Annotated in this window: 50 protein-coding genes and 1 tRNA gene (2 of these 51 only partly in view); 22 read left to right on the forward strand and 29 right to left on the reverse strand. The window is 67.6% G+C overall.

Annotation, left to right across the window (positions count from 1 at the left end):
* The 5 genes from AC1Q5B_RS19575 to AC1Q5B_RS19595 form a co-directional block, all read right to left on the reverse strand.
* A protein-coding gene (locus AC1Q5B_RS19575; protein ID WP_492633118.1) for a flagellin crosses the window boundary here: on the reverse strand, positions 1 to 544 show its start. The gene continues 656 nt to the left of window position 1, outside the view; 544 of the gene's 1,200 nt are visible here — the first part of the coding sequence; the start codon lies at positions 542 to 544; the stop codon falls past the left edge of the window.
* Between the two features lie 79 nt (positions 545 to 623).
* Positions 624 to 1,796: a flagellin gene (locus tag AC1Q5B_RS19580; RefSeq protein ID WP_492633119.1), complete on the reverse strand. Its 1,173-nt coding sequence runs from the start codon at positions 1,794 to 1,796 to the stop codon at positions 624 to 626.
* 81 nt (positions 1,797 to 1,877) lie between these two features.
* Positions 1,878 to 3,086 carry a flagellin gene (locus AC1Q5B_RS19585; protein WP_492633120.1) on the reverse strand — a complete coding sequence of 403 codons (1,209 nt, stop codon included), beginning with the start codon at positions 3,084 to 3,086 and terminating at the stop codon, positions 1,878 to 1,880.
* 380 nt (positions 3,087 to 3,466) lie between these two features.
* Complete coding sequence (locus AC1Q5B_RS19590; protein ID WP_492633121.1) at positions 3,467 to 4,033, reverse strand: hypothetical protein; 567 nt, start codon at positions 4,031 to 4,033, stop codon at positions 3,467 to 3,469.
* Positions 4,017 to 4,871, reverse strand: a complete 855-nt coding sequence (locus tag AC1Q5B_RS19595; RefSeq protein ID WP_492633122.1) for a hypothetical protein — start codon at positions 4,869 to 4,871, stop codon at positions 4,017 to 4,019. The genes AC1Q5B_RS19590 and AC1Q5B_RS19595 overlap by 17 nt, the downstream gene beginning before the upstream one ends.
* 165 nt (positions 4,872 to 5,036) lie before the next feature.
* On the opposite strand from AC1Q5B_RS19595, the gene AC1Q5B_RS19600 reads away from it, so the two are divergent.
* On the forward strand, positions 5,037 to 5,453 hold the full coding sequence (locus tag AC1Q5B_RS19600; RefSeq protein ID WP_492633123.1) for a hypothetical protein: 417 nt from the start codon (positions 5,037 to 5,039) through the stop codon (positions 5,451 to 5,453).
* 69 nt (positions 5,454 to 5,522) lie between these two features.
* Here AC1Q5B_RS19600 and AC1Q5B_RS19605 read toward each other — a convergent pair whose 3' ends face one another.
* Positions 5,523 to 5,930 (reverse strand): GFA family protein, encoded by a 408-nt coding sequence (locus AC1Q5B_RS19605; protein WP_492633124.1) that lies wholly within the window; start codon positions 5,928 to 5,930, stop codon positions 5,523 to 5,525.
* An 87-nt stretch (positions 5,931 to 6,017) separates the two neighbouring features.
* On the opposite strand from AC1Q5B_RS19605, the gene AC1Q5B_RS19610 reads away from it, so the two are divergent.
* Positions 6,018 to 6,968, forward strand: coding sequence for a helix-turn-helix transcriptional regulator (locus AC1Q5B_RS19610; protein ID WP_492633125.1), 951 nt, complete (start codon positions 6,018 to 6,020; stop codon positions 6,966 to 6,968).
* 334 nt (positions 6,969 to 7,302) lie between these two features.
* Here the strand turns inward: AC1Q5B_RS19610 and AC1Q5B_RS19615 are convergent, their stop codons facing one another.
* Positions 7,303 to 7,929 carry a TetR/AcrR family transcriptional regulator gene (locus tag AC1Q5B_RS19615; protein WP_492633126.1) on the reverse strand — a complete coding sequence of 209 codons (627 nt, stop codon included), beginning with the start codon at positions 7,927 to 7,929 and terminating at the stop codon, positions 7,303 to 7,305.
* A complete protein-coding gene (locus AC1Q5B_RS19620) occupies positions 7,929 to 8,186 on the reverse strand; it encodes an acyl-CoA-binding protein (RefSeq protein WP_492633127.1) in 258 nt (85 codons plus the stop codon). The genes AC1Q5B_RS19615 and AC1Q5B_RS19620 overlap by 1 nt, the downstream gene beginning before the upstream one ends.
* Before the next feature lie 151 nt (positions 8,187 to 8,337).
* Here AC1Q5B_RS19620 and AC1Q5B_RS19625 point away from each other — a divergent pair, with 151 nt between their 5' ends.
* Positions 8,338 to 10,326, forward strand: coding sequence for an SDR family oxidoreductase (locus tag AC1Q5B_RS19625; RefSeq protein WP_492633128.1), 1,989 nt, complete (start codon positions 8,338 to 8,340; stop codon positions 10,324 to 10,326).
* A 123-nt stretch (positions 10,327 to 10,449) separates the two neighbouring features.
* Here AC1Q5B_RS19625 and AC1Q5B_RS19630 read toward each other — a convergent pair whose 3' ends face one another.
* The 4 genes from AC1Q5B_RS19630 to AC1Q5B_RS19645 all read right to left on the reverse strand — a co-directional run bounded on the left by AC1Q5B_RS19630 (position 10,450) and on the right by AC1Q5B_RS19645 (position 14,043).
* Entirely contained in the window at positions 10,450 to 10,872 is a 423-nt protein-coding gene (locus AC1Q5B_RS19630) for a group II truncated hemoglobin (RefSeq protein ID WP_492633129.1), read from the reverse strand.
* 83 nt (positions 10,873 to 10,955) lie between these two features.
* Complete coding sequence (locus AC1Q5B_RS19635) at positions 10,956 to 11,900, reverse strand: restriction endonuclease (RefSeq protein WP_492633130.1); 945 nt, start codon at positions 11,898 to 11,900, stop codon at positions 10,956 to 10,958.
* 241 nt (positions 11,901 to 12,141) lie between these two features.
* Entirely contained in the window at positions 12,142 to 12,705 is a 564-nt protein-coding gene (locus AC1Q5B_RS19640) for a phasin family protein (protein ID WP_492633131.1), read from the reverse strand.
* A 93-nt stretch (positions 12,706 to 12,798) separates the two neighbouring features.
* Positions 12,799 to 14,043: a patatin-like phospholipase family protein gene (locus tag AC1Q5B_RS19645; protein WP_492633132.1), complete on the reverse strand. Its 1,245-nt coding sequence runs from the start codon at positions 14,041 to 14,043 to the stop codon at positions 12,799 to 12,801.
* Positions 14,044 to 14,130: 87 nt separating this feature from the next.
* Between AC1Q5B_RS19645 and AC1Q5B_RS19650 the strand changes: the two genes are divergently transcribed.
* On the forward strand, positions 14,131 to 14,847 hold the full coding sequence (locus AC1Q5B_RS19650; RefSeq protein WP_492633133.1) for a DUF8198 family protein: 717 nt from the start codon (positions 14,131 to 14,133) through the stop codon (positions 14,845 to 14,847).
* Between the two features lie 3 nt (positions 14,848 to 14,850).
* On the opposite strand, the gene AC1Q5B_RS19655 is transcribed toward AC1Q5B_RS19650, so the two are convergent.
* Positions 14,851 to 15,126, reverse strand: coding sequence for a polyhydroxyalkanoic acid system family protein (locus AC1Q5B_RS19655; protein WP_492633134.1), 276 nt, complete (start codon positions 15,124 to 15,126; stop codon positions 14,851 to 14,853).
* A gap of 98 nt (positions 15,127 to 15,224) precedes the next feature.
* On the opposite strand from AC1Q5B_RS19655, the gene AC1Q5B_RS19660 reads away from it, so the two are divergent.
* Entirely contained in the window at positions 15,225 to 16,025 is an 801-nt protein-coding gene (locus AC1Q5B_RS19660; RefSeq protein ID WP_492633135.1) for an FHA domain-containing protein, read from the forward strand.
* Here the strand turns inward: AC1Q5B_RS19660 and msrQ are convergent.
* Entirely contained in the window at positions 15,994 to 16,563 is a 570-nt protein-coding gene (msrQ, locus tag AC1Q5B_RS19665) for a protein-methionine-sulfoxide reductase heme-binding subunit MsrQ (RefSeq protein WP_492633255.1), read from the reverse strand. The two genes, AC1Q5B_RS19660 and msrQ, sit on opposite strands and share 32 nt — an antisense overlap.
* Before the next feature lie 69 nt (positions 16,564 to 16,632).
* Positions 16,633 to 17,601, reverse strand: coding sequence for a protein-methionine-sulfoxide reductase catalytic subunit MsrP (gene msrP / locus AC1Q5B_RS19670; RefSeq protein WP_492633136.1), 969 nt, complete (start codon positions 17,599 to 17,601; stop codon positions 16,633 to 16,635).
* 201 nt (positions 17,602 to 17,802) lie between these two features.
* Between msrP and serC the strand changes: the two genes are divergently transcribed.
* The 3 genes from serC to aroA all read left to right on the forward strand — a co-directional run bounded on the left by serC (position 17,803) and on the right by aroA (position 21,605).
* A complete protein-coding gene (gene serC / locus AC1Q5B_RS19675; protein WP_492633137.1) occupies positions 17,803 to 18,888 on the forward strand; it encodes a phosphoserine transaminase in 1,086 nt (361 codons plus the stop codon).
* A gap of 97 nt (positions 18,889 to 18,985) precedes the next feature.
* On the forward strand, positions 18,986 to 20,137 hold the full coding sequence (pheA, locus tag AC1Q5B_RS19680) for a prephenate dehydratase (RefSeq protein ID WP_492633138.1): 1,152 nt from the start codon (positions 18,986 to 18,988) through the stop codon (positions 20,135 to 20,137).
* Between the two features lie 163 nt (positions 20,138 to 20,300).
* Positions 20,301 to 21,605, forward strand: a complete 1,305-nt coding sequence (aroA, locus tag AC1Q5B_RS19685) for a 3-phosphoshikimate 1-carboxyvinyltransferase (RefSeq protein WP_492633139.1) — start codon at positions 20,301 to 20,303, stop codon at positions 21,603 to 21,605.
* A gap of 236 nt (positions 21,606 to 21,841) precedes the next feature.
* Here aroA and AC1Q5B_RS19690 read toward each other — a convergent pair whose 3' ends face one another.
* Both AC1Q5B_RS19690 and AC1Q5B_RS19695 read right to left on the reverse strand, forming a co-directional pair.
* Positions 21,842 to 22,408: an energy transducer TonB gene (locus tag AC1Q5B_RS19690; protein WP_492633140.1), complete on the reverse strand. Its 567-nt coding sequence runs from the start codon at positions 22,406 to 22,408 to the stop codon at positions 21,842 to 21,844.
* A gap of 446 nt (positions 22,409 to 22,854) precedes the next feature.
* Complete coding sequence (locus AC1Q5B_RS19695) at positions 22,855 to 23,502, reverse strand: energy transducer TonB (RefSeq protein ID WP_492633141.1); 648 nt, start codon at positions 23,500 to 23,502, stop codon at positions 22,855 to 22,857.
* A 111-nt stretch (positions 23,503 to 23,613) separates the two neighbouring features.
* On the opposite strand from AC1Q5B_RS19695, the gene serS reads away from it, so the two are divergent.
* Positions 23,614 to 24,894, forward strand: a complete 1,281-nt coding sequence (gene serS / locus AC1Q5B_RS19700) for a serine--tRNA ligase (RefSeq protein WP_492633142.1) — start codon at positions 23,614 to 23,616, stop codon at positions 24,892 to 24,894.
* Positions 24,895 to 24,934: 40 nt separating this feature from the next.
* On the opposite strand, the gene AC1Q5B_RS19705 is transcribed toward serS, so the two are convergent.
* Entirely contained in the window at positions 24,935 to 25,669 is a 735-nt protein-coding gene (locus AC1Q5B_RS19705) for a DNA alkylation repair protein (RefSeq protein ID WP_492633143.1), read from the reverse strand.
* 167 nt (positions 25,670 to 25,836) lie between these two features.
* The gene (locus tag AC1Q5B_RS19710; RefSeq protein ID WP_492633144.1) at positions 25,837 to 26,415 is read right to left on the reverse strand and encodes an FMN-dependent NADH-azoreductase; all 579 of its coding nucleotides are present in this window, start codon (positions 26,413 to 26,415) and stop codon (positions 25,837 to 25,839) included.
* Between the two features lie 115 nt (positions 26,416 to 26,530).
* Between AC1Q5B_RS19710 and AC1Q5B_RS19715 the strand changes: the two genes are divergently transcribed.
* The 4 genes from AC1Q5B_RS19715 to AC1Q5B_RS19730 all read left to right on the forward strand — a co-directional run bounded on the left by AC1Q5B_RS19715 (position 26,531) and on the right by AC1Q5B_RS19730 (position 29,532).
* Positions 26,531 to 27,538, forward strand: coding sequence for a LysR family transcriptional regulator (locus AC1Q5B_RS19715; RefSeq protein WP_492633145.1), 1,008 nt, complete (start codon positions 26,531 to 26,533; stop codon positions 27,536 to 27,538).
* Between the two features lie 122 nt (positions 27,539 to 27,660).
* Positions 27,661 to 27,750: transfer RNA gene (locus AC1Q5B_RS19720), tRNA-Ser, on the forward strand.
* Between the two features lie 171 nt (positions 27,751 to 27,921).
* Entirely contained in the window at positions 27,922 to 28,203 is a 282-nt protein-coding gene (locus AC1Q5B_RS19725; protein ID WP_492633146.1) for a hypothetical protein, read from the forward strand.
* Positions 28,204 to 28,365: 162 nt separating this feature from the next.
* The gene (locus AC1Q5B_RS19730; protein ID WP_492633147.1) at positions 28,366 to 29,532 is read left to right on the forward strand and encodes a serine hydrolase domain-containing protein; all 1,167 of its coding nucleotides are present in this window, start codon (positions 28,366 to 28,368) and stop codon (positions 29,530 to 29,532) included.
* A 148-nt stretch (positions 29,533 to 29,680) separates the two neighbouring features.
* On the opposite strand, the gene AC1Q5B_RS19735 is transcribed toward AC1Q5B_RS19730, so the two are convergent.
* Positions 29,681 to 30,523 (reverse strand): type 1 glutamine amidotransferase domain-containing protein, encoded by an 843-nt coding sequence (locus tag AC1Q5B_RS19735; RefSeq protein WP_492633148.1) that lies wholly within the window; start codon positions 30,521 to 30,523, stop codon positions 29,681 to 29,683.
* Between the two features lie 109 nt (positions 30,524 to 30,632).
* Here AC1Q5B_RS19735 and AC1Q5B_RS19740 point away from each other — a divergent pair, with 109 nt between their 5' ends.
* Both AC1Q5B_RS19740 and ggpS read left to right on the forward strand, forming a co-directional pair.
* Positions 30,633 to 31,547, forward strand: coding sequence for a LysR family transcriptional regulator (locus tag AC1Q5B_RS19740; protein WP_492633149.1), 915 nt, complete (start codon positions 30,633 to 30,635; stop codon positions 31,545 to 31,547).
* Positions 31,548 to 31,892: 345 nt separating this feature from the next.
* Complete coding sequence (gene ggpS, locus AC1Q5B_RS19745) at positions 31,893 to 34,190, forward strand: glucosylglycerol-phosphate synthase (RefSeq protein ID WP_492633150.1); 2,298 nt, start codon at positions 31,893 to 31,895, stop codon at positions 34,188 to 34,190.
* Between the two features lie 404 nt (positions 34,191 to 34,594).
* On the opposite strand, the gene AC1Q5B_RS19750 is transcribed toward ggpS, so the two are convergent.
* The 3 genes from AC1Q5B_RS19750 to AC1Q5B_RS19760 form a co-directional block, all read right to left on the reverse strand.
* Positions 34,595 to 35,401, reverse strand: a complete 807-nt coding sequence (locus AC1Q5B_RS19750) for an isocitrate lyase/PEP mutase family protein (protein WP_492633151.1) — start codon at positions 35,399 to 35,401, stop codon at positions 34,595 to 34,597.
* A gap of 94 nt (positions 35,402 to 35,495) precedes the next feature.
* A complete protein-coding gene (locus tag AC1Q5B_RS19755; RefSeq protein WP_492633152.1) occupies positions 35,496 to 35,717 on the reverse strand; it encodes a hypothetical protein in 222 nt (73 codons plus the stop codon).
* Between the two features lie 423 nt (positions 35,718 to 36,140).
* Complete coding sequence (locus AC1Q5B_RS19760) at positions 36,141 to 37,010, reverse strand: M28 family metallopeptidase (RefSeq protein ID WP_492633153.1); 870 nt, start codon at positions 37,008 to 37,010, stop codon at positions 36,141 to 36,143.
* Positions 37,011 to 37,157: 147 nt separating this feature from the next.
* Here AC1Q5B_RS19760 and AC1Q5B_RS19765 point away from each other — a divergent pair, with 147 nt between their 5' ends.
* Entirely contained in the window at positions 37,158 to 37,805 is a 648-nt protein-coding gene (locus AC1Q5B_RS19765) for a response regulator (protein ID WP_492633154.1), read from the forward strand.
* 10 nt (positions 37,806 to 37,815) lie between these two features.
* Here the strand turns inward: AC1Q5B_RS19765 and AC1Q5B_RS19770 are convergent, their stop codons facing one another.
* Both AC1Q5B_RS19770 and rne read right to left on the reverse strand, forming a co-directional pair.
* Complete coding sequence (locus AC1Q5B_RS19770) at positions 37,816 to 38,556, reverse strand: hypothetical protein (protein WP_492633155.1); 741 nt, start codon at positions 38,554 to 38,556, stop codon at positions 37,816 to 37,818.
* 154 nt (positions 38,557 to 38,710) lie between these two features.
* Positions 38,711 to 41,857 (reverse strand): ribonuclease E, encoded by a 3,147-nt coding sequence (gene rne / locus AC1Q5B_RS19775; RefSeq protein ID WP_492633156.1) that lies wholly within the window; start codon positions 41,855 to 41,857, stop codon positions 38,711 to 38,713.
* Positions 41,858 to 42,243: 386 nt separating this feature from the next.
* Between rne and AC1Q5B_RS19780 the strand changes: the two genes are divergently transcribed.
* A complete protein-coding gene (locus tag AC1Q5B_RS19780) occupies positions 42,244 to 43,242 on the forward strand; it encodes an RluA family pseudouridine synthase (RefSeq protein ID WP_492633157.1) in 999 nt (332 codons plus the stop codon).
* Position 43,243: 1 nt separating this feature from the next.
* Here AC1Q5B_RS19780 and AC1Q5B_RS19785 read toward each other — a convergent pair whose 3' ends face one another.
* A complete protein-coding gene (locus AC1Q5B_RS19785) occupies positions 43,244 to 43,654 on the reverse strand; it encodes an energy transducer TonB (protein WP_492633158.1) in 411 nt (136 codons plus the stop codon).
* Entirely contained in the window at positions 43,654 to 44,001 is a 348-nt protein-coding gene (locus AC1Q5B_RS19790) for a 4a-hydroxytetrahydrobiopterin dehydratase (protein WP_492633159.1), read from the reverse strand. The genes AC1Q5B_RS19785 and AC1Q5B_RS19790 overlap by 1 nt, the downstream gene beginning before the upstream one ends.
* Positions 44,002 to 44,094: 93 nt before the next feature.
* On the opposite strand from AC1Q5B_RS19790, the gene AC1Q5B_RS19795 reads away from it, so the two are divergent.
* Together AC1Q5B_RS19795 and AC1Q5B_RS19800 are read left to right on the forward strand one after the other, a co-directional pair.
* Positions 44,095 to 44,691 (forward strand): NfuA family Fe-S biogenesis protein, encoded by a 597-nt coding sequence (locus AC1Q5B_RS19795; RefSeq protein WP_162337924.1) that lies wholly within the window; start codon positions 44,095 to 44,097, stop codon positions 44,689 to 44,691.
* 15 nt (positions 44,692 to 44,706) lie between these two features.
* Positions 44,707 to 46,362: a hypothetical protein gene (locus AC1Q5B_RS19800; protein ID WP_492633160.1), complete on the forward strand. Its 1,656-nt coding sequence runs from the start codon at positions 44,707 to 44,709 to the stop codon at positions 46,360 to 46,362.
* Between the two features lie 171 nt (positions 46,363 to 46,533).
* Here the strand turns inward: AC1Q5B_RS19800 and AC1Q5B_RS19805 are convergent, their stop codons facing one another.
* Positions 46,534 to 46,989 (reverse strand): c-type cytochrome, encoded by a 456-nt coding sequence (locus AC1Q5B_RS19805; protein ID WP_492633161.1) that lies wholly within the window; start codon positions 46,987 to 46,989, stop codon positions 46,534 to 46,536.
* A gap of 7 nt (positions 46,990 to 46,996) precedes the next feature.
* The gene (locus tag AC1Q5B_RS19810; protein ID WP_492633256.1) at positions 46,997 to 47,395 is read right to left on the reverse strand and encodes a c-type cytochrome; all 399 of its coding nucleotides are present in this window, start codon (positions 47,393 to 47,395) and stop codon (positions 46,997 to 46,999) included.
* A 365-nt stretch (positions 47,396 to 47,760) separates the two neighbouring features.
* Here AC1Q5B_RS19810 and AC1Q5B_RS19815 point away from each other — a divergent pair, with 365 nt between their 5' ends.
* The 3 genes in view from AC1Q5B_RS19815 to AC1Q5B_RS19825 are tightly spaced (at most 5 nt apart) and all read left to right on the forward strand, a layout consistent with a single transcriptional unit that may run on beyond the window.
* Positions 47,761 to 48,903 carry an efflux RND transporter periplasmic adaptor subunit gene (locus AC1Q5B_RS19815; protein ID WP_492633162.1) on the forward strand — a complete coding sequence of 381 codons (1,143 nt, stop codon included), beginning with the start codon at positions 47,761 to 47,763 and terminating at the stop codon, positions 48,901 to 48,903.
* Positions 48,900 to 52,364, forward strand: a complete 3,465-nt coding sequence (locus tag AC1Q5B_RS19820) for an efflux RND transporter permease subunit (protein WP_492633163.1) — start codon at positions 48,900 to 48,902, stop codon at positions 52,362 to 52,364. Before AC1Q5B_RS19815 ends, AC1Q5B_RS19820 begins: the two co-directional genes overlap by 4 nt.
* Before the next feature lie 5 nt (positions 52,365 to 52,369).
* Positions 52,370 to 55,280, forward strand: the 5' portion of a protein-coding gene (locus tag AC1Q5B_RS19825) for an efflux RND transporter permease subunit (RefSeq protein WP_492633164.1). The gene runs 176 nt beyond the window's last position; only the first 2,911 of its 3,087 coding nucleotides appear in the window; it begins with the start codon at positions 52,370 to 52,372; its stop codon lies off the right edge, out of view.

Below are 55,280 nucleotides of genomic sequence, written 5' to 3' on the forward strand. Positions count from 1 at the left end.
TCGCCACGCGGTCGGCGGCGAACTTCACGCCACCCAGCGCATCGGCCTTGGCGTTGACGACCTTGTCGATGGCGATGGCCTGGCCGGCGTTGGCGCCGACCTGGAACAGCTGGCTCGAGAACGAACCGTCCAGCAGCTTGGTGCCGTTGAACTCGGACTGCTTGGCCACGCGATCGATTTCCGACGCCAGCTGCTTGACTTCGGCGTTCAGCGCGGCGCGGTCGGACGAGGAGTTCGTCGCGTTGGCCGACTGCACCGACAGCTCACGGATGCGCTGCAGGTTGTTGCCGATCTCGGTCAGCGAGCCTTCGGCGACCTGGGCCAGCGAAATGCCGTCGTTGGCATTGCGCACGGCCACGTCGAGGCCGCGGATCTGCGTGCTGAAGCGTTCGGAGATGGCCAGACCGGCCGCGTCGTCCTTCGCGCTGTTGATGCGCAGGCCCGACGACAGGCGCTGGATGGTGGTGGCCAGAGAGGCGCCGCTGGTGCTCAGGTTGCGCTGAGCGTTGAGCGACATCGTATTGGTGTTGATGACTTGTGCCATGGAGGGTTCCTCAAGGCGTTGGAGAGGTGGACATCAGGCGTGCGGAGAGAGAGTCGTCCGCCCGATGCCGTTCAGCGGCTTAACGCAGCAGGGACATCACGTTCTGGGGCACCTGGTTGGCCTGGGCCAGCATGGCCGTGCCGGCCTGCTGCAGGATCTGGGTGCGGGTCAGTTCGGCGGTTTCCTTGGCGAAGTCGGTGTCGCGGATGCGGCTGCGCGAGGCGGCCAGGTTCTCGGAGCTGGTCTGCAGGTTGGCGACGACCGAGGTGAAGCGGTTCTGCACCGCACCCAGGTCGGCACGCGCGCCGTTGACGGCGGTCAGCGCCTTGTCGACGATCTCCAGCGCCTGCTGCGCACCCTTGACCGAACTGATGTCCAGGTTGCTGGCGTACTGCTTGGTCGGCGCCGCACCGGCGGCGTAACCGGCCGCCGTCGTGGTGAAGGCGGTGAACGCGCCGCTCGCGTTGACGCTGTCCTTGACCGAGGTCAGGGTGACCGCGCCGGCCGCGTTGGCTTCGGCGTAGACGCCGGTTTCGCCGACCTTGCTGTTGATGTGCGCGGCCAGCTGCTTGCCGGTCTCGCTGGCGTTGGCGGCGGCCAGGCCGACGCTCTTGACGGTCAGGGCGTCGAAGCTGACCGCCGTGCCCTTGCTGTCGGTGATGGTGAACGCCGCCACCACCTGGTCGGTATTGTCCGTACCCGTCACCGCGGCGATGGTGCCCGTGGCGAACTGGGCGCCGCCCAGGGCATTGGCCTTGGCGTCGACGGTCTTGTCGATGGCGATGGCCTGGCCGGCGTTGGCGCCGACCTGGAACAGCTGGCTGGAGAACGAACCATCCAGCAGCTTGGTGCCGTTGAACTCGGACTGCTTGGCCACGCGATCGATTTCGGCCGTCAGCTGCTTCACTTCCGCATTCAGTGCCGCACGGTCGGACGAGGAGTTCGTCGCGTTGGCCGACTGCACCGACAGCTCACGGATGCGCTGCAGGTTGTTGCCGATTTCGGTCAGCGAACCTTCGGCGACCTGGGCCAGCGAGATACCGTCGTTGGCGTTGCGTACGGCCACGTCGAGGCCGCGGATCTGCGTGCTGAAGCGTTCGGAGATGGCCAGACCGGCCGCGTCGTCCTTGGCGCTGTTGATGCGGAGACCCGACGACAGACGCTGGATGGTCGTGGCCAGCGAGGCGCCGCTGGTGCTCAGATTGCGCTGAGCATTCAACGACATCGTGTTGGTGTTGATTACCTGTGCCATGAGAAGTTTTCCTTAGGCGTGTGTCGCACGGGGGATGGAGGGTTCAACGCTTCCCGGCCGTGCAACCCGGGACGCAAAGGCTTAGTTCCGCAGCAGGGACATCACGTTTTGGGGCACCTGGTTGGCCTGGGCCAGCATGGCCGTGCCGGCCTGCTGCAGGATCTGGGTGCGGGTCAGTTCGGCGGTTTCCTTGGCGAAGTCGGTGTCGCGGATGCGGCTGCGCGAGGCGGCCAGGTTTTCCGAGCTGGTCTGCAGGTTGGCGACCACCGAGGTGAAGCGGTTCTGGATGGCACCCAGGTCGGCGCGGGCGCCATTGACCGAGGTCAGGGCCTTGTCCACCACTTCCAGGGCGCGCTGCGCACCGGCGAAGGTGGTGATGTCCAGGGCCTGGACGAAGGAGCCGGTCGCCGCCAGATCGCCGCCGTTGGTGCTGGTTTCGGTCAGGCCCAGGTTGGCGGCCGTCGAGATGGTGGCGCCGGTGACGGCCGGACCGCCGAAGGCGAGGGCGAATTCCTGGCCGCCCTTGATACCGGACAGATTGATGACGCCCGCCTTGACCTCGGCGTAGACGCCGGTCTCGCCCAGTTTGGCGTTCAGCGCGGCGGCTGCGCCCTGGGTGATCGACTGGCCGGCCTTCACTTCGAAGGCGCCGATGTCGATGGTCTTGGTGACGCCGGCATTGGTCGTGGTGACCTGCAGCTGGGAGAAGGTGGTGTCGGCCGTGGCCGCATCCGCCGCCAGCGCGGTGCCGGTGTAGAGGTTGGCGAAGGTCACGCCGCCCAGCGTCTGGGCGCGGGCGTCGACGACCTTGTCGATGGCGATGGCCTGGCCGGAATTGGCGCCGACCTGGAACAGCTGGCTGGTGAACGAGCCGTCCAGCAGCTTGGTGCCGTTGAAGTCGGCCTGCTTGGCGACGCGGTCGATTTCGGCGGTCAGCTGCTTGACTTCTGCGTTCAGTGCGGCGCGGTCGGACGCGGAGTTGCTGGCGTTGGAGGACTGCACGGCCAGTTCGCGGATGCGCTGCAGGTTGTTGCCGATCTCGGTCAGCGAGCCTTCGGCGACCTGGGCCAGCGAAATGCCGTCGTTGGCATTGCGCACGGCCACGTCGAGGCCGCGGATCTGCGTGCTGAAGCGTTCGGAGATGGCCAGACCGGCCGCGTCGTCCTTCGCGCTGTTGATGCGCAGGCCCGACGACAGGCGCTGGATGGTGGTGGCCAGAGAGGCGCCGCTGGTGCTCAGGTTGCGCTGAGCGTTGAGCGACATCGTATTGGTGTTGATGACCTGTGCCATGTTCGTCTCCTCTTATTTGGATTCACGGCGTTGAAGGGAAAAGACGCTGCCGGTTTGTTTTGTTGGGCTAGTCGTCTTCGTGTTGCGAAATGAATAACGGCGCTGCCAAAAAAACCTTTAGGGGTTGCGCGAAAATTTGTGCTAGGTGCCGGAAAGCCCCGCTGGACGGGCGTTTCATCGGGTATCGAAAAAGGCGATGGAGCGCCTAAAGAAGGCGCGCGGCGAGCCGTTAAGTGCGCCCGGTCATGCCGGCGAGGCCGAGCCGGCGCATGCGGGAGGCATCCACGCGACAGCGCGGAGCCGAGCAGGCTCGGTTGCTCGGACGTGAAAACGCGCGGGGTATGCGAGCGGCGGAGCGCGCTGCGCGATGCGACGTATGACTATCGCGGGCGCTGTGCGCGCCAGGCATCCTCGGGATCGGCGAGCAGCGACAGCGACGGCATGCGGTACTCGCAACCGACCAGCGTGCGTCCCTGCAGGCCGGGTTGTTCGGCGGCATAGACGACGAGTGCGTGCGCGTCGTCGAGCGCGCCCGACAGGGGTGCATCCTTGCTTTCTTCCAGGGCGCGTTCGAGCTGGGCGGTGGCCTGTTCGATCGGGCTGTCGACGAGCAGCAGCACGCGGTTGTCGGTGATGACGACCGCATCGCTCTCGTGGCCCCACGCCTGAACGGGCGCTTCCAAGCGATAGAGATCCATCATCGGCGCGCTGTACTGCCGCTCGGTCTGCACGAACTCGGTCGGACGTTCGCGCCGAAGGCGCGGCAGCAGTCCGGGCACATCGGCGATCGAGGTGCGGCAGGCGAGGGCGTCCCGCAACGTATCCGTGGGGGCGGTCTCTATCGCGGGGGGCGGCGTGGCCGCCGATTGCGCGTGCAGGGGGGCGGTCGTGCCGGTCAGCGCACAGGCCGCCAGCACGAAGGCGAGGGCGTTACTCGATCTGGGCATTCGCGTAGGCGGCGTCCAGCGCTTCCATGGCGTCGCGCGGTTTCAGCTTGCCGGCCTTCTCGAACGAGGCGGCCGCCGCGTCTTCCTTCTTGTCGCCGTGCAGGAGCAGCAGCACGTTCGCGTATTCGACGTGCGCGATGGGCGAGTCCGGCGTCAGCTTCAGGGCCGTCTTGATGTGCGATTCGGCTTCGCTCGCCTTGGCGCCGTAGGTCAGGCCACCGATCATCGCGCCGATCTTGTCGATGATCTCGGCGTGGTACAGCGCCAGCGCGGTATGCGCCTCGGCGTGCTTGGGTTCCCGCTCCAGCGTGGCATCCAGCGCGGCGCGGACCTTGCCGGCGACGCCCTGCTTGAGCGCCTTGGCGATGCTCAGGCCCTGGCTGTAGCGGCCGAGCGCGAAGGCATGGCGATAATGGCTGTTGGCTTCGTCGGGCAGCGCCTTGATCGCCGCTTCCGCCAGCTTCGCGGCCTGCTCGAAGCGCTTCAGCTGTTCGGCCTCGTCTGTGACCAGATACGTGGCATGGATGCCCAGGGCCTTCACCGCGACCGACGCGCCCAGCGGTCCGAGCGCTTCGCCGGCGTCGTACGCCGCCTGGAAGTCGCCCCGGTGGAACGCGCGCCATGCGTCCTGCAGCCGTTGTGCGAGGTCCGCCGGCTCGACGCCCTTGGCCGCCTTGCCGGCGGCAGCGATCAGCGCCTTGGCGCGCTTTTCGTCGGGGTAGGGCTCCTGGTCGCCGGCGTGCAGCGCGGGCCAGGCCTTCTTCAGTGCATCGCCGGCGTAGGCGTAGGCCTTTGCATCATGCGGAAACGGAGCCCACTTCGAAGATTTCGCTGCCATCGGTGATCCCTCCCAGGAAGCGGCGAGCATCGCCGCGAACGCCGTCCGCAGGCAACCCCTACGCAATCCATCGCGTCAGCGGCCAATAGTGTGATTGCTCGACGCGGGCCGGACAGCATCCCGTCATGGAAGCCGGCCGCCGTGGTCGGCATGTGGACCGCCCCCATGGCCGCCAAGAAGACCACCCGCAAGACGCCCGAACCCACCCTGCGCCATGTCTGGCTCGCCGGACTCGGCCTGATCGCCGTCGCCCGCCGCGAAGCCGTCGGCGCTGCCAACGACGCCGTCGGCAAACTGCAGGCCGCACGCCAGCAGGCGGAAGCTCTGGCAGGTCAGGCGCAACGCGATGTGCTGGGGCGCCTGGCCGGTGTCCGCGAGCAGGGCGAAGCCAGCGTCGAACGCTTCAGCGCCGACGTCGAAGCCCGCCTGCAGCCGGTGCTGGTCAAGCTGGGCCTGAAGAAGACGTCCGCCCGCAAGCCGGCGCCGCGCGTCCGCAAGAAGCCGGCCGCCAAGCGGACCCGTGCCGCTGCCACGCCCCGCCAGGCCGCCGCGAAGCGCCCGACCCGTCGCAGTCGCGCCTGATCGCCGACGCCAGCGCATGGTCAACGTAACGCCCCGGCATGCCGGGGCGTTACGTTGTGCGGTGTCGGATCAGAGGTGGCGCGTGACGGCGGGTTCGGAGAACCAGTCGTTGTCGCGCCCGTTGGCGTAGCGGATCGGAACCTCCGCGAGCAGGGCGGGCTCCACCTCGTCCAGGCAGGCCAGGTTCACCGAGTAATAGCGTCCGCCCAGCACGTCCAGCTCGCCCCGGCCGAACGATTTCACGCCACAGTGCTTGCAGAACAGGTGTTCCACCATGCCGCTGCCGAACGGGTAGCGGGTCAGCGCGTCCTCGCCCTGCTGCAGGCGGAAGGCCTCCGGCTTGACGATGGCGCCCCAGTACCGCGTCTTGGTGCAGATCGAACAGTTGCATCGGCCGCTGCCGGCGGCCAGGTCGAGGTCGACTTCGTAGCGGACCGCGCCGCAGTGACAACTTCCCCGGAACGTCTGGACGGTCATCAGGCTCGCTCTCCGCTGGTCGGTGGATGCCAGTGTGGCGGATATCGAGGACAGGATCAGTCCTCAATAGGCGCGCATACTGCGCCCATGCTGAGCACCTCCAACCGTCTCCTTCGCCTGCTCTCGTTGATGCAGTCCCGCCGGCACTGGACCGGCGCCGAACTGAGCCAGCGGCTGGAGGTCGATCGCCGGACCCTCCGGCGGGATGTCGAACGCCTGCGCGAGCTCGGCTATCCCATCGATGCCTCCCCCGGGTTGGGGGGTGGCTATCGTCTCGGGTCCGGTTCCGCCATGCCGCCGGTGCTGCTGGAAGACGACGAGGCCGTCGCAGTGGCGGTGGCTCTGCGCACGGCCGCGGCCAGCGTCGGCCGGATGGAAGACACCGCGCTACGGCTGCTGTCCAAACTCGACCAGTGGCTGCCGGCGCGGCTGCGCAAGCGCGCGAGCGCCTTGTATTCGGTCACGTTGTCGCTGGCCGGCGGCGTGCCGACGTCCGATGTGGACCTGCTGCTGCGCATCGCCGGCGCCTGCCGTGACGGTTTCCGGCTGCGCATGCACTACCGCGACCGCAGCCAGCGCGCGACGGAGCGCCTGATCGAACCGCTGCGCCTGGTGCACACCGGCAGTCGCTGGTACTTGGTCGCGTGGGACCTGAAACGCGAGGACTGGCGGACCTTCCGCGTGGATCGCGTGCAGTCGTTGCACGACACCGGCATGCAGTTCGCCCCGCGCGAATTTCCCGGCGACGTGGCGGATTACGTGGCCAAGTCGATCACCCAGCCGTTCACCCGTTACCAGGTCAGGTTGCGACTGCCAGGTTCCGTCGCCGACCAGGCCGCACGCGTACCGACGTGGTGCGGCATCCTCGAGGCTGGCGATGCGCATCACTGCATGCTGGAACTGGGGGCCGAATCGATCGATGCGCTGCTCGCCCTGATGGCGCTGATCGGCCCGGACTTCGAGATCGTCGACGATCGCGGCCTGCTCCCAGAGCTGCGCGCGGCATCGACCCGGCTGGGCGACCGGCTGGCCGCCTGACGCCTGCGGCGCTGCGGGCGTACACCCGTAGCGCGGCGCCCGCTCCGCTGCGCTTCTTCATTCCCACGCTGCCGACACTCCGCGGCGTCGAGCAAGCTCGACGTTACGCCGGGGTCTCGCCCGCGTTCGGCAGCATTCCGTAGAGCGGAGCTTGCTCCGCTGCTCTTCGTTCCGTACGCGCGGCAGGGCAAGGTGCGCGCCCGCTCCGGGTCGGCGTAGAGCGGAGCTTGCTCCGCTGCCTTGGCTTCGGTTGCGTGCCTGATGGCTCGCGCCGTCGAGCAAGCTCGACGCTACGAAGAAGCCCCGCGGACACAGCGCCGCGTGGTACGGCCCCTCAATCCGTGTAAGCCTGGGTCAACGTGTTCAGATGCACGCGTTCCGCGTCGCGCAGGAACGGGGCCACCAGCATCATCACCTGCACGATGCCCTGGCGGATGGCGGCCTGTTCGTCCTTCTCGCCCCGCGTGGCGGCGTAGTTCAGCCAGAAGGTGGAGATCACCAGCACGTTGGTGGCGGTCGCCGCGAGTTCCGCAGCGGAGGCACGCATCACGCCGGCATGTCCCATGCCGCGCATCACCGCGTGCGCGCTGTCATCGGCGCGCTTGAGGATGCGGGCGAAGCGCAGGCGGAGGCGGCGGTTGCGGCTGAGGATTTCGACCAGGTCGCGATAGAGGAACCGGTAGTCCCAGATGCACTCGAATACCAGGTGCAGCTGCAGCCAGATGTCTTCCAGTCCCGGCAGCCGGTCGGTGGGGGGGGTCAGGGCGGCATCCATGCGCTCTTCATAGCGCGCGAAGAGCTGCTCGATGATGTCGTCCTTGTTGCGGAAGTGGTAGTACAGGTTGCCCGGGCTGATCTCCAGCTCGTCGGCGATGTGGTTCGTCGTGACGTGCGGCTCGCCCTGCGTGTTGAACATCGTCAGGGCGGCGTCGAGGATGCGCTGGCGGGTGTCGCGTGCCACTACGCGATGAGCTTCTTCACCAGGTCCACGTACTTCTTCTGCGCGTCTTCCTGCGGCGTGCCCTTGAGCTTGGCCCATGCCTCGTACTTGGCGGTGCCGACGAAGTCGAAGAACCCGGGCTTGTCGCCCTTTACGTCGCCCTCCGCGCCCTGCTTGTACAGGCCGTACAACCGCAGCAGCGTGTCGTTGTCCGGGCGCTCGGACAGCGTCTGGATGTCCTTGGATGCCTGTTCGAACGCATTCTTCAGATCTGCCATGGATGATCCCTCCCAGTGATCGGGGCCATCACACCACGGGCGCTGGGGGCGGTCAATCCGTGACGGGATTGTCGAATCCGGGTCGCTCTGGCAAGTTAGCCCGCAGGGCGGTCGGAGGGGCTGGCCCACACAACTCGAGGATTGGGTCGTCATGAGCTATTTCGTCACGGGCGCCACGGGATTCATTGGCCGCTACCTAGTCGGCAACCTCCTCAAGCGCAGCGGGACGGTCCACGTGCTGGTCCGCAAGGACTCGCAGAAGAAGTTCGACGCCATCGCCAGGAAGGCGGGCTGGGACATGAAGCGCGTGTCCGTGGTGCACGGCGACATGACCAAGCCCAAGTGCGGACTGACGCCCGCGCAGTTGCGTGCCCTCAGCGGCAAGGTGAAGCATTTCTTCCATCTGGCGGCCGTCTACGACCTGACCGCCAGCCGCGAGTCGCAGCAGGCGGCCAACATCGACGGCACCCAGCACGCGCTCGACCTCGCCGCCGCGCTCAAGGCCGGCTGCTTCCACCACACCAGTTCGATTGCGGCCGCCGGCCTGTATCCCGGCATCTTCCGCGAGGACATGTTCGACGAGGCCGAGGGCCTGGACGATCCCTACCTGCGCACCAAACACGATTCCGAAGGCCTGGTCCGCAAGGAGACGCGCATCAAGTGGCGCATCTACCGCCCGGGCATGGTGGTGGGCCACTCGAAGACCGGCGAGATCGACAAGATCGACGGGCCTTACTATTTCTTCACGCTGATCAAGAAGCTGCGCGAGCTGCTGCCGCAGTGGGTGCCGGTGCTCGGCATCGAAGGCGGGCGCATCAACATCGTACCTGTCGACTTCGTGGCCGACGCGATGGACCACATCGCGCACAAGCCGAAGCTGGACGGCCACACCTTCCACCTGACCGATCCCGAACCGATGCGCGTGGGCGAGGTGCTGAACACCTTCTGCCGCGCCGGCCATGCGCCGGAGATGACGATGCGCATCGACGCACGCATGTTCGCGTTCGTGCCGGGCAGCATCCGCATGGCCGTGGGCAACCTGCCGCCGGTGCGCCGCTTCATCGGCATGCTGCTGCGCGACTTCCAGATCCCGAAGGAAGTGTTGAAGTTCATCACCTATCCGACGCGTTTCGACAGCCGCGAGACAGAGCGTGCGTTGAAGGGCAGCGGCATCACGGTGCCGCGCCTGGACGGCTATGCCTGGCGCCTGTGGGATTACTGGGAGCGCCACCTCGACCCGGACCTGTTCATCGACCGCTCGCTGAAGGGCAAGGTGCGCAACAAGGTCGTGGTGATCACCGGGGGCTCGTCCGGCATCGGCCTGTCCACCGCGCAGCGCGTGGCCGAAGCCGGCGCGACCACGATCATCGTCGCGCGCGGCGAGGAGGAACTGTTCAAGGCCCGCGACGACATGAAGAAGGCAGGTGGCAAGGTGTTCGCCTACACCGCCGACCTGGCCGACATGGCCGACTGCGACCGGCTGGTGAAGACCGTGCTGGACGAGCATGGTCACGTCGACATCCTCATCAACAACGCGGGCCGCTCCATCCGCCGTTCCATCGAGGCCAGCTACGACCGGTTCCATGATTTCGAGCGCACGATGCAGCTGAACTATTTCGGCAGCATCCGGCTGATCATGGGCTTCCTGCCGAAGATGACGGAGCGCCGCAAGGGCCACATCATCAACATCAGTTCGATCGGTGTGCTGGCCAACTCGCCGCGCTTCTCCGCATACGTGGCGTCGAAGGCAGCGCTGGACGCATTCAGCCGCTGTGCGCAGGGCGAACTGTCCGGCAAGGGCATCAGCTTCACCACGATCAACATGCCGCTGGTGAAGACGCCGATGATCGCGCCGACCAAGATGTACGACAGCGTGCCGACGCTGTCGCCGGAGGAGGCGGCCGACCTGCTGGTCAAGGCGATCATCGAGAAGCCCAGCCGCATCGCGACGCGCCTGGGCATCTTCGCCGCGCTGGTCAACGCGGTGGCGCCGAAGGCCTACGAGGTGGTGATGAACACCGCGTTCGAGCTGTTCCCCGATTCGGCGGCCGCCAAGGGCGACCGCAAGGCATTGAAGGAATCCGCACCGAGTCAGGAGCAGATCGCGTTCGCTTCGCTGATGCGGGGCGTGCACTGGTAGTCGCTCTTTGCGAACGATGTACTCAAAAGTGCAAGGGTTTGCATTGTAGCGCCGGGCTTGCCCGGCTTCGCGATCGGTCCATGGCCTGGCCGTGGGCAGAAGAGCAGCGGAGCAAGCTCCGCTCTACGCGTTCTGCGGGTCCGCCCACCGCAGTGGCACCGCTTGCAGGTTGCGCATGTGCAGCGCCAGCGGTTCGATCCGCGACCAGATGACGTCGCGCAGTTCGACGTCATCGACCGTCTCCGTCATCGCGCCATGGAAGCAGGCCAGCCAGCCGCTGGCTTCCTCCATGCCGATCCGGAACGGCAGGTGGCGGGCGCGCAGCATCGGTGCACCGTGCTTCTGCGTGAACAGCGGTGGTCCGCCCAGCCAGCCGCTGAGGAACTCGAACAGCTTCTGTTCGCTGCCCGCGAGCGAATCAGGATGCTGGGCGCGCACGGCGGCGGCTTCCGGCAGCGTGTCCATCAGCACGTACATGCGCTCTGTCATGCGGCGCAGGCCGGCTTCACCGCCGATGCGGTCATAGAGGGTGGGGGCGTTGGTCATGGGATGGAAAGCGGGATGATGGCCGGATCATCCGGACGCGAGCCCAGCGTGCACAGCGACCGAACGTCGCGGCGCACGGCTGATTACATCGTCTTGCACTGGCGCCAGCGCACCGGCTCGCTGCTGCCCGGTGGCGGATTGAGCTGCACGCGGCTGGTGCGCAGGGCGGGATAGCGCTCCAGCTCCAGGCAGATCCATGGCCAGACTTCCTTCTCGCTGGCCGCGCGATCGATGCTCAGCGTCAGCTTGGTCTGCCAGACGCCGCGGGTGATGCCGGGTGTCTTCGACAGCGCCTTCAATACGTTGGCCATCTGCGCCTCCAATTCCGCCTCGGTCGGCTCGCGGAAGCTCTCCTGCGCAACCGGGGCGGGGGCGGCGGGCGCTTCGGACCGCACGGGCGCGGCCGGTGCGGGCGCAGCGACTTCGTCGTTCGCCGGATGGGTGCCGGACCAGGCGACCATCGCCAACGCGCCCAGGGTGACAGCGCCCAGCCAGGAAATGCTGGTGTGGCGTTTGGCCCGGCCGGCCGCGTAGTGGGTGATCTGTTCGAGCAGGGCGGGTTCGACCAAGTGGCGAACTTCAGGCCACAGGCGAGGACCGTCGAGCAGCTCGATGCTGGTGCCCTGGGCGGCGTCGCGACCCTCTTTTTCGACCTTGCCCTCGGTGGCCAGGATGCCGCCCTGCGCCGCACCCAGGCGGATGCTGGCCGCGAGCTCCTGCACCGGCGCGGCCGCGATCCGGTAGGCCGAGCCGTGCTTGCAGGACAGCAGCCAGCGTTCTTCGCCGCGCGCAAGCAGGAACGTCGCCTGAGGCTCGCGCGACTCCTGCTGCTCGGGCGTCGCTTCGACCAGTCCCCGTTCCGCCATCGCGTCGAGGACGAGCCGGGAGAATTCACGCCAGCGGAGCCCGGACAGCGCATGCAGGCCGTAGGACATTTCGTCGCGGGGGCGGCGGACCAGCCAGAAGTAGACCGTGGCGGCAATGCCGCTGACCAGGGTAACGGCCAGGCCGATAAGCCAAATGGACATGTGTTGCGGGGCGTTGTTGTTATTAGACCCGCGATTCTACCGGGCCGGCCCTGCGCATGTCTTTGAGTGTCCGGCGGCAAATCCGGTGACGGGCGCGGAAGCGCCCGCCAGTCCGAAGCCGTAAGGGGAGGGGAGCAAACGAACTTCGATGGACTGGCGGGCGGAATGATTGTTACGTCATTCGATGTTGCCGCGCAACAAATTTTTATTCAGAAACGCGCACGAAAAACCATGTGCCGCCTTATGGTGCAGCCTTCCTGCGCGATGCACGCTTTGCGGGCGTTTTCTTCGCTGCAGGCGTCGTTTTCCTGGCGCTGGCGGCCTTGCGCGGACGCGCGGCGCGGGCCGTTTTCGCTGCCGGCACGCCACCCAGCTTGCGCAGTTCGGCATTCAATGCCTCCACGCGATCGATCAGCGTCGACAGGTCTTCGCGGCTGGGCACTTCAAGGCGACGCAGCGCGCGGTGCACGCGCTCCTCGAATACCTTTTCCAAGCGGTCCCATGTATCCGAGGCGCGTTCGCGCGCCTGGCCGACCGTGGTTTCCATCGCATCGCGCATGGCCTGCGCCTTGCCGCCGGCCGCCTTGCGCGTGGTCTGCTCCAGCGACAGGCCCTCCTTCACCAGCGTCTCGAACAGTTTGGTGCCTTCGGCCTGCGCGCGACCGAATGCGCCGACGCCGGCCAGCCATACCTGTTGGGCGGATTCGCCCAGGCGCTTGGACAACTGTTCGGCCTGCGCCTGCAGGTTCTCGTTGCTGGAAGCGGAAGCGGTCTTCTTGCGGGCGGATTTCTTCAGCGTGGCCATGGCGTTCCGTCGTTGGAGGTGGTGGAAGTGCGTGCCAGATTCGACGCCGCGTCTAGAGTTTTCACACCAGCGGGTGACGCGTCCGTGATCGGGTCAGGAGCGCCGCGCGGCACGGTGCCGGGAGACCAGCTGGTCCACGTCGTCCAGCGCGCGGCGCAGGCGGGCGGTGGTCTCGGTCATGCGCGGAGTCACGTCCAGGCCGTCGAGGATCGAGCGGTGGCGATCGTTGACGATGTCCTCGTTGTAGCGGATGCCGTGCGCGGCGAGCATCGGCTTGAGGACGGGGGCGCGCTTGCGCAGGTCGGCCAACGTGTTGCGATAGGCGAGCTGGCAGACGCGATGTCGCGAGGAAAAGCTGAAGAGGTTGGTGAAGAACAGCTCGCTGTCGTCCGCGTTCGGCTCGAATACCAGCTGGTCGATGTCCGGATACCGGTACGGGTACTTTTCCATGCCGATCTGCATGCGCGATTGCAGCAGCGTACGCAGCGTCTGCGACAGCACCGCAGGGAGGCCGCCACTGGCCAGGCCGACCTGTTCCGCCTCGTCGGCCTGGGGCGCCGCCTGGTTGGCATCGAACGGCACCAATGGATTGATGCCGATCATCAGGTCGATGCCCCGGTCCAGCACGGTGCTCGCATGCATGGTGCGGCGCAGGGCGCCGTCGAGGAAATGGCGGCCGCCGATCTCCACCGGCGGATACAGGCCGGGCAGGGCGGAACTGGCCTGCACGGCGCGCGAGATCGGGATGTCGTCCCAGCCTTCCTCGCCGAAGCGCACCGCCTCGCCGCTGTCCAGGTCGACCGCGACCACGAACAGGTCGGCGTCGAGCGCACGGAAGTCGTTGCTGCGGCCGCGCCGGCTGAAGATGTCGCGCAGGAAGCGCTCCACTTCCTCGTTGTCGAAGATGCCGGTCGGCACCAGTCCGCCGAAGCGCAGGAACAGGTCCGACCAGCGCGTCGCGCGGCGCGGGTTGCGGACCAGTCGCGACAGCCAGTCGGCGTACAGGCCCGGCAGGCTGGCCGCCCGCCGCAGGTACTCGCCGACGTTGGGGCGCAGGAAGGTCTCGGGACGGAACTCGGCGTCGTCGCTGGTGCCGGTGATGAAGATGCGGCACATCTCGGCCGTGCCCATCCGGTTGGCCAGCCCGGCCGCGAGGAAGGCCCCCGAACTCACGCCCACGTAGCAGTCCATCCGGGTCAGGTCCAGGCCGTCCAGCGCTTCGTCCAGGGCGCGCAGCGCGCCGAGTTCGTACATGCCGCCGATGGGCCCCCCGCCGGCGATGGCCAGCCCGATCTTGCCGTTGTGGCCGCGTTGCCGTGCGCTGTGGATCGAAAGCATGAACTACCCGTGGTGACCTTGCCGCCCGAGTGTAGCCGACCGGATAACGGGTTGCGGCGGTCGCGGGCTGCCCGGATCATCCACGCCATGGCCCGAACAAATCCGTTGACAGAACGCGTCGGCCGGCGGCTGGCCTGGCACCAGGCCGCGCACGACCCGGTAGGCGAGCCGCGCAACCGGTTGCGCTGGCTGCCCGAAGTGCGGCGCTGGCAGGCAGCCCGGCTGGAGGCCAGCTTCGAGCACTTCCTGAATGATCCGACGCGACGTGCGGCGGCGATGTTCTTCCTCAGCGACGTCTATGGCGACCACGACTTCAGCGGACGCGATGCCAACGTCGCCAAGGTCATGCCGATGATGCAGCGCCTGCTGCCCGGCGCTGTGCTGGAGACGGTCGCGCACGGCATCGAGCTGGGGGTGCTGACGCACGCACTGGACATGCGCATGGCCGAGGCCTTGCACCGGCTTGCGCCGAACCGGCGCAAGCTGGATGCCGACCTGTACGGTCGCGCCTACCGCGAGGTGGGCCTGCGCCGCCTGCGCCGGCATCAGATCGATCTGATCGCGGAGGTGGGCGTGGGCCTGGCGCGCGCGGTGAAAACGCCGGGCGTGGCCACGCTGCTCAAGCTGTCGCGGGGACCGGCCAAGGCGACCGGACTGGGCGAGCTGCAGGGTTTCCTGGAGCGCGGCTTCGCCGCGTTCGCCGCGCTGGGCGATGGCAAATCGTTCGTACGGGATATCGAACGGGCGGAGCGGTCGGTATCGCGCCGCTTGTTCGCGGCCGACCCGGATCCGTTCCGCGACTGACGGTCAGTCGAATTTTTCGCTCAGCACCCGCCGGATTTCCTGCTCGATCGGCCCCTTCATCGCCGACAGCAGGAAGCCGAGGTTCGCAGTGACCCGCAACTTGTCGGCCAGCAGGGCGATCTTGCCGTCCACGCCGGAGCGGCTGAAGTTCAGGGTGTCGCCGTCCCAGCCGTAGTCCATGTCGAAGCGTTCGGCGAGCTTCTTGGCGACGCCTTCGATGGCCTTGCGCGCCTGCGCGGGCGTTTTGGAATGCGGGTGCTGGATGTCGATGCTGGCCATGCGCGGCTCCTGTGACGTGAAGCTATTCTGCGCGGCCCCGCGTGAAGATGCCAAGCCGGGGCTGCCGGCCGCGCGTCAACCTGCTAGGCTCCCGTCGCGTGCAGAACCTCCGACTTCATTTCAGCAACCGCCCCGCGCCGGATCGGCCGCTCACCACCGGTGTGCACCGCATCGTGCGCGAAGCCGCGGGCACGATAGGCGTCGGCGACGCACTGCAGGGCGCGCTGCTCGCGCAGATCTGCGTCGACCGCCGTGGCCTGTGGCTGCAGGTCGCCAACGGCATGCGCGGCGTGCATATCAACGGTCGGCCGGTCAGGCGCATGGCGGTGCTTCGGCCGGGAGACGCGCTGTTCGTCGAAGGCGTGGAATTGCTGCTGCAGTCCGGTTATGCCGCGGCGTCCGACCTGCGCGACAGCGACGCCGGCCAGGGCGACATGCGGGTGGTCCTGCGTGGCCTGGGCGGCAAGTACCACGGCAGGAGCGTGTCGCTGGAACAGCCTCGCGTGGTCGGCCGCGCCCGCGATGCGCACATCCGCATCGACGATCCGGCGTTCGCCGAACGTCATGCCCGGCTGGAGTTGCGCGGCGACCGTGTGCTGCTGCGCGACCTGGGCTCGCCCGAGGGCACCCGGGTCAACGGCGTGGCGGTGCGCGATGCGCTGCTCGTGGCGGGGGACCAGATCGTGTTCGATGCCCAGCATCGCTTCGTGCTGGAGGTGCCATGGGCGCCCAGCGCGAAACTCGACGAGGCCGCACCCATCGACGATGCCGCCATGCCCGTCGATCGCGTCGCACCGGAGAAGCCGACATCGTCGGCGTTGCGCTGGCCCTGGTTACTGCTGGCGGCCCTTCTGATGGCGGGCGCGCTCAGCGCGCTGCTGCTGTTCGGCGCCGGCTGACCGCTTTCCACGCACGCCAGCCGAGCAGGACCGCCAGGATGGCCGCGTACAGCAGCGGTTCGCGGATGTCGGACTTCACCAGCCACCAGAAATGCAGCACGGCCAGCACGCCGATGGCGTAGACGAGCTTGTGCAACTGCCCCCAGCGGCGGCCGAGCCGGCGCATCCAGCCCTGCGTCGAGGTGATCGCCAGCGGCACCAGCAACAGCCAGGCCGCGAAGCCGACCGTGATGTAGGGCCGTTTGACGATCTCTTCGAAGATCTGCGTCCAGTAGCCGCGCAGATCCAGCCCCAGATACACGGAAAGGTGCAGCGTGGCGTAGAGGAATGCATACAGCCCCAGCATCCGCCGGAAACGCAGCAGCACCGACTGGCCGGTCAGTTGCCGCAGCGGCGTGACAGCCAGCGCGACCATCAGGAAGCGGAGCGCCCACAGGCCCGTGCGATGTTCGATCTCCGCCACCGGGTCAGCACCCAGCGCGTCGCTCCCGGTTTGCCATACGTCATAAAACTGCCAGGCCAGGATCGCCACCGGCATCAACGCCAGCGCGTGCACCGCGGCCTTCGCGGCGATCAGCCCGGCTGACGCCCTGCGTGCCGGCGCCACTCAGTACCACTTCTTCAGGTCGAGACCCGCGTACATCGAGGCCACCTGGTCCGCATATCCGTTGAACATGCGCGTCGGGATGCGTTCGGCGAACAGCTTGCTCTGTGTGCCGGCGATGCGACGCTCGGTCTTCTGGCTCCAGCGCGGATGATCGACGTTCGGATTGACGTTGGAGAAGAAGCCGTATTCCGACGGCTGCAGGTCGTGCCAGGCGGTTTCCGGCATCTTCTCGACGAACTTGATCTCGACGATCGACTTGATGCTCTTGAAGCCGTACTTCCACGGCACCACCAGCCGCAGCGGCGCGCCGTTCTGCTGCGGCAGCGGCTTTCCGTACAGGCCGGTGGCCAGCAGCGTCAGCGGATGCATGGCCTCGTCGATGCGCAGGCCTTCGCGGTAGGGCCAGTTGATCGAGCGGTAGCGCACGCCGGGCATCTGCACGGGATCGGCCAGCGTGGTGAAGGCCACGTACTTCGCCTTGGACGTCGGCTCGAACCTCTTCAGCACCTGGCCCAGCGGCACGCCCAGCCACGGAATGACCATCGACCAGCCCTCCACGCAGCGCAGGCGGTACACGCGCTCTTCGGGCGCGAGTCCCTTCACCAGATCCTCCAGTGCGAGTTTGCCCGGCTTGGCGCATTCGCCGCCGACCACTACCGACCACGGCGAGGTCTTCAGCGTCTTGCGGGCATTGGACGGGTCCGCCTTGCCGGTGCCGAACTCGTAGAAGTTGTTGTAGCTGCTGACGTCTTCGAGCCGGGTCAGCGTTTCGGTGGTGCGGAAGCCGGACCGGGCCTGTTCCGGCGTCACCGTGATCTTCGGTGGCGCGGGCGGCTCGGCCTCCGCGCAGCCGGCCAGCGCCAGTGCGGGTGCCGCCGCCAGCGTCTGCAGCAGGCGCCGTCGTTCCAGGTAGACGCGCTCGTCGGTGATCCGGGAGGCGGGAATCCGCAGGGCATCGCGCAGGGACATCGGCATCTCCAGGACAGGGCGTGGGGGTTGGACGTCTCCCGCGCCGGAAAATTCCCGGCACCGGAGAGGCAGGCACAGCCTATACGCGACCGGGTGAGTGGGGGATGCAGGCCGTCCGCGATTCATGACGGATCGTCCGCTTCGTTGCCCCTGCAACAGATGCGCTGCGGCATACTACGGATCCTCCTGTTCAGGTGTCCCATGACGCGCGCGTTCAACTTCAGTGCCGGCCCCGCCACGTTGCCCGAACCCGTGCTGCGCCAGGCCCAGGCCGAAATGCTCGACTGGAACGGCATCGGCGCGTCGATCGTGGAAATCAGTCACCGCAGCCAGGACTTCATCGCGGTCGCCGCGCAGGCCGAAGCCGACCTGCGGGCGCTGGTCGGCATCCCGGACGATTACGCCGTGCTGTTCCTGTCCGGCGGCGCCACCACTCACCAGGCCCTGCTGGCGCTGAACTTCGCTGCACCGGGGCAGGTGGTCGACTATGTCGTCACCGGCCACTGGGGCAAGACCGCGATCAAACAGGCCCGGCCCTACTGCACGGTCAACATCGCCGCCGACGGCGAGGCCGGCGGCTTCCACGACATCCCGGCGCGCGATACCTGGCGGCTCACGTCCGATGCCGCCTACGTCCACATCACCGCCAACGAGACGATCCACGGGGTGGAGTTCCGCGACACGCCGGACGTGGGCGACGTACCGCTGTTCGCCGACTTCAGTTCCTCGATCGCCTCCGAGCCGCTGGACGTGTCGAGGTACGGCGTGATCTACGCCGGCGCGCAGAAGAACCTCGGCCCGGTCGGCGTGGCGGTGGTCATCATCCGCAAGGACCTGTTCGAGCGCAGAGGCCAGCCGCGCGCCGACATCTTCGACTACCGGTCGCACGCCGCGCGTGACTCCATGCTCAACACGCCGCCGACCTGGAACTGGTACCTCGCGGGGCTGGTGTTCAAGTGGATGCTGGCCGAAGGTGGCGTGGCCGAATTCGCCCGTCGCAACGCGGTGAAGTCGTCGCTGGTCTACGGCGCCATCGATGCCTCGGGTGGCTTCTACCGCAACGAGGTGGCACCGGCCGCACGCTCGCGGATGAACATCCCGTTCTTCCTGCCGGACGATGAACTCAATGCGCGCTTCGTGGCCGAATCCAAGGCCGCCGGCCTGCTGGCGCTGAAGGGGCACAAGGCGGTCGGCGGCATCCGCGCCTCGCTCTACAACGCGCTGCCGGTGGAGGGCGCACAGGCACTGGTCGATTTCATGCGCGACTTCCAGCAACGCAACGGATAAGTAGCGCTGTTGTAGGAGCGACGTAAGTCGCGACCGCCAGCCTTCCGGTCGCGACTCACGTCGCTCCTACAGAAAGCATCTTCAGGGAACACGAAACATGGCCTCCAAACCCAGCAAGCCGAAGAAGACCGCCAAGCCCACCGCGGGCAGGAAAGCTGACGCCACGCCCGCACCGGCCCTCTCCGACGTGCGCGCCAAGATCGACGGCATCGACCGCCAGATCCAGTCGCTGATCGCCGAGCGGGCGCACTTCGCCCACCAGGTCGGCAAGGCCAAGGGCAAGCTCGCCGCCGCCGTCGACTATTACCGTCCCGAGCGCGAGGCGCAGGTGCTGCGCATGGTGGTGGACCGCAACGAGGGTCCGCTGTCCGACGAAGTGTTGGTGCACGTGTTCCGCGAGATCATGTCGGCCTGTCTCGCCCAGCAGGAGCCGCTGAAGATCGGCTATCTCGGGCCGGAGGGTACCTTCAGCCAGCAGGCCGTGCTGAAGCACTTCGGCCGCTCCGCGCATGGCCTGCCGCTGGCGAGCATCGAAGAGGTGTTCCAGGAAGTGGCCAGCGGTGCCGCCGACTTCGGCGTGGTGCCCGTGGAGAACTCGGGGCAGGGCACGATCCAGATCACGCTGGACATGTTCCTGACCTCGGACCTGAAGATCTGCGGCGAAGTCGAACTGCGCGTGCACCAGTTCCTGATGTCGCGTACCGGGCGCGTCGACGACATCGAGCGCATCTACGCGCACCCGCAGTCGTTCGCGCAGACCGCGGGCTGGTTGCGCGCCAACCTGCCGAAAGTCGAGAAGGTGCCGGTCTCGAGCAACGCGGAGGGCGCCCGTCGTGCACGCGGCAATGACGACGCGGCGGCCATCGGCGGCGAAAGCGCGGCGCACGTGTACGGCCTGAAGAAGGTCGTCATGAGCCCCATCCAGGACGACAAGGACAACACCACGCGCTTCCTGGTGATCGGCCGCAGCCTGTTCCCGCCGTCGGGCCACGATCGCACCTCGGTGCTGGTCTTCATCCACGACAAGCCCGGCGCGCTGTTCGACGTGCTCAGCCCGTTCGCGCGCCATGGCATCAGCATGAACCGCATCGAATCGCGCCCGTCGCACCACGCCAAGTGGGAATACGGTTTCTTCATCGACCTGGCCGGCCATATAGACGACGAGGCGATGAAGCTGGCGCTGGCCGAACTGAAGCAGCACTCCGCGCAGATCAAGGTGCTGGGTTCGTACCCGGTCGCCGTGCCCTGATCCGCATGCGCTCCTTTCCCCGCTTGCGGGGGAAGGCTGGGATGGGGGCAGCGTCCGGCGTCCGGGTACGCAATTGTCCATTTCCCCTCAAGGTCGGCTTGCCCCCACCCCAACCCTCCCCCGCAAGCGGAGGAGGGAGCAGAACCCGAGAGATCGAATTGCCATGACACAAGACTGGATCGCCTCCGCCGGCCAACCGCTGCGCGGCACCCTCGACATCCCCGGCGACAAGTCGGTCTCGCATCGCGCGGTGATGTTCGCCGCGCTGGCCGATGGCGTGTCGACCATCGACGGTTTCCTCGAAGGCGAAGACACCCGTGCCACCGCCGCGATCTTCTCGCGGCTGGGCGTGCGCATCGAAACACCATCGCCGTCGCGGCGCATCGTGCATGGTGTCGGCATCGACGGGTTGAAGGGGGCCGACGGTGATCTCGACTGCGGCAACGCCGGCACCGGCATGCGCCTGCTCGCCGGCCTGCTGGCCGCGCAGCGCTTCGACAGCGTGCTGGTCGGCGATGCCTCGCTGTCCAAACGTCCGATGCGCCGCGTCACCGGGCCATTGTCGAAGATGGGCGCGCGCATCGATACCCACGAAGGCGGTTTGCCGCCGCTGCGCATCCACGGCGACCAGCCGCTGACGGGCATCGACTACACGCTGGAAGTCGCCAGTGCGCAGGTGAAGTCGGCGGTGCTGCTCGCCGGCCTGTATGCCGAAGGCGAGACCGTCGTGCGCGAGCCGCATCCCACGCGCGACTACACCGAGCGCATGCTGAAGGCGTTCGGCGTGGACATCGACTTCTCGCCCGGCTTCGCGCGCCTGCGCGGCGGCCAGCGGCTGCGAGCCACCGATATCGTGGTGCCGGCGGACTTCTCGTCGGCCGCGTTCTTCCTGGTCGCGGCCAGCATCATTCCCGGGTCGGACCTGCGCCTGCGCGCGGTTGGCCTGAATCCGCGCCGCACCGGCCTGCTGCAGGCACTGCGCCTGATGGGCGCCGACATCGCAGAGGAGAACGCCAGCGAGCATGGCGGCGAGCCGGTCGCCGACCTCATCGTGCGACATGCGCCGTTGCGCGGCATTGCCGTGCCCGAAGCGCTGGTGCCGGACATGATCGACGAGTTCCCGGCGTTGTTCGTCGCAGCGGCGGCGGCGGACGGGCCCACCGTCGTCACGGGTGCGGCCGAGCTGCGGGTGAAGGAGTCCGACCGTCTTGCTGCGATGGCCAACGGCTTGCGTGCATTGGGCCTGCGCGTGGACGAGACGCCCGATGGCGCGACCATCTTCCCTGGCGAGCTGCAGGGCGGGGGGGTGGACAGCCATGGCGACCATCGCATCGCGATGGCGTTCTCGATCGCTGGACAGCTGGCGAAGGGCGAGGTGCGCATCGGCGACGTGGCGAACGTCGCGACGTCGTTCCCGAACTACGATGGGTTGGCGACAGGCGCGGGGTTTTCGTTGCGCAAGGCGTAGTGCGACTGCTTTCTGTAGGAGCGACGTAAGTCGCGACCGCGAGCCTGCAGACCTCATGTAGTTGGCCCTGACCATGATGTGCGGGCGGACGTTTTCCCTCATGCGTCATTGGTCGGGCACCGACGATCTGCGGTCGCGACTTACGTCGCTCCTACCGAAAGCGGAAGATTGCGCACAGAAAAAGGGGCGCCTGCCCGCGCCCCTTTTCCCTTCCTCGTTTTGTTGCTCCCGAAACGTCAGATCGGCTTGAAATCGACCGGCACCTTCACGCTGGTCGCAATGGCCTTGCCGTTGCGCATGGCCGGCTCGAAGCGCCACTGCTTCACAGCCGTCAGGGCTGCACGATCCAGCTCGCGCTCGCCGCTGCGTTCGACGACGCTGACATTGACGGGGTTGCCTTGGGCATCCACCTCGGCCAGTACGACGACCGTGCCACCGACGCCTGCACGCAGCATGGACGCCGGGTACTTCGGTTCGGCGTTGCCGGCCATCGGGCGGGCGTCGCGGCTGATCGCCGCCGGACGGTTCGCGGCACGCTCGGCGCGCTCGCGGTTGGCGGTCGCCGTGGTGCGCTCCTGCGCGGGCGTGGTAGCCGCCGGCTCATCGATCACGCTGCCCGGCACTGTCGCCAACGGGGCTTCGGCCGGTGCGCGCGACTGGCTCCACCAGATCAGGCCACCGGCGGTGACCGCGAAGGCGAGCAGCATCAGCAGGACGGGCGAGGTGGTGCTGCGGCGCGGCTCGACCGTGGTGTCTTCGACGGTGTCCGGAGCGCGGTATTCGTTGTTGGTGGGCATCGACATATGAACCTCCGTTTCGCGTTGTGGGTTCCGCGTTGGAACGGTGCCGAGTCTTTGCCTAGGGATGTTTGCGATGCGTGATTTGGCGATGAAGCGAGCCGGTTTGAGTTCAGGTACTCAAACCGGCGTTCATGTGCGTTTAGGTCATGTGCAGATCAACGCGACAGCAGCCACCACAGCACCGCCAGCAAACAGAGCGCGCCAACTCCCAACCTCCCGATTGGCAATGCACAACCGGAATATATGTCCGCTTCGGGGAGTCGGCCATGCTCCAGTCCGTGGATCAGAGAGTCGATACCGGGGACCGTTCGTGCATCCACATATTGAATGCGGGCACGATAGTCGCATACCAGAATGTCAGCCCCGTTTTATCGACAGGGCTGATCGCCCTCAACCGCCGCAGTTCGCTTGCGATCTCATGCAGGTTGTCGCGATGCACGCTGAAGGCATCACCGCATCTTGAAATCGATAGGCACGGTGACCGCGCCGGGCACCGGCTGCCCATCGCGCTGCGCCGGCTGGAAGCGCCATTGGCGGACCGCGGTGAGCGCGGCGCGATCGAGATCGCGCGAGCCGCTGCGTTCGGCGACCTCGACCGAGGTCGGGATGCCATCCGCGCCCACGTCGACGCGGACCATGACCGTGCCCTGGTCGCCATTGCGCATGGCAGCGGACGGATATTCCGGGGCCGGTGTCTGGCCGGGGATCGGCACCGGCACGTCACCGGGCGCCAGCGGAACGGTGGCAGCCGTCGGAGCCGCTTCGGCAGGCGTGGCCGGCGGCGGGGTCTCGGAGACCGGGGCCGGCATCGGCGTTTCTTCGACCAGTTGCGGACGTTCTTCGGGCGCGGGGCGCGGAGCCGGTTCCTCCATGCCGCTGGCGCCTGCGCCGGTGGAGAGCGGTTCGGGCAGTGCCTCGATCGGCAGCGGCTTGCCCGACGGGGTCGCCTCCGGGGTATAGAAGCCGTCGTCGCGGCCGGCCCACCACACGATCACGAACAGCAGCAGGCCGATGCCGAAGGCGATGGCGGCGTTGCGCAGGGCGGTGCGGGGCAGGCGGAAGGTGAAATGCGGGTCGTGCGGTTGCTGGGCCGACATGGGGATCACCGGAAAAGACGCGCCGATTCTTGCACAGCCGTGGTTAACCGCACGGGCAGGCGGTCGCAGATGGGCGATAATGCCGGCTTCTCACGCCAGACTGCTGTTTCCATGCTCGATCCCGTCCTGCTCCGCACCCAGCCCGCCGAACTCGCCCAGCGCCTCAAGGAGACCCGCGGTTTCGACCTGGACGTGTCCCGCATTGCCGACCTGGAAGCCGCGCGCAAGCAGATCCAGAAGCGCACCGAGGAACTGCAGAACCTGCGCAACACCCGCTCCAAGGCCATCGGCCAGGCCAAGGCCAAGGGCGAGGACGTCGCCGCGCTGATGGCGGAAGTGGCCGGCTTCGGCGACGAGCTGAAGGCCTCGGAAGTGAAACTGGACGAGATCCGCAGCGAGATCGAGGCCATCGCGCTGGGCATCCCGAACCTGCCGCACGCCAGCGTGCCGGTCGGCGGCGACGAAGCCGGCAACGTCGAACAGCACCGCTGGGGCACGCCGCGCACGTTCGAGTTCGACGTCAAGGACCATGAGGAACTCGGCGCCCGCCACGGCTGGCTGGACGCCGACACCGCCGCCAAGCTGTCCGGCGCGCGCTTCACGGTGCTGCGCGGCCAGTTGGCCCGCCTGCACCGGGCGCTGGCGCAGTTCATGCTCGACCTGCACACCAACGAACATGGCTACGAAGAGACCAGCGTGCCGGTGATCGTCAACGCCGACTCGATGCGCGGCACCGGCCAGTTACCGAAGTTCGAGGAAGACCTGTTCGCCACCCAGCTGGGGGAGCACAAGCGCTACCTGATCCCGACCTCGGAAGTGCCGCTGACCAACATCGTCCGCGATGAGATCCTCGACGACGCCCGCCTGCCGCTGCGCATGACGGCGCACTCGATGTGCTTCCGCTCGGAAGCCGGCAGCGGCGGCCGCGATGTGCGCGGCATGATCCGGCAGCACCAGTTCGAGAAGGTGGAGCTGGTCTCCATCGCGCGCCCGTCGGAAAGCTACGACGAGCAGGAGCGCATGACCCGCGCCGCCGAGACCGTGCTGGAGAGGCTGGGTCTGCCGTACCGCCGCATGCTGCTGTGCACCGGCGACATGGGCTTCGGCGCCGCCAAGACCTATGACCTGGAAGTCTGGCTGCCGTCGCAGGCCATGTACCGCGAGATCTCCTCGTGCTCGAACTGCGAGGACTTCCAGGCCCGCCGCATGCAGGCCCGCTGGCGCAATCCCGCCACCGGCAAGCCAGAACCCGTGCACACGCTCAACGGCTCCGGTACCGCGGTCGGCCGTGCGCTGATCGCGGTGATGGAGAACTACCAGAACGCCGACGGCTCGATCACCGTACCCGAGGCGCTGCGTCCGTACATGGGCGGCGCCGAACAGATCGCCTGATGTTTTATTTCCTCTCCCCGCTGGCGGGGAGAGGAGAGCTTCAAGCCTTCTTCGCGCGCCTTGTGCTGGCCCTCGCGACCTTGGTCCGCACCAGCGGCCGGCCGAGGTCGCGCAGCGCGTCCTTGCCGATCCAGCGCCGTGTTGCGTCGTCAGACGTCGCCAACCGTTTCGCCAGCGTCGTCGCCTCGGCGTGCAGCACCGCATTGCGATGGCCGGTGGCCCGCAATGCCCAGCTCACGCCTTTGCTGACGAAGTTGCGCGCGTCGTCCGCCTCGGCGTCGATCAGTGCGAGGGCGTCCAGGAAAGCCGCGTCGGCGGTGCCACGGTCGTGCACCGCCAGCCCGGCGAGCAGGGCGAACGCCGCGCGCTTCTCGAATTCATTCCGTTTGGGTGCCCACGTGGACACCCGCGACCACGCATGCGGGCTGCGATCGAACAGGTGCAGGCACAGCGTGTCGCAGACCGCCCAGTTGTCGAACTGGCGGCACCAGCGATCCATCTGCGCGACCGTGAGCAGCGCCGGATCGGCAACGAAGGCGACCAGTAAGCGGGCTTCGTAGATCCCACTGTCCCACAACGGCTGCGCGAGCGCGTGCTGGCGCCCGATGCGCTTGCCCAGCGCCTGGATATCGCGCATCGGCACGCCCAGGGCGTGGGTGTCGGGAATCCCGTAACGCGCCAGCCCGGCGCGATGCGTCGGGCTGGACGCGGCGTTCAGCAGGGCGATCGCCTGCGCGGCGTCGAACGTTTCCGGGGCGGCTTTCCGGGTGGGCATCGGCGGATCACGGGGACGAGTGCCGGCAGCATACCGGTGCCCTCCTGCGATCCCGATGCCGGTGCGGCTGCCTCGGGCAGTCGCGCGGGGGCACGCCCTTCCTTCGCCACAAAGAAAACGGCCCGCTTGCGCGGGCCGAACGGAGAGGCGTGCGGTGTTCCGGGAGCTCAGGCTGCCCGGCGCAGCGGGGTGGGGATGCTGGCCAGCGCGGCTTCGATGGCCTGCGCCTTGTGCTCGGGCGAGTAGGCCACGCGTTCGGCGCGGATGAACTCGACGTCGGTGATGCCCAGGAACGCGAACACCTGCTTCAGGTAGGGCGCCACGAAGTCGATCACGGTGCCGGCGTACTCGCCACCGCTGGCCTCGGCCACGATGATCTTCTTGCCGCCGGCCAGGCCCACCGGGCCATTCTCGGTGTACTTGAAGGTGCGGCCGGCCACGGCCACGCGGTCGATCCAGGCCTTCAGCGTGGACGGCACGCCGAAGTTGTAGCGGGGCACGCCCAGGACGATGACGTCGGCGGCCAGGAACTGCTGCAGGGTGGCCTCGCTGGCTTGTGCGGCGGCGGCATCGCCCCCACCCAGAATGGCGTTGGTCAGATGGGGCAGCGGGTCGGCATCGAGGTCGCGGTAGGTGACCTCCAGCCCGGGCACGCTGTCCTGCCAACGGGCTACGATGGCGGCGGTCAGTTGTCGGCTGACCGAGTTGGCGGCCAGCGCGCTGCTGTCGATATGCAATAGTTTCACGGTGGTGCTCCTGTCGGGTACGGCCTGCGCCGCGTTGGGAGCCACTGTAGGTCGTTGCATTATTGGGATAAACGTGGTCTAACGTCACTGATTGTTCTATAGGCGGAACTATTTCATGCAGCACGACCTCAACGACCTCTATTACTTCGCCATGGTGGTGGACCACGGTGGCTTCGCCGCGGCCGAGCGCGCCCTGGGCATTCCCAAGTCCCGCCTGAGCCGGCGCATCAGCCAGCTGGAAACCGACCTGGGCGTGCGCCTGCTGCAGCGCTCGACGCGCCGCTTCGCGGTGACCGACGTCGGTACCAGCGTGCATCGCCATGCGCAGACGATGCTGGCCGAGGCGCAGGCGGCGCGCGAAGTGGTCGACCGCCTCAGTGCGGAGCCGCGCGGCGTGGTGCGCGTCAGCGTGCCGGTGGCGGTGGCGCAGATGCAGCTGCCGAAGATCCTGCCGGCCTTCCTCGACAAGTACCCGAAGGTGCGGCTGCAGCTGCATGTCAACAACCGCCGGGTCGACATCATCAACGAGGGCTACGACGTGGCGCTGCGCGTGCGCGCCAAGCTCGACGACGACGGCAGCCTGGTGATGCGCAGCTTCGGCCAGATCCAGGAATTGCTGGTCGCCAGTCCCAAGTACCTCAACCGTGCCGGTCGTCCGAAGGTGCCGGAAGACCTTGCCGAGCACGTGACGCTGAGCATCAGCGAGGACGAGGCGCGCCAGCGCTGGGAGTTGCACGGTCCGAATGGCGAGGTGCGCCGCATCGAGCTGAATCCGCGCTTGGCCGGTTTCGATTTCCCGCTGCTGCAGTCGATGGCGAAGGACGGCTACGGCGTCACGCTGCTGCCGGAGACGGTGTGCGCCGAGGCGGTACGCAAGGGTGAGCTGGAGGTGGTGCTGCCGGAATGGAGCCTGCCGCAGGGCATCTGCCACGCGGTGTTCGCGTCACGCCGGGGCTTGTTGCCGGCGGTGCGGGTGTTCATCGATTTCTTGGCCGAGCACCTGCCGCAGCAGATCGAGTCGTCGCGTCTGGATTGTGGTGGCGCCTGTGCGGAGGCGAAGGAGAAGGCCATCGCGATGGCGATCGACAACACCAAGGCCGGCAAGGTGAAGAAGGCCTCGTAAGCCACGGCGGCGGGGTTCGTGCGAAAATGCGCGCCGGCCTGCAAGGGGCCGGGTAGGGAACATGGTAGCGGGGGCAGGATGTGAACCTGCGATCCGACCAGTGAGTCCCGAGAAGCAATAACGGAGAGATGGCCGAGCGGTTTAAGGCAGCAGTCTTGAAAACTGCCGTAGGTGTAAGCCTACCGTGGGTTCGAATCCCACTCTCTCCGCCACTTCGGCAATCACGAAACGTAAGATGGGTGAAGCGTAGTGATACCCATCGCTTGCGGTGCCTGATGAATAGCGAGAGCTACGGTCTACGACTTTTTGCCAGTCCGCTTCTCTCCTATGCGCTGAACACGCCGGCTAGACTGCGACAACGCCTGAGCACGACGCAGACCCATATGTCCCTGACCCCAACCCCCATCACCGCCGCCATCGCCGGCATCTTCGCCGGTGTCACCATGCCGTTGATCTGGCCGAAGCTGGGGGACGAGACGATGTACTGGGTGTTCGCGTTCCTGCTGGTGATCGCGCTGCCGATGCACGTGCTGGTCGTGGGCACCAGGCCGATGCAGACCGCCGGGGGCAGGGCGGGGATCGATGCCGCCGTGCTCAAGCGCGTGGTGATCTGGCTGGTGGCCGGCATCGCCAGCGTGGCGCTGATGAAGATCGTCGCGCCCTGAGGGGACGGGTCGGGTAAGGCTCTCGGCGGCATCCGGGCGTTGTGGGGGCGGTCTCGGCGGGCGCTTCGCTTAGCCGGGCTAGGGGAGCTACCGGGACGTGACCTCTGGCGCTGTCGCGGTGGTGTGCAGTCTGTAGGATCGGATGCAGACCGGGGAGACATCATGCGTCCATTGCTCGCGATTGGCCTGTTCGTCCTGCTGCCGTTCGCCGCTTCGGCGACCGGTCCCGTGTCCCCTGCCATTCCCACGCGCGCCGCGCTGGATGCCGAAGTCATGGCGGCGATGAAGGCCGCGCAGGCCAACGGCCTGGCCATCGCGGTGATCGACGATGGCAAGGTCGTCCACGTCGCCGCCTACGGCCAGCGCAACGCGAAGGGCGATCCGCTGCAGACCGCGACCGTCATGTACGGCGCCTCGCTGACCAAGGCCGTGTTCGGCTACACCGTGATGCAGCTGGTGGACGAGGGCAAGCTCGATCTCGATCGCCCCGTTGGCGAGTATTTCGACAAGCCGCTGCCCGACTATCCGGTCGTCGCGGGCTATGGTCCGTGGCCCGACCTGGCCGGCGATGATCGCTGGAAGACGATCACCGCGCGCCATCTGTTGACCCACAGCAGCGGCTTCGCCAACTTCGCTTATCTCGAACCCGACGGGAAGCTGCGCTTCCACTTCGATCCCGGCACGCGTTACGCGTACTCGGGCGAGGGACTGATCCTGCTGCAGTACGTGATCGAGCGCGGGCTGGGCCTGGACCTGGGCGCGGAAATGCAGCGCCGCGTGTTCGACCGCTTCGGCATGCCGAACACCGGCATGACATGGCGTGCCGATTTCGCGACCAACCTCGCCGACGGCTGGACCGAAGATGGCGCCGTCGAACCGCACGACGAGCGCAGCCGCGTGCGCGCCGCCGGGTCGATGGATACCACCATCGCCGACATGGCGAACTTCGCCGCCGCCTACATCAACGGTGAAGGTCTTACGCCCGCGGCGTTCGCCGCGATGACCGCGCCGCAGCTCGCCATCACCACCGCCTCGCAGTTTCCCACGCTGCAGGACGAACTGCCGCCCGCACAGCGGCGCAAGGATCTGGCGGCGGGCCTGGGCGTGGTGGTGTTCGACGGCCCGCAGGGCGCGGGCTTCTTCAAGGGCGGCCACAACGACTCCACCGGCAACACCTGGGTGTGCGTGAAGCAGCGCAAGCGTTGCGTGGTGATCCTGGGCAATGACGTGCGCGCCGAACGTGCGTTCCCGCGCCTGGTGGCCTTCGTGCTGGGCGAGACCGGCGTGCCGTGGACGTGGGAGTACGGCAACAAGGCGTTCATCGACTGACGCCGCGGGAAGGGCCGGGGGATCGGATGTCTTTGATCCTCGCGCCGCCCTCGTCCGGTGTCGCGACCGCCGTCGTGCGAGGAGAGGGCAGGGCGGCGACGCGCGCGTGCCGGGTAGGCACGCGCATCGAGCGGCCGCGGGGAATGCCTCAATCCAGCCTGTCCAGCAGGGCCTTCGCCACGCCGACCGCCGAGGCCGGGTTCTGGCCGGTGATCAGTTCGCGGTCGATCACCACATGGGCCTGCCACGGCTGGACGTTGCTGCGGTACTGCACGCCAGCCTGCTGCAGGGCGGTCTGCGGATAGAACTTCATGGTGCCGCCGTTGAGCGCGCCCTTGGCCTGTTCCTCTTCGTCGTTGCTGATCACCGTCACCTGGTAGCCGGCGTAGATCCACGATGCAGGCGCGCTAGCGCGTTGCCCGCCTTCCATCTGCTGCAGGAAGGCGGCATTGCCGGGTAGCGTCGACAGCAGGGCGATGGGGCCATGGCAGACCAGCGCGGTTGGTTTGCCCCTCGTGTGGAAGTCGGTCAGCAGGCGGCCCAGCGCCGGGCTGGCCAGCAGGTCCTGCATCGGCGCATGACCGCCGGGGATGTAGACCGCGTCGAATTCGCCGTAACCGATCTGCTCCACGCGGGCCAGGCTCAGCACCGGCGATTGCGCGGCGGCGGTCAGCTTCAGCTGCGCCAGCAGATCTTCGTGCGCCTTCAAGGCGGCGGGGGCGTTGCCGAAGTAGGCCGCGTCGATCGAGGTGCGGTCGACGGTGGGCGCTCGGCCTTGCGGGGTGGCGAAGGTGATCCGGTGGCCGGCGTCGCGCAGCGCCTTGACCGGTTGCATCAGCTCGTTGAGGTAGAAACCGGTGGGATAGGCGCGGCCGTCGCGCAGGTCCAGGTGGTCGGCGTCGGACAGCACCACCAGCACGTGGGCCGCCTGGGCGTTGGCGGAGCCGAGGGCCAGCAGCACGGCGGCGGCGAGGGGGGCGAACAGGTTCATGGCGGTCTCTTGGCGGGGACGGAATGCCCCGGTTGGCGCGCACTTTATTCCGACCGTATGAGGCGATAAATTGGCCTTGCAGGAAGTCATCTGTTCATAGGAGGCAATAATGGCGCGTCGATTCGATCACCTGGCCGATGTGGAGGCGCTGGTCGCCGTGGTCGATCACGGGTCGCTGACGGCGGCGGCCGTGGCGCTGTCGACCACACCGTCGGTGGTGAGCCGGGCCATCGCCCGACTGGAGGCACGGTTGGGCGGCCAACTGTTGCGACGGACCACGCGCCGGATCGGCCTGACCGAGGCCGGCCGGCTGTACGTGGAGCAGGCGCGCGCCGCCTTCCACCTGATCGACGATGCCGAGCGCGCCGTGCAGGGTGAAGCGGGCACGCTCACCGGGCAGGTGCGGATCAGCGTGCCGACCACCTACGGGCATTACCGGTTGCCGGCGCTGTTGCGTGGATTCGTGCAGCGGCATCCGCAGGTGCGGGTGGAGGTGAACATCGCCAACCGCAATGTCGATCTGGTCGCGGAAGGCTTCGATCTCGCCATCCGGCTGGGTGAACTGCCAGACAGTGGCCTGGTCGGGCGCAAGCTGGAAGAGGCGACGTTGAGTGTGGTCGCGTCATCGGCCTATCTCGCCGCGCACGGCACGCCGGCATCGCTCGATGCGCTTGCCACGCATGCCTGCCTGCCGTTCGTGCTGCCGAGCAGCGGACGCGTGGCGCCGTGGCTGTTCCGCGTGGACGGCGACGATATCGACTGGACACCGGCATCGCGCATCGAAGTCTCCGACGATGTGCTGGGCGTGGTGTCGCTGGCGCAAGCCGGCGTGGGCCTGTGCCAGAGCTACGACTTCATCGTCGATGCGCATGAGCGACGCGGCGTGGACCTGGTGCGCGTGTTGCCGCAGTTCGCCGGACGCACGCGACCGTTTTCGCTGATCTATGCGCCGCATCGTCGCTTGTCGGCCGCATCGCGCGCGTTGATCGATGCGCTGGTCGAGGCGACATCGCACGCGACATGAACCTGTCGGCGTGCGAACCCGATATTCGGCACCGGACGCGATGACTGCGGAAATCAGCGGAAAATACGGAATTTCCCGGCTGCGGTTAACATTCTTAACGTCGCGTTGACCTTCGCGCCGCTGATGCGGACTACAATGCTGCATCGCATCAGTCGATGTCCGCGTCCATGTCCGGGGACGGACGCGCATCTGCCGCGCTCTGCGCGCAGCGTGCCTCGCACGCGACCCACCTCTCTGCGTGCCGCTTTCGCGGCGCACCTCCGATGCGTGTCCCCGCCTGCGTCCTTCGACGCCTCGCGTCGTGCCTTGTGCGCGGCATCACCCGCGAACATGGAGTGCATCCGCATGACCCTGTTGAAGAATCCCCCGCAGCCGCTGCTGCTCGCCACCGACCTCGACGGCACGTTCCTGGCGGGCGACGCCGATGCGCGCAAGCGGCTCTACCATCTCGTCGACGCGCATCCCGGCGTCAAGCTCGCGTGGGTCACCGGACGTGGCCGCGAAGCGATCCTGCCCCTGCTCGCCGATCCCGGCCTGCCTACCCCCGACTACGTGATCTGCGATGTCGGCGCGACCGTGCTGCGCACCAACGACATGCAGCCGATCCAGCCGCTGCAATCAGCGATCGAGGCGCGCTGGCCGGGCGAGCACGTGGTGGCCGATGCGATGCGCCGCTTCCCGATGCTGGTGCGGCAAGAAGTCCCGCAGGAGCGCCGGTGCTCGTACTACTGCCATCCCGAACAGCTCTCGACGATCCAGGCCGAGGTGGAAGCCGTCGCCGCGTCGCTCGGTTGCGAGGTGCTGTACTCGGCCGACCGCTATCTGGACATCCTGCCGCGCGACACGCGCAAGGGCAGTACGCTGACCGCGCTGGTCGAGAAACTGGAACTGGAACCGTCGCGCGTGCTGGTGGCCGGGGACACGCTCAACGACCTGTCGATGTACGGCGAGGGCTTTCCCGGCGTGTGCGTCGGCGATTCCGAGCCGGCGCTGGTCGCGGCCACCGCCGGCATGGACAACGTGCTGCATGCCGACGCGCCGGGCTGCGGCGGCATCCTGCAGGCGATGGCGCACTTCGCGCTGCTCGATGCCGACGACTACCCGCCAACGCTGCATCCGCCGGGCAAGGCGGAACTGGTGATGGTCTACCACCGCCTGCCGTACGAGGAGCACATCGTCGACGGCCAGCGCGTGCGCCGTCCGCACAGTTCGCCGAACGGCATCATTCCCAGCCTGTTGAGTTTCTTCAGCGACGGCCAGCCGGGCTCGTGGGTGGCGTGGACGGTGGACGATCCGAAGGCGCCGCCGATCGAAGCACGGGCGCCGGTGGACGCCGAACGCTATCCAGGCCTCACGGCGACCCACGTGCCGCTGACGAAGCACGAGGTGGACGTGTTCTACAAACGCTTCTCGAAGGAAGCGTTCTGGCCGGTGATCAACAGCTTCTGGGAGCGTGCGCGCTTCAACGAGGACGACTGGGCGCTGTTCAAGCGCGTCAACCGCCGCTTCGCCGAAGCCGCCGCCGCCGAGGCCGCGCCGGGCGCGACCGTGTGGCTGCACGACTACAACCTGTGGATGGTGCCGTCGGTGCTGCGCGAGCTGCGCCCCGACGTGAAGATCGCCTTCTTCCACCACACGCAGTTCCCGTCGGCGGACATCTTCGCCATCCTGCCGTGGCGCCGGGAAATCCTGGGTAGCCTGCTGGCCTGCGATTATGTCGGCTTCCATATCCCGCGCCATGCGGAGAACTTCACCGATGCGGTGCGCAGCACTTTCCCGGTGGAAGTAACCGCGCGCGCCTCGTGCGCGCCGCGCTTCCTGACCTTCGGCTGCGCGGTCGGGGTGGAGGACATGGCCACCGAACTGCGCATCGACGGCCGCACGGTCCGCATCGGCGCGCATCCGATCGGTACCGACGTGGGCCGCATCCGCGACTGCCTGGAAACCGAGCAGGTGGAAGAGGACATCGCGCGGATCCGCGACGAGATCGGCCGGCGCAAGCTGGTGCTGTCCATCGAGCGGCTGGACTACACCAAGGGCATCCTGCAGAAGCTGCATGCGTTCGAACGCCTGCTGGACGCGTCGCCGGAACTGCGGGGCGAGGTCACGCTGGTGCTGGTCTGCGTGCCGGCGGCCAAGGAGATGACGGTGTATCGGCCGCTGCAGCAGCAGATCGAACAGGCCGTGGGCCGCATCAACGGCCGGCTGTCGCAACTGGACTGGACGCCGGTGCGCTTCTTCTCGCGCGTGCTGCCGTTCGCCGACGTGGTGGCGCACTACGCGGCGGCCGACGTCATGTGGATCACGCCGCTGCGCGATGGCCTGAACCTGGTGGCGAAGGAGTTCGTCGCCGTGCAGGGCCTGGAGGGTGGCGATGGCGTGCTGGTGTTGTCGGAGTTCGCCGGCGCCGCCGCGGAACTCAAGGGCGCGGTACTGACCAACCCGCACGATCCCGCGGACATGGCGCGCATGCTGCGGCAGGCGCTGGCGATGACGCCGGGCGAGCGCGAGGACCGCCAACGCCGGCTGTTCGACATCGTCCGCCACCACGATCTGTCGCGCTGGGGACGCGAGTTCCTGGCCGCGGCACGCGGCGGCCAGAGTGGGGCGGCCACGGAACCGCGGACGGCGATCGCCGCTTAATGCATTTACGTTTGACTCGCTCCATGTACGTGGCGATAGTCGAGTCACACAGGGGACAGGAGACCCACACATGCGCATGCTGGTGGTGCGAAGCATGGCCTGGTTGCTGATCGCGGCCGCCGCGCTGGTGCTGCTCGGGCTGGCACAGGCCCCCGAGCTGTGGCTGGGGCCGGTGACCCGCTGACGCGGGTCGCCAAAAAAAGAAAACCCGGCCATGAAGGTCGGGTCTGAAAGGGGGAGTCCCCGGCTCCGGCAGTGCTGCTTGCTCAAGGCAGCGCCCTTGTTCCATTGCAGAGCGGCCATTCCTGGCCTGCGCAGGGCGTGCTGCCGGGGACGCATGCATCCTCGCGCACGGCATTCACATTCACAGTCGGGCGATGGCCCGGTGTTCTGTAGGAAAAACCCTACCCCTGGTCGAACAGGCCATTGATCGCCCCGTACCCCATGGCCTGGGGATCGGGCAGGGAGGTGCGTTCGTGGCGCAGGAACCCGGCGACCTGCGCACCCAGGCGCCCGTACATCGATTCCGCGAGCGCCGAGCCGGTGCTGATGCGGCGCACGCCAAGGGCTTCCAGCGCCGCGAGATCCTGCAGCTGCGGACGCAGCATCACGTTGAGGGGCAGGCCGCATCGCGATGCGAGCGTACGGATGGCCTTCGCGTCCGTCAGACCCGGCACGAACAGGCCATCGGCCCCCGCCTCGCGATACCGCGCGGCGCGGGCGAGGGTTTCGTCGACACGCGCGTCTTCCGGCGCCAGGCCGCGCAGGTAGACATCGGTGCGCGCATTGACGAAGACATCCATGCGCTGTGCGGCGCAGGCCTGGCGGATCGCGTCGATCTTCGCGGCGAGCAGCGCGGGGTCGCCGGCGCCGTCTTCCAGGTTGATGCCGGCCGCACCCGCGCGCACGACGCGGGCCACGGTGGCGGCGACGACGGCGGGATCGTCCGAATAGCCGCCCTCCACATCGACGGTGAGCGGGACGGTGAGGATGCGTGCGATGCCGGTGACGGCATGCACCAGCGCATCGGGATCGAGCTTGTCGCCGTCGGGATAGCCTTGCGCCCAGGCCAGGCCGGCGCTGGTGGTGGCGACCGCGGGAGCACCCAGCTGTTCGATCAAGCGGGCGGTCCCGGCGTCCCAGGCGTTGGCGAGGCGGAGCAGACCATGCTGGTGCAGGGCCCGGAAGCGGGTGGCGGTGGAGGTGGACATGGTAGGACGCTCAACGATGGGCGGCCAGCGTGCCATGCCGCGATCCGCGGCGCTCATCGTTTACGGACATCGGCGTGCCCGTGATGACCTCGGGTCAGGCGCAGAGGCGCCAGCCTTCGAACAGGCGCCAGCGGCCGTCGCCGCCTTCGATGTTGATGGCGTAATCCAGGCCCTGCTGGTGGCGCTGGTTGGCCAGCTTCACCGCATAACCGAGCGCAGCGCCCGGGGTAGTGAAGTGCAGGGGCGGGGACTCGTTGATGGACAACTCGTAGGAGCCGTCGTCGGTCGGGGCGTGGAACAGGTCGAAAGTCATCATGGGGGCGCGGATGTGTTGCCTGATGCACAACGTACGGGCAGCACCGTGATGCCGATGCATAGGCAACGCCTGCCGTTCGACGGCGTTAAGTCGTGTGGAAAGGGCGTGACAGAACTGTGCGGTCAGGCTGAACGCCGTACACGCCGTCTTCGCATTTGCGTCCGTAAAACGACCGCCAGTGGTCGGGCGGCGGATCCACCCCCTCTGCTTCCCGCGCTTACCCTGCTACCGAGCCGCAAGGCTGACACCCAGGGCACCACGAGAGAACCGAACGCAGCTACCCCGGACACCCCCTGTTCCGTGCTGCGCCTGGCGGTGGACCGCGAGTCCGACACCGTCGCCGCCCGGAGAGAGCCAGGCGTGTTCTCGCCCCAACGCAAACGGGCCCGCAAGGGCCCGTTCGCGTATCCGCAGGACGACAGGTCAGTGTGTCGTGGACGCGTCCCACGCACGCAGGCCCTGTTCGATCACGCGCAGGGCGTCGTCCACGCGGGCGGCATCGAGTTCGTCCGTGGTGTCGCGCTCGCTGTGGATCACCTGCATCACCTTGGGCACTTGCGCCGGCTTGCCGCCGCCGAAGACCGCAAGGATCGGGTCGATCTCGTCGCTCCCGACCAGCGAGAACGACACCGCCGGCCAGCCGGCCTTGAGGAAGGCCAGGTGGTCGGTGGGCGGGTACTTGTCGCCGGGCTGGAAGCCGAGCTTTTCCTTCGCGCTGGCGCTGCGCAGTGCCGCGACGAAGGGCGTGCCGGTGTCGGGCGCCATCATCCACAGCATGTCGCCCCAGCCGAAGATGTCGATGTTGACGTACAGCGCCGGCTGCTCGCGTCCGGGGGTCTCGACCCATGCGTGCGCGCCGACCAGACCCTTCTCCTCCAGATCCCAGAACACCACCTGCACGCGATGGTGCGCCAGCGGTTTCGCCTTCAGGGCCTGCGCGAGTTCCAGCACCGCCGCGACGCCGGAGGCGTTGTCGGTGGCGCCATGGCCGACCGCGACCTTGTCGTAGTGCGCGCCGATCAACAGCAAGGGCGCCTTGTCGGGGCCGCCAAGGTCGGCGACCAGATTCTCGCCGGCCTGGTCACCGCGTACGAACGCCTCGCGCTTCCACGCGATGCCGAGCGCGTCCAGGCGCGCGCCTATGGCATCGGCGCGTGCGGCGGTGCCGTTGCCTGCGCTGATCGTGCCGACCTGCGCCTGCCAGCGCGCGGATACGTCATCGGCCCAGGCCGGCACGCTGGCGAACAGGGACAGCAGCAAGACAGCGCGCATGCGATGGCGGATGGCGGACATGGTGGAACCCCCTGTGAAAATCCGAGTATGCCGCACGCCTCGCGCGACTACACCCATGTAGTCGTCGCGCACCGATACAATGTTAATTGCGCGGCGACGGATGGCCCCCCTACGCTCGACCCCGTTCCCCCAAGGCGTCCGCTTGACATGACCATTCGCGTTTTCCTGATCGACGACCACACCCTGGTGCGCACCGGCATGCGCCTGATCCTCGGCGCCGATGCGGACATCGACGTGGTGGGCGAGGCGGATACCGGCGAGGCGGCACTGCCGCTGGTGCGCCAGCTGAAACCCGATGTGGTGCTGTGCGATCTGCATCTGCCCGGCTACAGCGGACTTGAAGTGACCGAGCGCATCGTGCGTGCCGACATCGGCGTGCGCGTCATCATCGTGTCGGTGCTGGAAGACGGCCCCTTGCCGAAGCGCCTGCTGGAAGCCGGTGCATCCGGTTACCTCGGCAAGGCCGGCGATGCCGCGGAACTGATCCGCGCCGTGCGCGACGTGGCGCGCGGCAAGCGTTACCTCGGCAGCAACGTGGCGCAGAACCTCGCGCTGCATACGGTCGGTGGCGATGCGTCCCCGTTCGACGCGCTGTCGCCGCGCGAACTGGAAGTGGCGATGCTGTTGACCCAGGGCCTGCGCCAGGAAGAGATCGCCCGCCGGTTGAGCCTGAGCGCCAAGACGGTGAACACGCACAAGACGCGCCTGTTCGAGAAGACCGGCGTGCAGGACAACATCGCGCTGGCGCGCTTGGCTGCGCAGTGGGGCCTGATGGACCCGACGCGCGCGCTCTGACGCCGCGTCCTCAGCGCGCCGGTGCTGCCGGTCTCGCCGCGTCCACCGCCGCCGTGCAGGTATGCAGGGAATCCAGCATGGTGTCCGCCAAGCGTTCGGCGCGGGCTTCCAGTGTCGCGCGCGATTCGCCCTGGGCGGGCACGCCCAACACGGCTACTTCGTAACGGCTGCCGCCGCGCACGAACAGCCGGTGCACCGATAGCGAGTACAGCGGTTCATCAGGCACGTTCAACAGCGGACGCGTGACTGGGAAGGGACCTTCTTCGTTGCCGCCCTCGATGTTGAGCAGGCGCATCTTCACCGTGGGCCCGAAGGATGATGTCGCGTTATCGACCCGGTAGCGCTCGGCGGAGGCGGCGGTCGCGACGGCACGATGGTTGGCCTGCTCCCGTTGCAGCAGGCGCGCGTACTCCTCGGACGGTGTCCGGTCCCTGGGCAGAGTGGATGTCACCACATGGCCGTGCAGGCCATTGGCATAGGCGAGACGGTAGTAGGACACCGCGCCCCCGCTGAGGGTGCCATGCACGATGTTCTCGACGGGTCCGAGGTCCGGCATGTCGATGCAGTAGACGTCGAGGAACCGCTGTTTGAGCAGTGAGGGCTGCGGGTCCTGCGTGCCGGGCACGACCACCGGGCCTTCGGTCCAGGCGTAGGTTTCGCGGGACTGGGCACCCGCCGCGCCGGCGGCGGCCAGCCCCAGCAGGGCGATCAGGATGCGCAGCGCGCAGACGGGTCGGGCGGTTCTTGTCATGACAGGCATCCGTGCACAGGGAACGTGCATCGACTGTAGCCGCAGCGCGGTTCCCGGGCCAGCCAGCCATCATTCCTGGTGCGCGCGCAGCCCGGAAACGACACTGGCCGCTTGCGCGGCCAGTGTGCTTTTACGCCTCGAGGAACGTGGCGCGTCAGGCGCTGCGTTCTTCCGTGCTGTCATCGTCCTGCTTGTCGGCCTGGGCGATATCGTCGGCCGGCTTGACCGGCGTGACCACCGGCTCGAACAGGCTGCGGGTGACCGACGGCGGCGTGTCCGCGTCGGCGACGAAGAACAGCGAACCGGTGGCCGGTGCGCTGGCGGGCTTCGGCGCGGCCGGCGGCGGGGTAGGTGCAGCGGTCTCGACCGGCGCTTCGGCCTCGGCAGTGGCTTCGTTCACGGCGTCGACCAGGTCGATCTGCACGGGTTCGTTGCGCACGGCGGCGACCACCGGCGTTTCCACGGTCTCGACCGCATCGACGACCACGGGGGCAGGTTCGGCGGCAATCTCGGCCTTGACCGTCTCGACGATGGCGACGGCGGCCGGTGCCTCGTGCTGCACCGTGGCGGTCACCTCGGGCTGGACGCGCGCAGCTTCGGCCTTCACTTCCTCGATCACCTCGACGGCCGCAACAGTTTCGACCACGACCGGGGCGGGCACGACGGTGGGCGCCGGATCGGCGGCGACCACCGGTTCCGGCGCGGCGACCACGGCGGCTACGACCGGCGCAGCCACGGCGGCAGCGGCAACTGGCGCGGCCGGTTGCGGCTTCGGTACACGCGGTGCGGCGGCCACCGGCTCCTCATCGTCGAAATCGAACTCGGGCTGCGAACGGTCGGCGACCGGGGCGTCGTCGTCGCTGCCCAGATCGTCGGCCAGCATGCCTTCTTCGCCTGCAGCACCGGCTTCACCATTGCCACGGCGACGGCGACGGCCACCACGACGGCCACGGCGGCGACGGCCGCCTTCGCCCGTGTCGCCGTCGGCGGAGGGTGCGGCCTCGCCATCGACCGCAACGGCCTGCGTCGCATCGGTGTCGATCGCAGCGGGCACATCGGTGGCCGGAACCGGGGTGGGTACAGCATCGGCTGCAGCGCGCACGGCGTCCTGCGTGCCGACAGCCACGGCGGCGGCCGTCGTCACCACCTCGGCGGCGACCGGTGCTGCCGGCTTCGCGGTGTCCTGCTGCGGGGCGCGCGGCTGGCGCTGACCCTGGCCTTCCTGCTGCGGCTTGCCACCCTGCTGGCCCTGCGGCTGCTTGGGCGCCTTGGGTTGCTGCTGGGTATTGCCCTGGGCGTTCTGCGGCTGGCCCTGCGGCTTCTGCTGCTTCTGGCCCTGCGGCTCGTTGCGCGGCTTCTGCTGCTGGGCGTTGCCGCCCTGCGGCTTCTCGCCCTTGGTGCGCTCGTCGCGGCGATTGTTGTCCTGCTTGCCGCCGCGGCCCTGGTTCTGCTGGCCGCGGTTGTCGCCACGGTTGTCGCGGTTCTCGCGACGGCCGTTGCTGTTGCGGTCGTTGCGCTGGCGGGTGTCCTGCTGCGGACGGGCCTGCGGGGCAGGGGCGGCGGCTTCGCCGCCGCCGAACAGGCGCTTGAAGAAGCCGACCACGCCGCCGGACGCGGGCGCCGCGACGGCGACAGGTGCGGCTACGGGAGCCGGCGTGGCCGCCGGTGCCGGAGCTTCGCGCTCCTCGCGCACGGGGGCCGGCTGCGTGTGCTTGACGTGGGTGACGGCGGGTGCGGCGGGGATGTTGAGCTGCGCCTTGGTCAGTGCGTGCACCGGCAGCTTGCGCTGGGTCCCGCGGTGGTAGCTGGGCTTGCTGCTTTCTTCGCCCAGCTCGTTCTCGCGGATGCGGGTGACTTCGTAGTGCGGCGTGTGCAGCGCTTCGTCGGCCACGATGATGACGGGCGCGTCGTGGCGCTGTTCGATCTCGCGCAGCGCGCTGCGCTTCTCGTTGAGCAGGAAGTTGGCGATCTCGAGCGGGGCCTGGATCAGCACCTGTCCGGTGTTGTCCTTCATCGCATGCTCTTCGGCCACGCGGATGATCGACAGCGACAGCGATTCGACGCTGCGCATGCGGCCATGGCCTTCGCAACGCGGGCAGACGATCTGGCTGGATTCGCCCAGCGACGGACGCAGGCGCTGGCGGCTCATTTCGAGCAGGCCGAAGCGCGAGATGCGGCCGATCTGCACGCGGGCGCGGTCGTACTTCAGCGCGTTCTGCAGCTTGTTCTCGACTTCGCGCTGGTGCTTGTTGCTCGACATGTCGATGAAGTCGATCACCACCAGGCCGCCCAGGTCGCGCAGGCGCAGCTGGCGGGCGACTTCCTCGGCGGCTTCCATGTTGGTGTGGAACGCGGTCTCCTCGATGTCGCCGCCCTTGGTGGCGCGCGCCGAGTTGACGTCGATGGCGGTCAGCGCCTCGGTCTGGTCGACCACGATGGAGCCGCCGGAGGGCAGGCGCACGTTGCGCTCGTACGCGCCTTCGATCTGCGATTCGATCTGGAAGCGGTTGAACAGCGGGATGTCGTCCTTGTACGGCTTCAGCTTGCGCAGGTTGTGCGGCATGACCTGCTGCATGAACTCGCGGGCGGTCTCGTACAGCTCGTCGGTGTCGACCAGGATCTCGCCGACGTCGCTGCGCAGGTAGTCGCGCAGGGCGCGGACGATCAGGCGGCTTTCCTGGTAGATCAGGAACGGGGCCGGCTTGGTCAGCGCGGCTTCGGCGATCGCCTTCCAGACGCTGAGCAGGTAGTCCAGGTCCCACTGCAGCTCTTCGGCGTCGCGGCCGACGCCGGCGGTGCGGATGATCACGCCCATGTCGTCGGGGATCGCCAGGGCGTCCATCGCCTTCTTCAGCTCGGCGCGGTCGTCGCCCTCGATGCGGCGCGACACGCCGCCGGCGGTGGGCGAGTTCGGCATCAGCACCATGTAGCGGCCGGCCAGCGAGATGAACGTGGTCAGGGCGGCGCCCTTGTTGCCGCGCTCGTCCTTGTCCACCTGGACGACGACTTCCTGGCCTTCCTTCAGCAGTTCGCGGATGCCGGCCTTGTTATGGTCGACGCCGGCCTGGAAGTAGTCGCGGGAGATTTCCTTCAGCGGCAGGAAGCCGTGACGGTCGGCGCCGTAATCGACGAAGGCGGCTTCCAGGGAGGGTTCGAGCCGGGTGATGCGGCCCTTGTAGATGTTGGACTTCTTCTGTTCCTTCGACGGCTGTTCGATATCGATGTCGTACAGGGTCTGACCGTCGACGATGGCCACGCGCAGTTCTTCTGCCTGCGTGGCGTTGATCAACATGCGTTTCATTGTGCGTTCCTCGCGCGCTGCTACCGCGCGGAACGCCATGGGGTTTCGCCTCTGGAACGTTGCACCGCCCCTTGCGCAGGCGCAGCGGGGCAGATTCGGGTTTCCAGCGCTACGACACCACGGCAGGCCGCGGGAGCGCTTTTCTTTCTAATAGGTGTTGCGGGGCCGGAGGCAGCTTCCCTCGGAAGGGGGCGCCACGCGGGACATGTTCAGCATCAGGTGCCGTCACGCACCCGGCGGTATCCGGGCCTGCCGATCAGCCGCTAACATGGCCGCCCCTGGGGCGGTGGCCGCGCACTTGCCGGAATCGCGGGGAGACGGGCTTCTGGCCCAACAGCAACTCCCTGCGAAATCAAACCCTTATCTCGCCCTCCGAGTGTAACAGAATGAATGGCTCCAACCCCAGCCCCCCCTCCGAGAAGCCCGCCACGGGTGCCAAGAGCGCCGTGCGGACGGTCACGGTGCCGGAGGACCGGGGCGGGCAGCGGCTGGACAACTTCCTCCTCGGCCAGCTGAAAGGTGCCCCGCGCAGCCTGGTGTACAAGCTGGTGCGCAGCGGCCAGGTACGGGTGAACGGCGGGCGGGCGAAGGCCGAGCGCAAGCTGGAGGGCGGCGATGAAGTCCGCATCCCGCCGGTGAATCTCACTGAGGTGGGAGAAAAAGGGGGGCCGCCGGCCGGCTTCCTGAAGCGCATGGAAGCCGCCATCGTCTTCGAGGACGAGCGGCTGCTCGTCATCAACAAGCCGACCGGCGTGGCCAGCCACGGCGGCAGCGGCATCAGCCACGGCGCCATCGAGACCATGCGCGCGCTGCGCCCGAACCAGACGCTGGAACTGGTGCACCGGTTGGACAGGGACACCTCTGGCCTGCTGGTGATGGCCAAGAAGCGTTCGGCGCTGTCCGAACTGCAGGCGCTGCTGCGCGAGGACAGCGAAGACGGCACGCGCGGGATCGAGAAACGCTACCTGACCCTGCTGATCGGCCGCATGCCCGACGGGGTGATGAGCGTCGACGCGGCGCTGCACATCGGCCTGCGCCAGGGTGGCGAGCGCCATGTCCAGGTGCATCGCGATGGCAAGGAATCGCTCAGCCACTTCCGCGTGCTGGAACGGCGTGGCGGGCATTCGTACTGCGAGGTCCGCATCGAGACCGGCCGCACCCACCAGATCCGCGTGCATGCCCAGCACATCGGCCACCCGGTCGCGGGCGACGACAAGTACGGCGATCCGGCGGTCAACAAGCGACTGCGCGAACAGCTGGGCCTGAAGCGGCTGTTCCTGCATGCGGCGTCGCTGCAGTTCGCATTGGACGGGGGCCGGACGCCCTACGTACTCAGTGCACCGTTGTCGGAAGACCTTGCGGACGCGCTGGAGCGCTTGGGCTGACTCAGCCCGCGCCCTGCGCAAAGCACCGCGTCGGCTTCTCCAGCACGGGCGGGAACGTCACCGGCACGTTGATCGTGTGCGTGACCGGCTGGCCATTGCGCGTAGCGGCACGGAACTTCCAGGTCTGCACGGCGGCCAACGCGGCCTTGTCGAGCGCGGCGTTGCCGCTGCCCTGCACCTGGGCCACGCGAGCGGGCACGCCATCCTTCTCGACGGTCACGCGCAGTACGGTGGTTCCGCCGTCGCTGTTGCACTCGGCCTCGGCCGGGTACGCGGGTGGCGGCGTGTCGATGGCTGCCAGTTCGGTCGGTGCGATGACCGGGCCGCTGACTTCCTCTTGCTTGGCGCAGGCCGACAGCGCGAGCACGCCGGCGAGCAGCAGCATGGGCGAGACGGGGATACGGCGTTCCATCAGGATTCTCCCAGCAGGGCGCTGGCCTTGGCCGCGCAGATGAAGTCGTTTTCGCTCAGGCCGCCCACATCATGCGTCGAATAGCGCACGACGGCGCGGTTGTAGTGCACGCCGAGGTCGGGATGGTGGTCTTCGGCATGCGCGACGAAGGCGAGCGCGTTCACGAAAGCCATCGTCTCGTAGTAGTTGTCGAACGGGAACGTGCGCAGTAGCGCGTGGCCTTCCTCCACCAGTTCCCAGCCGGGAACCTGGGGCAGCAGTTCGGCGATGCGGGCCGGTGGCAGGCGGTGTTCGCTGCCACGCAGCGGCACGCAGTGGGCGCGGGCGAGGGGAATCAGGTCAGACATGGCGCATCTCCGGCGGGGCGGCCAGTCTGAATGAAGCGCGACGACCGGCCTGTGAACGTGAATGCCCATCGGGCAGGGAGCTAGAATAGCCGCATGATCCAGATTTCAGACAGCGCGCAGGCGCACTTCCGCAAACTGATCGAACGCGAAGCGCTGCCCGGGCTGGGCGTGCGTCTCAGCGCGGTCCACCCCGGCACGGCACAGGCCGATGCGCGACTGGAGTTCGCCGAGCCGCGCGACCTGGCGGGCGACGAATGGGCGGTCGATTGCGACGGCTTCACCCTGTATGTCGATGCCGCCAGCGTGCACTGGCTCGACGGCGCCGATATCGATTACGTGATGAAGGGCGCCAGCACCCAGCTGACCATCAAGGCGCCGCGCATCAAGGGCGAAGCGCCCGGCGAGGCGGCTTCGCTGGTCGAGCGCGTGCGCTGGGTGATCGACAACGAGATCAATCCGCAGCTGGCGTCGCACAAGGGACGGGTGGCGGTGGAAGAAGTCGGCGGCGACGGGGTGGTGTGGTTGCGCTTCGGTGGCGGCTGCCACGGCTGCGGCATGGCCGACGTCACCCTCAAGCAGGGCATCGAGAAGACATTGATGGCGCGCGTGCCCGGCGTCACCGCCGTCCGCGACGCGACCGACCACGGGACCGGCGATGCGCCGTACATCCCGCGCGGCAACGCGGCCTGACGGAGCCGACCGCCGGTGACGAACGCCACCGACGTCATCGCACACCTGCTGCCGCGCAAGGCGGCGCCCATCGTCGAACGCCAGACCGGCCTGCCTTTCGGGTGGGGCTTGTGGTTGCGTGCGCTGCCGGAGCGTTTGGGCCGGATCACCCGCGAGAAAGCGGACGCCATCCTCGACATGCTGGCCTCGCACACGCCGAAAGCAAGGCGCGCAGCCCCATTCCTGCCGGGGCGCGTGCTGGCGCTGCGCTCGCTGTTCTACCAGGGCTGGGGGCCACCGCCGCGCGAGGAGCGCTGGATGCGCTGGGCGGCGGCGTTCGGCAGCAGTGCGCTGCACCTGCTGTTCTTCCTGTTCCTGCTGTGGGTCGCGCTGGTCAAGATTCCGCCACCGCCAGAAGAGGCCGGCGACAGCAGTCGGGTGCGACTGGAAATGATCGGCGACGGCAGTCCCGAGGACGTCGGCGGCGCAACGCAGGCGGGTGAAGCCACCGCCGACCAGACGCCGGGCGCGGCACCTTCGGCGCGTCCTTCGGTCGCGCCCGCGCCCACCCAAGCGCAGCCCGTGGAGGCATCGCCGCCGCCCGATGCCGCGGCGCCGCAGGTGGCAATGGATGTGCCGCCGATTCCGCCGCGTGACGTGCCCGTACCCGAGATCGCGGACCAGCCGCTGCAGGTGACCGAGGTGGCCGAGCCTACCCGCGCCTTCGTGCGACCGCCTCCTACGCCCCGGCAGCCGGAGATCACGCAACCCGCCGTGCGCGAGGTCGGCGTACCGAATCGCGAGGTTCCCACGCCGCTCGCTGCGCCCATCGTGCGCCGTGATGTACCCGTGCGCGCCGTCGAGGTGCCGGCCGTCGTCGCGCGTGAGGTGGACATCCGGGAGCGCGAAATGGCCGCGCCCGCACCGCAGGTGCGGACGGTGCCGGTACCGTCGCGCGAGGTGTCGCCGCGTGCGGTGGCGACGCAGGAACGCAGCGTACGGCAGGCGGACATCCGCGAGCCTTCGCCCCGGCCCGCACCGGCGTCACCGGCGCCCACGTCGGCGCCTGCTGCGGGCACGTCGACCGCTTCATCGCCGACCCCAACGCCCGCAACAGGCGCGACGAGCGCGCCGTCTTCCGCGCCACGCGGTTCGACGGCACCGGCGTCCGCCACGCGAGGTCCCTTGCCGGCGGCCAAGCCCGGCGGCTGGAACACGCCGGCACGCACGGACGACTGGGGCAATGCGCGTCGGGACGTGGCCGGCGACAGCGCCGCAGACGGACGCGACCAGGCCGGTCTCTACAACGCTGATGGCAGCCTGCGCGTGCCGGGCAACGCCGGGGATGCCACGGCGCAGCGTGGTGCGCCGGGGGGCGGCAACGACCAGTGGACCCGCGAGCGACTGGAAGAAGCGGGCACCTGGCTGCAGCGGCCGCCTTACGACTACGAACCGACCAGCTTCGACAAGTACTGGGTGCCCAGTGAGTCGCTGCTCGCCGAGTGGGTGCGGCGGAACGTGCGCGAGGTCGACATTCCCATTCCAGGCACCAACATGAAACTCAGGTGCTCGATCTCGGTCCTGCAGTTGGGCGGCGGCTGCGGCCTGGGCAGCCTGTTCCCCGAACCACCGAAGGCGCGTCCGCCGCCGGAGATCCCGGTCAAGCGCACGCCGATCCCGACCGACAGCTGAGGGCGGGACGACAAAAGGTGTGTGGTCTGTGGTCTGTGGTGTGGGAGCGACGTCAGTCGCGATAGGGCGCCGCGGTGGGTCATCGCAACTGACGTCGCTCCCACAGAAAACTTTGCCACAAACAAGAACGGAGCCTTGCGGCTCCGTTCTGCAATCCCGATACGGAAAAGTTTACCGGTGCACGTTGTGCAGATCGCGCAGCTGCGAAGGACGCGAAGCGAAGTACGCCGCCAGATCCGAAATGTCCTGATCGCTCAGGTTCGCGGCCTGGGGCGACATCAGCGCATGCTGGCGATCGCCACTGCGGTAGGCCTGCAGCGCGTGCGCAAGATAGTCGCCGTACTGGCCGCCCAGCTTGGGATAGGTGTCGTCGATCGGCGCATTGCCGTCGGCGCCGTGGCAATCGATGCAACTCTGGCCGGTCGCCTGGCCCTTGGCCTTGGCCAGTTCCTCGCCCTTGGCGATGTGGCCCTTCGGCAGGCCGGCCGACGAACTGGCGCCGTGCTCGCCGCTGGCGTGCCCCGGATTTTCGGCCGAAGCCTCGGTGTTTTCCTTCGAGCAAGCCACCAGGGTGAGGGCCGCGAACAGGACGATGGCTAGACGCTGGGCGTGCTTGGCGTTGGGCATGATGGGCTTACTTGACGGTGGAAAGGAAAGCGGCGATGTCGGCGATGTCCTGGTCGGAGAAGCTCTGCGCCTGGGCCTGCATCGTGGGGTGCTTGCGGTTGCCGGTGCGGTACTCGGTCAGCGCGTTGGCGAGGTAGTCGGCCGACTGACCGCCGATCCTCGGCACCTTGAAGCTCGGATAGGCGTTCTTGTAGCCGACGATGCCGTGGCAGCCCTGGCAGGTGTAGGTCAGGGTGCGGCCGGTTTCGGCATTGCCGACCAGCGGCTTCGGCGCGGCGGCCGGCGCTGCCGCCGGTGCAGTGGCTTCGGTGGCGGGCGGGGCGACCGGTGTGTCCTGTTGGGCGGTCAAGGCGGCCAGCGGAAGGGCGGCCAAGGCAAGGCAAGCGGCGAGCGGCAGCAGTCGCATCATTCTCGTGAAACTCTCAGGTTGCGCGCGCCACGTACCACCGCGGCGCTTGGCTGAACGCAAGTATAGCCTGCGACCGAATGCCGCGCACAGACGTGACATGGGCGCGCGGCCACGCCCGCCCACTTTCCGCGGCGAAAGACGGACGTGAAGCGGCCCGCTTCCAGGTTGGCAACGCCTAGGAGATCAGCCACGAACAGGGCGATTCCGTTGCCAACGGATGCAGCGGCTCTCTCTGCCTTCGCCGATCGGACGACGCAGCACGAAGTCCGACGCAAGTCACCATGACCTTCGGCGCATGGAAGTTGTTCAGGGGTGATATACCTTCATACAACACCACCACAACACCACCACGGTACCGCCCCATGTCCCGACCCCGCCCCCATTCCGGCCGTTCCTATCTGCGCCTCGCACTGGTCCCCGTCCTGTGCGGCCTGCTGGTCCTGTCCGCCTGCAAGGGCGGCGGTCCCGCGGCAGAGGCCCAGGCCAAGAACGGCGAGGAAAAGAAGGAGTCCGAGGCCGTCCCGGTGGAGGTGGCCAAGGTCACCCGGCGCGCCGTGGCGGCCAGCTACAGCGGTACCACCACCCTGGAGGCGCTGGGCGAGTCCCAGGTCGTCGCCAAGACCTCCGGCGTCGCGCTGGCTGTGCTGGTCGAGGAAGGGCAGGTGGTCCGCGCCGGCCAGGCGCTGGTGCGGCTGGACCCCGACCGCCCGCGCCTGCAGGTCGCCCAGGCCGCAGCGCAGATGCACAAGCTGGAGAACAACTACCGGCGCGCCCAGCAACTGGTCGAGCAGCGGATGATCAGCGCCAACGACGTGGACCAGATCAAGTACGACCTGGAGAACGCGCGCGCCGTCTACCGCGCCGCGTCGCTGGAGCTGTCCTATACCACGATCACCGCACCGATCTCCGGCGTTGTCGCCTCGCGCTCGATCAAGTCCGGCAACTTCGTGCAGATCAATTCGCCGATCATCCGCATCGTCGACGCCTCTCGGCTGGAAGCCACGTTGAACGTGCCCGAGCGCGAGATCGCCAAGCTCAAGCCGGGGCAGGCCGTCGGGCTGGCGGTGGATGCCTTGCCGGGCAAGCAGTTCACCGGCAAGGTGGATCGTGTCGCACCGGTGGTCGACAACGGAACCGGTACGTTCCGCGTCGTGGCTTCGTTCCCCGGCGACGGCGAGTTGCAGCCGGGCATGTTCAGCCGCCTCAACATCAACTACGACCAGCGTGCCGATGCGTTGGTGGTGCCGCGCACCGCGTTGCTGGAAGACGGTGGCGAGCCTGCCGTGTATGTGGTCCGTGACGGCAAGGCCCAGCGCACCGTCCTGAAGCTGGGTTACAACGATGCCGGTTGGGTCGAAGTGCGCGAAGGGCTGAAGCCTGGCGAGCAGGTCGTGATCGCGGGCAAGGCAGCGCTGCGCGAAGGCAGTGCCGTGCAGGTCATCGGGCAGGACAAGAAGCCCGCCACCGTGGCCAAGGCGCCGGCCGCAGAGGCGAGCAAGCAATGAGTGCGCACGGACCTTCGTCCGGCGGTGGCTTCGACCTGATCGAGTTCTCCACGCGCCGCCGCGTCACCATCGCGATGATGACGCTCACCCTGGTGTTGTTCGGCCTGATCTCCCTGTCCAGCCTGAAGGTCGAGCTGCTGCCGGACTTGAGTTATCCGACGCTGACCGTGCGCACCGACTATGAAGGTGCGGCGCCGGCGGAAGTGGAAACGCTTATCTCGCAACCGGCGGAGGAGGCCTTGGGCATCGTCAAGGGCCTGCGCAAGCTCAAGTCGATCTCGCGCACCGGGCAGAGCGATGTGGTGCTCGAGTTCGCCTGGGGCACCGACATGCAGCAGGCCGGGCTGGACGTGCGCGACAAGATGGAGACGCTGCAACTGCCGCTGGAGGCCAAGGCCCCGGTGCTGCTGCGCTTCAATCCGTCCACCCAGCCGATCATGCGCCTCGCGCTGTCGTCGAAGCAGGAGGCCGGCAACGAGGCCGATGCGATCCGCCGGCTGATGGAACTGCGCCGTTACGCCGACGAGGACCTCAAGCGCAAGCTCGAACCCGTCGCAGGCGTCGCCGCCGTCAAGGTCGGCGGTGGCCTGGAAGACGAAGTCCAGGTCGACATCGACCAGCGGAAGCTGGCCCAGTTGGGCCTGTCGCTGGATACAGTGATCCAGCGCCTGCAGCAGGAAAACGTGAACCTCTCCGGCGGTCGGCTGGAAGAAGGCTCGCAACGCTACCTCGTGCGCACCGTCAACCAGTTCGCCACGATCGAACAGATGCGCGAGATGCTGCTGACCACGGCGGCGGGGGCCTCGTCCAGCAACTCGACCGGCACCAACCAGCAACTGATGACGGCGATCCTGGGCAGCAGCGATCCCAACGTGATCGCCGCGCTGCGCAGCGACACCAGTGGCGGTGCGCCCAGCGTGCGCCTGAAGGACGTGGCCGATGTGCGCCAGGGGTACAAGGAGCGCGAAGCGGTGATCCGCAGCGCCGGCCACGAGGCGGTGGAGCTGGCGATCTACAAGGAAGGCGACGCCAACACCGTATCGACCGCCGATGCGCTGGAACAGCGCCTGGACATCATCCGCAAGGAGATGCCCAAGGACATCGCGATGACGGCCGTGGAGGACCAGTCGGTCTTCATCCGCCATGCCATCAAGGACGTCAAGGTCGATGCGGTGATCGGTGGCTTGCTGTCGATCCTGATCATCTTCCTGTTCCTGCGCGATGGCTGGAGTACCTTCGTCATCTCGCTGTCGCTCCCCATCTCGATCATCGCCACGTTCTTCTTCATGGGCCAGTTGGGCCTGAGCCTTAACGTCATGTCGCTGGGCGGCCTGGCCCTGGCCACGGGCCTGGTCGTCGACGACTCGATCGTGGTGCTGGAGTCCATTGCCAAGGCCCGCGAGCGCGGCATGGGCATCCTGGAAGCAGCGATCAAGGGCACACGCGAGGTGTTCATGGCGGTGGTGGCGTCGACGCTGACCACGATCGCGGTGTTCCTGCCGCTGGTGTTCGTCGAGGGCATCGCCGGCCAGCTGTTCCGCGACCAGGCGTTGACGGTGTCGATCGCCATCGCGGTGTCGCTGGTGGTGTCGATGACGCTGATCCCGATGCTGAGCGCGCTGAAGGGCCGTCCGCCGCTGGAGTTTCCGGCCGAAACGCCGCGTGAGCCATGGCGTCCCGAGAGCCGCTGGAAGAAGCCGGCAGCCTATGCGGGGCGCGGTGTCGGCGCACTGTTCCGTTATGGCTTCTTCTCGCTGGTGTGGCTGGTGGTGCGGATTTTCCGCGGTCTCGCCGCGGTGATCGGGCCGGTGATGCGCAAGGCCAGCGACCTGGCGATGGCGCCCTATGGCCGGGCCGAAGCCGGCTACCTGCGGATCCTGCCGGCCGCGTTGAAGCGTCCTGTCCCGGTGCTGGGAGGCGCTGCGCTGGCGTTCGCGCTGACCCTCGCTGCGCTGCCGCTGCTGGGCGTGGATCTGATCCCACAGCTGGCGCAGGACCGCTTCGAGATGACCGCCAAGCTGCCGCCGGGCACGCCGCTCGCGCAGACCGACGCCCTGGTGCGCGAGGTGCAGCGTGCCCACGCCGGTGAAGATGGCGTGCGCCTGCTGTACGGCGTGTCCGGCACCGGCACGCGGCTGGACGCCAGTCCCACCGAAAGCGGCGAGAACATCGGCAAGCTGTCGGTGGTGATGACCGACAACGCGCGCGAGCAGGGTCTGATCGAAAGCCTGCGCGGGACCATGAAGCAATGGCCGGAGGCCCAGGTCGACTTCGCCCGCCCGGAGCTGTTCGCCTTGGCTGCCCCGCTGGAGATCGAGATCGAAGGCAACAACCTTGAGTCGATCCGTGTGGCGGGCAACCGCCTGGCCGAGCTGCTGCGTCAGAGCCCGCACTACGCCGACGTGAAGTCGACGGTGGAGCAGGGCTTTCCGGAAATCCAGATCGTGTTCGACCAGGACCGTGCCGCTGCGCTGGGTCTGACCACGCGACAGATCGCCGATGCCGTGGTCAACAAGGTGCGCGGCAACGTCGCCACGCGCTACAGCTTCCGCGACCGCAAGATCGACGTGCTGGTGCGCGTGCAGGAATCCGAGCGCGCCTCGGTCGACGACATCCGCCGCCTCATCGTCAATCCCAGCGGCAACAAGCCGGTGGAACTGATCTCGGTGGCCGACGTCATCGCCACCACCGGCCCGAGCGAGATCCACCGCGCCGACCAGCGTCGCGTGGCCATCGTGTCGGCCAACCTGCGCGACATCGACCTGGGCAAGGCCATCACGGACGTGCGGGACATGGTGGCGAAGAACCCGCTGGGTACCGACGTGGGCATGCGCATCGGCGGCCAGGGCGAGGAACTGGGCGAGTCGATCAAGTCGCTGCTGTTCGCCTTCGGCCTGGCGATCTTCCTGGTTTATCTGGTCATGGCGTCGCAGTTCGAGTCGCTGCTGCATCCGTTCGTCATCCTGTTCACCATTCCGCTGGCGCTGGTCGGCGCGGTGGCGGCCCTGCTGCTGTCCCGCTCGCCGGTGTCGGTGGTGGTGTTCATCGGCCTGATCCTGCTGGTCGGCCTGGTCGTGAAGAACGCCATCATCCTGATCGACAAGGTCAACCAGTTGCGCGAAGAGGGCGTGGCCAAGCGCGTCGCGTTGGTGGAGGGCGCACGCTCGCGCCTGCGCCCGATCATGATGACCACCCTGTGCGCGGTGTTCGGGTTCCTGCCGCTGGCGCTCGCCTTCGGCCAGGGCGCCGAGGTGCGCTCGCCTATGGCGATCACGGTGATCGGCGGCCTGCTGGTGTCCACGCTGCTGACGCTGCTGGTGATCCCGGTGGTGTACGACCTGCTGGACCGCAAGCCGGACGAGTTTTACGCCGAGCGCGGTCGTCGCGCGCGACTGGTGGCCGCGCAGGCAGAACAGTTGATCTCGCACGAGGACGATCCCATCGGCGGCGTCGGGGGCTGATCCGGATGAACATCACCGAGCTGTCCATCCGCCGTCCCGTCACCACCATCATGCTGTTCGTGTCGATGGTGGTGATCGGCCTGATCGCCTCGTTCCGGTTGCCGCTTGAGGCCGAGCCGGAAGCCACCATTCCGTTCTTCTTCGTTTCGTTGCCGTATCCCGGCTCGACCCCGGAAGAGGTCGAGCGCAACCTGCTGCGCCCGGTGGAGGAAGCCATCGCCACGATGCCGGGCATCAAGACGATGAACTCGCGCGCCAATGCCGAAGGCGGCCAGATCCAGGTCGAATTCAGCGATTGGGACCGGGACATCGCGATGGCCGCCTCCGAGGCGCGCGAACGTATCGATGCGGTGCGAGACGAGTTGCCGGATGATTTCCGCCGCTACTACGTACAGCGCTGGAGCACCAGTGATCAGGAGGCGATCAGCCTTCGTCTCAGTAGCCAGGAAGACCTGACGGCCCGTGCCGACCTGCTGGAGCGCAGCATCAAGCAGCATCTGGAGCGGTTGCCGGGTGTGGCGCGCGTCGAGGTCGAGGGCGTGGCAAGGCAGGAAGTGCTGGTCGCGCTGGACAAAGACCGCATCAGTGCGCACGGGGTCGCGCTCAACGAGCTGGTCAGCAAGTTGCAGGCGGCGAACTTCTCGGTGTCCGCCGGGCAGATCACTGAAGACGGCCGCCGCCTGCGCGTGCAGCCGCGCGGCGAGTTGCTCGAACTGCAGGCGTTGCGTGACCTGCCTATCGATGGCCGCGGCACGCGCCTGTCCGATATCGCCGATGTCAGCCTGCAGCCGCAGCGCATGAGCTACGTGCGCAAGATGGAAGGCAAGCCCAGCGTGGGCGTGGACATCTACAAGGAGCGTTCGGCGAACCTCGTGGACCTGTCGAGGACGGTGGGCAAGGAAGTGGAGGCGCTGCGTCAGGACCCGGCGATGCACGGGGTCGACATCGAGGTCGCCTGGGATTCGGGCAAGGCGGTGACCAGTTCGCTGCTGGCGCTGGCGGAAGCGGGGGCGATCGGCCTGGTGCTGTCGGTGATCGTGCTGTACGCCTTCCTGCGCCACTGGCCGTCGACGCTGATGGTGTCCATGGCCATCCCGATCTGCTTCATCATGACGCTGGGCTTCATGTACTTCACCGGCATCAGCCTGAACATCATCTCGATGATGGGCTTGCTGCTCGCGGTCGGCATGCTGGTCGACAACGCCGTGGTGGTGGTGGAGAGCATCTACCAGGAGCGCGAGAAGTACCCCAGCCAGCCCGAGGTCGCTTCGATCATCGGTACCCGCCACGTGGCCATTGCGCTGTCGGCGGGCACCCTGTGCCACTGCGTGGTGTTCCTGCCGATGATGTTCGGCGAGAAGAACATCATCACGATCTACCTGTCGCAGCTGGCGGTGACGATATCGGTGTCGCTGCTGGCCTCGTGGCTGGTGGCGGTGAGCCTGATCCCGATGCTGTCGGCACGCATGAAGACGCCGCCTGCAGTGAAGTCGCCGCTGATCAGCCGTCTGCAGGCCCGCTACGCGCACGTACTGCGCTGGACACTGGAGCACCGCGGCTGGAGTGTCGCCGGCATCCTGCTGATCTCGGCGATCAGCGTGTTCCCGATGATGAACACCAGCGGCGGTGGCGACGAGAACGATCCGGACGAGATCAACATCTTCTACCAGTGGAAGGGATCCTATTCGAAGGAGGAGATGGGCAAGGAAGTACAGCGGGTGGAGGATTTCGTCAACGCCAACCGCAAGGAGTTCCACATCAAGCGGGTGTACAGCCGCTACTCGGAGCAGGGCTGGGCGCAGACGCGGCTCTACCTGGACATCGACGACCGCGAGGTCAGCAAGAAGATCGAGGAGGAAGTCCGCAAGGGTCTTCCGCAATCGGCACGGGCCAAGCTCGGCATCGGCTGGCCGGGCGGCATGGGCAGCGAGGGCCAGGGCGTACGCTTCAGCCTGATCGGCGACTCCAGCCAGACCCTGCAGGAACTGGCCGAGGACATCATGCCGATCCTGGCGCGCGATCCGAAACTGCGCGATGTGCGCGTGGACGTCGGTGACGCCAACTCCGAGTTGGCGGTGCAGGTGAACCGCGAGCGTGCGGCGTCCTACGGCTTCAGCGCGCAACAGGTGGCGCAGTTCGTTGGCATGGCGTTGCGTGGCTCGTCGCTGCGCGATTTCCACCGCGACGACGTGGAGATCCCGGTCAACGTGCGCTTCGCCGGATCGGACCACTACGGCATCGAGGACCTCTCCTCGTTCATGGTGCGCAGCGCCTCGGGCCAAGAAGTCCCCTTGCTGGCGATGGTCGACGTCAACGTCAACCCTGCCGCCACCTCCATCCAGCGCCTGAACCGGCAGACCATGCTGCGCATCGAGGCGGGACTGGCCAAGGACGTGTCGATGGAGGACGCACGCAAGTCCGTGGAGTCCACGCTGGACGGCATGGAGTTCCCGCCGGGATACGGCTACACGTTCAATGGCGCGGGCTTCAACATCAACTTCGACGGCATGGACCAGATGGTGACCGCCATCATGATCGCGCTGGTGCTTATGCTGGTGATCATGGCGGCCGTGTTCGAGTCTCTGCTGTTCCCGATGGCCATCATGTCGTGCGTGTTGTTCTCAATCTTCGGCGTGTACTGGCTGTTCTGGTTGACCGGCACCGAGATGAACATCATGGCGGTGATCGGCATCCTGGTACTGATGGGCGTGGTGGTGAACAACGGCATCGTGATGATCGAGCACATCAACAACCTCCGGCGACGCGGCATGGCGCGCACGGATGCGCTGGTGGAGGGCAGCCGCGAACGCCTGCGCCCGATCATGATGACGATGGGCACGGCGATCCTGGCGATGATCCCGATTGCGCTGAACACGCAGACGGCCGACGGCATGCCGCCTTACCACCCGATGGCGC

Source organism: Pseudoxanthomonas sp. GW835-FHT14C01, from assembly GCF_058793715.1.

What these genes read in the sequence shown, in the direction of transcription:
- AC1Q5B_RS19795 (WP_162337924.1), top strand. Translation starts at nt 44,095, where the DNA reads ATGATCCAGATTTCAGACAGCGCGCAGGCGCACTTCCGCAAACTGATC.
- AC1Q5B_RS19580 (WP_492633119.1), bottom strand. Translation starts at nt 1,796, where the DNA reads ATGGCACAGGTAATCAACACCAACACGATGTCGTTGAATGCTCAGCGC.
- serS (WP_492633142.1), top strand. Translation starts at nt 23,614, where the DNA reads ATGCTCGATCCCGTCCTGCTCCGCACCCAGCCCGCCGAACTCGCCCAG.
- AC1Q5B_RS19625 (WP_492633128.1), top strand. Translation starts at nt 8,338, where the DNA reads ATGAGCTATTTCGTCACGGGCGCCACGGGATTCATTGGCCGCTACCTA.
- AC1Q5B_RS19630 (WP_492633129.1), bottom strand. Translation starts at nt 10,872, where the DNA reads ATGACCAACGCCCCCACCCTCTATGACCGCATCGGCGGTGAAGCCGGC.
- AC1Q5B_RS19740 (WP_492633149.1), top strand. Translation starts at nt 30,633, where the DNA reads ATGGCGCGTCGATTCGATCACCTGGCCGATGTGGAGGCGCTGGTCGCC.
- AC1Q5B_RS19780 (WP_492633157.1), top strand. Translation starts at nt 42,244, where the DNA reads ATGAATGGCTCCAACCCCAGCCCCCCCTCCGAGAAGCCCGCCACGGGT.
- rne (WP_492633156.1), bottom strand. Translation starts at nt 41,857, where the DNA reads ATGAAACGCATGTTGATCAACGCCACGCAGGCAGAAGAACTGCGCGTG.
- ggpS (WP_492633150.1), top strand. Translation starts at nt 31,893, where the DNA reads ATGACCCTGTTGAAGAATCCCCCGCAGCCGCTGCTGCTCGCCACCGAC.
- AC1Q5B_RS19695 (WP_492633141.1), bottom strand. Translation starts at nt 23,502, where the DNA reads ATGTCGGCCCAGCAACCGCACGACCCGCATTTCACCTTCCGCCTGCCC.
- msrQ (WP_492633255.1), bottom strand. Translation starts at nt 16,563, where the DNA reads ATGCCGGTGGCGATCCTGGCCTGGCAGTTTTATGACGTATGGCAAACC.
- AC1Q5B_RS19810 (WP_492633256.1), bottom strand. Translation starts at nt 47,395, where the DNA reads ATGCGACTGCTGCCGCTCGCCGCTTGCCTTGCCTTGGCCGCCCTTCCG.
- AC1Q5B_RS19635 (WP_492633130.1), bottom strand. Translation starts at nt 11,900, where the DNA reads ATGTCCATTTGGCTTATCGGCCTGGCCGTTACCCTGGTCAGCGGCATT.
- AC1Q5B_RS19590 (WP_492633121.1), bottom strand. Translation starts at nt 4,033, where the DNA reads ATGCCCAGATCGAGTAACGCCCTCGCCTTCGTGCTGGCGGCCTGTGCG.
- AC1Q5B_RS19655 (WP_492633134.1), bottom strand. Translation starts at nt 15,126, where the DNA reads ATGGCCAGCATCGACATCCAGCACCCGCATTCCAAAACGCCCGCGCAG.
- AC1Q5B_RS19725 (WP_492633146.1), top strand. Translation starts at nt 27,922, where the DNA reads ATGTCCCTGACCCCAACCCCCATCACCGCCGCCATCGCCGGCATCTTC.
- aroA (WP_492633139.1), top strand. Translation starts at nt 20,301, where the DNA reads ATGACACAAGACTGGATCGCCTCCGCCGGCCAACCGCTGCGCGGCACC.
- AC1Q5B_RS19595 (WP_492633122.1), bottom strand. Translation starts at nt 4,871, where the DNA reads ATGGCAGCGAAATCTTCGAAGTGGGCTCCGTTTCCGCATGATGCAAAG.
- AC1Q5B_RS19735 (WP_492633148.1), bottom strand. Translation starts at nt 30,523, where the DNA reads ATGAACCTGTTCGCCCCCCTCGCCGCCGCCGTGCTGCTGGCCCTCGGC.
- AC1Q5B_RS19760 (WP_492633153.1), bottom strand. Translation starts at nt 37,010, where the DNA reads ATGTCCGCCATCCGCCATCGCATGCGCGCTGTCTTGCTGCTGTCCCTG.
- AC1Q5B_RS19770 (WP_492633155.1), bottom strand. Translation starts at nt 38,556, where the DNA reads ATGACAAGAACCGCCCGACCCGTCTGCGCGCTGCGCATCCTGATCGCC.
- AC1Q5B_RS19730 (WP_492633147.1), top strand. Translation starts at nt 28,366, where the DNA reads ATGCGTCCATTGCTCGCGATTGGCCTGTTCGTCCTGCTGCCGTTCGCC.
- AC1Q5B_RS19620 (WP_492633127.1), bottom strand. Translation starts at nt 8,186, where the DNA reads ATGGCAGATCTGAAGAATGCGTTCGAACAGGCATCCAAGGACATCCAG.
- AC1Q5B_RS19650 (WP_492633133.1), top strand. Translation starts at nt 14,131, where the DNA reads ATGGCCCGAACAAATCCGTTGACAGAACGCGTCGGCCGGCGGCTGGCC.
- AC1Q5B_RS19610 (WP_492633125.1), top strand. Translation starts at nt 6,018, where the DNA reads ATGCTGAGCACCTCCAACCGTCTCCTTCGCCTGCTCTCGTTGATGCAG.
- AC1Q5B_RS19815 (WP_492633162.1), top strand. Translation starts at nt 47,761, where the DNA reads ATGTCCCGACCCCGCCCCCATTCCGGCCGTTCCTATCTGCGCCTCGCA.
- AC1Q5B_RS19600 (WP_492633123.1), top strand. Translation starts at nt 5,037, where the DNA reads ATGGCCGCCAAGAAGACCACCCGCAAGACGCCCGAACCCACCCTGCGC.
- AC1Q5B_RS19790 (WP_492633159.1), bottom strand. Translation starts at nt 44,001, where the DNA reads ATGTCTGACCTGATTCCCCTCGCCCGCGCCCACTGCGTGCCGCTGCGT.
- AC1Q5B_RS19755 (WP_492633152.1), bottom strand. Translation starts at nt 35,717, where the DNA reads ATGATGACTTTCGACCTGTTCCACGCCCCGACCGACGACGGCTCCTAC.
- AC1Q5B_RS19785 (WP_492633158.1), bottom strand. Translation starts at nt 43,654, where the DNA reads ATGGAACGCCGTATCCCCGTCTCGCCCATGCTGCTGCTCGCCGGCGTG.
- AC1Q5B_RS19805 (WP_492633161.1), bottom strand. Translation starts at nt 46,989, where the DNA reads ATGCCCAACGCCAAGCACGCCCAGCGTCTAGCCATCGTCCTGTTCGCG.
- serC (WP_492633137.1), top strand. Translation starts at nt 17,803, where the DNA reads ATGACGCGCGCGTTCAACTTCAGTGCCGGCCCCGCCACGTTGCCCGAA.
- AC1Q5B_RS19765 (WP_492633154.1), top strand. Translation starts at nt 37,158, where the DNA reads ATGACCATTCGCGTTTTCCTGATCGACGACCACACCCTGGTGCGCACC.
- AC1Q5B_RS19715 (WP_492633145.1), top strand. Translation starts at nt 26,531, where the DNA reads ATGCAGCACGACCTCAACGACCTCTATTACTTCGCCATGGTGGTGGAC.
- AC1Q5B_RS19585 (WP_492633120.1), bottom strand. Translation starts at nt 3,086, where the DNA reads ATGGCACAGGTCATCAACACCAATACGATGTCGCTCAACGCTCAGCGC.
- AC1Q5B_RS19605 (WP_492633124.1), bottom strand. Translation starts at nt 5,930, where the DNA reads ATGACCGTCCAGACGTTCCGGGGAAGTTGTCACTGCGGCGCGGTCCGC.
- msrP (WP_492633136.1), bottom strand. Translation starts at nt 17,601, where the DNA reads ATGTCCCTGCGCGATGCCCTGCGGATTCCCGCCTCCCGGATCACCGAC.
- AC1Q5B_RS19705 (WP_492633143.1), bottom strand. Translation starts at nt 25,669, where the DNA reads ATGCCCACCCGGAAAGCCGCCCCGGAAACGTTCGACGCCGCGCAGGCG.
- AC1Q5B_RS19820 (WP_492633163.1), top strand. Translation starts at nt 48,900, where the DNA reads ATGAGTGCGCACGGACCTTCGTCCGGCGGTGGCTTCGACCTGATCGAG.
- pheA (WP_492633138.1), top strand. Translation starts at nt 18,986, where the DNA reads ATGGCCTCCAAACCCAGCAAGCCGAAGAAGACCGCCAAGCCCACCGCG.
- AC1Q5B_RS19690 (WP_492633140.1), bottom strand. Translation starts at nt 22,408, where the DNA reads ATGTCGATGCCCACCAACAACGAATACCGCGCTCCGGACACCGTCGAA.
- AC1Q5B_RS19645 (WP_492633132.1), bottom strand. Translation starts at nt 14,043, where the DNA reads ATGCTTTCGATCCACAGCGCACGGCAACGCGGCCACAACGGCAAGATC.
- AC1Q5B_RS19640 (WP_492633131.1), bottom strand. Translation starts at nt 12,705, where the DNA reads ATGGCCACGCTGAAGAAATCCGCCCGCAAGAAGACCGCTTCCGCTTCC.
- AC1Q5B_RS19750 (WP_492633151.1), bottom strand. Translation starts at nt 35,401, where the DNA reads ATGTCCACCTCCACCGCCACCCGCTTCCGGGCCCTGCACCAGCATGGT.